Below are 56645 nucleotides of genomic sequence, written 5' to 3' on the forward strand. Positions count from 1 at the left end.
CACTTATTTATCATTAGGGAATTTTAATACGATTGTTTTTTTACTTTATTTACGTTCCTCTAGAAACTGAAGAACCTCATCTATGTTTGTGGAATACAAAAGAGTATATTCAAAGTCAAACATAGTTAGTTGATTTACTACTAGATATTCATCCGCCGGTATTGCGTTAATAAACCTCTTCCACTTATATTTCTTTTCCATCTTCAATATTTCTTGATCGATTCGCTCCTGATCTATTTTTAATACAGCGAAACTTTCAGTAACGATTTTTTTGTTTGGAAATTTCCTTTCCAAAATCTCAATAAATTTGGGTATGAGATTAGCGTCAGTTACAACATCCACATTACCAACTAGATCAATTTTATCAAACATTTCATCATGGAATCGATCGTCATTGCAAGTAGGATTAGTAAAAATAGCTACACAAAAACGATCTTTTTTTCCTTTTGGTTTATTAGATACCATGGGTTTTCTCCTTGTTAACTTTTGGTGGTACTTTAACTCTTTCCATTACACTAAGAATCTCCTGTAGTAGATTTGTTCCTGAAGATTGTTTTGCCTCAAGCCACTCACATCCATCTTGATTAATCATTTTTAGGGTCCAGTTATATGAAGGAGAAGAGAGGACGTGTACACCCTCAATATTCCATACATCATCTTGTTTATAATATATGATCAAGCGATTAGAGTAATGATAGCGTTGAATAGCGCGTTTGAATTGAGAAAGTAGCATGCTGTTTTTATTCAATTGGTTATTTTGTATAACTTCATCAACATTATGTATCCTTCGCTTTATTATATACTGATTATAATCAATTGGATCCAAGAGGAGTTCTTGGTTAAGTCTATCTGGTAAATGTTCTAAGCCCATTAACATACGAGGCACTATAACTTGTCTCCATGTAACGTCTGGAGATGAATGAACGTATACTTGAAATTTGCAGTTATCGAGTTTTTTACACTCAATAATATGATCATCACCGAAATAGAATAAGCTCTGTCCTTTTAGGTCAGTTGTGATTTCTACAATGAGATTTGTTTTTGCCAAGACCCACATGGCTTGGATAAATGATTCTTCAAATTTCAATTCTTCATCTGTATAATTCACAAGATTTTTGGCATAAAGCTTTTTAAATGTCTCTTCCCAAGCATGCTTCATTTCATTGGGATTATCAAAAGGTGAAGAGATGCCAATTAAGACTTTTCCTCCAAGAAATTTTACTATTAAATAGATTTCTTTTTTGGATAGGGTCCATGTTTTCATAGCTTATCTCCTTTTAGTATATAAAGTCCTTACCTCATGTTCTTAATATAATTTTCCCTTTCACTTTTCGAAAGATTAAAGTCCGGACGTAATTTTTTAACAGTATCATAATTCTGCTTGATGAAAATATATTTCTGGATCCATGTTGATAAGAACGATGTTAACACTGTAAATATTGCTAATATTAATATAAGTACTATCAGTTGAAGAGAATCAGTGACAAACGAAGACATTAACAACTGTGCAATGATATACCCGAAGCTGGACATAACTACGATAGGTGCAACATTAATTTTAATTCCTTGTTTTTGATTTTTTTGGAAAGTCCGTTTCTTTAACATCTTCCTATAATAAATGTGAAAGAATAATAGCAACGAAATAATAGCTACAAGCCCAATATAAAAGTAGTAGTTTTGTTTTACACCAATATTAAAGAATAGGAACTTTTGAATAACTAGAAAGTAAATATAGGTTGTTACTAATCCAAGAACGCCAAAAAATAAGTAGAAAGCATGTTCAAATTTATAGGGAGCAATAAAGCAGACAAGTCCCCAAAGGTTAATTGCTATGATAGGAATAATGCCAGCCCAAAATAATTGGATAGAAAAAGGAGCACTTATCAAGGGGATAATCCCCATAATATCTAAGTAAATAAACAAGAACCCAAAAATATAATGCCGATTATTTTTGGGTAGTTGTAGTTTACTAATATAGGAAAATGTGAACTCGTCGATGTCTTTACTTTTTTTCAAATGTCGTCACCTCATTTGTTATAGATTAAAATTTGATTAATCAAACCAAGGCACAATAGAATTAATACCTTCTCCAATATCATCTAATAATGCAGTTGTACCTTTCTTAATAGCATCACCGATGGAGTCCAATTCTCCATCATTATCAACATCCATGAATTTAAGATCACTCAAAGCAGTAGTAATGAAGATTCCTGCTAACGCACCAGCTAATGCTCCGACTGCAAGTCCAACTGGACCTCCAATAACGCCTCCCGCAAGAGCACCAGCATATGCTGAAGCTACTATTGATGACCCAGCAATTACAACATCCCCTGCTACATTGCCGGCGATTTCGCTGGCTGTTTTTTCTTGTTGAATGCCATGAATAATATCACCAGTTACAGTGGCTGCTACTCCCACAACACCAATTCTATTTCCTGCCCATTTAAAGGATGCTTTAATGTTTGTCATAGGATCAACTAACTTATAAAGTTTTGGATAATTGGTAGCGTTAGTACCAGAATAAGTTTTCTTATTGAATCCCATTAATTCAGGATTCGTCACATGAATTCTTGTTTTAGTAGCACCTTGGGCAGTTAGGTAGAATTCCCTTTTAACCCCAAAGCCTTTAAAATTTTTATTAATACTCTTTGCGGTAGTGTAACCGGTAGCGGTCGCTACACCAAGATTCGTAGCCGCATTAATAGAATTCTCTCGCCAAGATTCAAAATTTAAACCTAGAGTAGGAGAAGGGTCCCAATTCATCTCGTTGTTGAAATCGGAAATACCTACACCATTTGATATGACTCTAGGGTGTTTCGTAATAGAAGAAAAAGCATCGGTAGATATAATTGGTTTTTCGGAAATTTGATTATAATCATTATTCGATTGATATGTATCAACTGATAATTGTCCACTTTCAAAAAGTTCGTGGATTTGATTAATATATTTATTCATTAACTGGATATCTTGATCAACTTTATCTAGAGAGGTCCATTGATTTTGGTCAAATTGAAATAACTTTTCTACTGTTTCATCTTTATGTTGCTTTGCCGATCTAAGTTGTTGATGGAATCTATTATCATCTAAAGGTGGTATTGAGATGATGTCATTTACACTATGAATCGTTTGATTTGCATCATTGGTAATATCGATTACCGTATCTTTTGCATATGTTAATCCAGTCTCTAAATCTTGTCCTAGAAAGCTTTCTCTTATTAATCCATTCGAAGATGGTTCGTAAGATTCCATCTCATTCTTTAAATCGTCCAAAGTTGATTCATATGTTTCTATTACCTGGTTATAAAATTCTAGAAATGAATGGTGTGCATCGTTATAGAAAGCTCTTATTGATTGGCCTCCTTTTCCTTTGAAGGACGCTTCAGTAGAAATAAAGTCTTGAATAGCAGATTGGATATTACTTATTTGATCTTTTTGCTGTTTAAGATCTCCTTTTATTTCAATTAGTCCATTTTCAATTGATTTGACATCCAACGTTTTCATTATAGCATTCATCTCCTAACGTAATTGGATAGAGGAGGAGAGCTGTTTGTCCGCGTTCTCTAATTGTTGAACAGATTCTCGTACGGTCTGGTTGTTTTCGGTAAGAATCTGTTTGTAGGCATTTCCGACCTCTGTTAGCATGTGATTTAACTCATTTAATCGGTTTACGACGTCTAGCGTATTTCCTTCTCCGGTGTTCTTTGGTAGCTCTGCGTTAAAGGCGCTTAAGCTTTTCTCAATGCGACTGATCGATTGTTCAACTTCACTGAACGTTACTAGCAATTCGTTACTCAATTTGCATTTCTCCTTTCCCTCGCTTCTTCTTCTAAACGATGTGTTTCCTGGGTTATGTTTAATTCCAATGCTTGTATTTCACGACGAAGATAATCTGCTTTATTTTCCATTGTCGTAAGTGCGAAGTTTAACTGATTGATCGATAAATCTTGATAAGCCATCTTCATATCTTCGCGTATATTTTGGAACGAGTTCGCTAATTCCCCGGCCCATGTAGCGGGGGAGAGCTCAGGTTGATCGACAAGCTGTTTATTTTGGAGAAATTCACTCTGTAACCCATCTAGCTTCGTTAAACTAGCTTGAAGGCGGATGAGCTGAGCTCGTTTTTCCGCTACTTTAGTTTGTAAATAAGATAAATAGGACATTTGCGCTATCCCCTTTGTATGGTTGATAAGAAAAATCATACTCAAGCAGTAGTATATGGTACCAAATGGAAGGATTCTGGTAAATAGGTTGTTCTACCTGTTCGTGAGACTGACGTACGGGGTACTTGTACCTATACCCGTTTCCTGATTTTTAGTAACCATATTTTTGTAAAAATGGTAATAGTGTTAATCGGTGGTTTTTTATAGCTTCATAGAGTTTACGTAGCCTTCACTAACAGGTTTAATTATGAAAAGGAGTTAGATGTTAAATGGTTAGGGTGTTCGTTTATCGGGAAAGTACGGAGTAGACTCTGTTAAAGAATGTTCATACTTTTGCCATAACAAAAACGAGATTGGCGCTGTTATACTTAGGATAGAAGTCATGAATCAGTTCACCTAGAAAAGGAAAGAAGGAAAAATGATGAGCACAGAATCTGAATCTAAACTATTGTTTTCATTGAGCATTGTGCAGTTTATCCTATCTGCGTTAATACTTTTACTTCCGATTATGTATCTGATTACTCCTGAAGAGGAGAATTTACTACTATACGGTATTATGGGATTTGGCGTAATTAATTTACTTGCTGGTATTTCGAAACGTATCAAAGGGGAACACCGTTCTGGTATGTTTTACTCCATCGCGGGAGTTGTGCTGTTTGCGATTGGTGTAAGCATGTTGATGTTTTAATAGATTCTTATAGTAGACAGACCTATTCTCATGTGAGAGTAGGTCTGTTTTTGTATGGAGTAGGGAGAACGTTTGGCTGCATCTCTTAATTAAGCGTAGGTGATTCGACATGAAGTTACATAAAGCGGGTGGTGACAGGCACTCGTGGGTCTTATCTACCAAAAAAAGTATTTGAATATTTCGGAATATTATCTATAATCAAGGTGAAGGGTGGAAATATTTACAAGGATATAAAAGGGCGATTTGAAGGCATGTAGTTTATGCTTTTGAGGAGGTGATGAAGAAAGTGAATGGATACATAAAAGCCCCAGAATGTTTTGTCTTGGTGGACACATTCTGGGGCAGTTGTTGGCTTGCAAACCAACATTGATTTTAGTATACCCTGTATTAAAGCAGAGGGGAACCGTAATGGTGAATGCGAATGAATCTTATACCCGATTTAAAGGGACGGAAGGGAAAAGTAGGCATGGTCAATAACGAAGTAGAAATCTTAAATGACTATGAAATTAGTAAAACGACCAGGGCGATTGTAGTGGCGAAAGAGGTTGGGTTTAGTTCGAGAATTTATGATCGATGCGGTATCTATTTATCAACAACAAATCCAGTAGATTTAATAAGGCAGGCTTGTCTCGAAGCAGGGGTTACGTATGAAGGGCGAAGAAAGGCGGTTATCTATCATTTGAAGTACGAACAGCAGACGCCCATCATCGTTTCCAATTGGAATGCGATTTCGGTTTTTCCAACAGAGTCACCTGAAAGCATCGATTGTTGCTGGGTATTTTACCAGCATGTTAGAGACGTGTATGCGATCACGAAGAGTACTACGATGATTTTGTTTCAGGATGGTTTTGAGCTACTGGTTCCTGTCTCAAAGGGCAGACTACAAAAGCAAATGGAGCGAATGGGGCGCTGGATTAGTCATTATTCGAATAATCCTGTTTATTGTTGAGAGCGTTGGAGGGGTCAGGCACGTGCCTTACCCCTTATTTCTGTTAAACTATAGAATAATAGGATTTAATTGGAAGGTTGAGAATGCATGGGCAATCCAAAAATATCTGATAAAGAGATGTTAGCCTATTTAAGATTTAGAACTCCAGAAGAAAATCAGGTTGGGATTTTTTTCTTGGTTTTAATTATCATTGATTTCTTAGGATTTTTCCCTTACATGATCGGTCCGTTTTCAAGACCGTTCTTAATAGCTGCGCTAGTCCCAGCTATCGTTCTTAACCTGTGGATGATCGTCTATGTAGTCGCGCCTTATAAACTAGAAAAAGCATATTATCTTTTGGTAGGAGTTTTTTCGATTGTTAGTGCTTATTTGTATTGGTTAGGGAGCGAAAAGATCATTTATATCAATCTAGGCGTTGAGGGATACGCTGCTTTTATTGTTGGGTTGTTTATTCTGATTCTTCTCATCACGTTCTTCTATTTCTATACACGTTATCAAAGTCGTAAAGGGAAATATACGCGTAGCAAACAGAATCGGCAGCATCGAAGTGGATTTGGCATTTTGGTGACGATAGTGTTTATATTAGGCTCATCTCAGTTGGGGAATATCATAAACACTACGAAAGTGATGGATTTGTACGTTATTTTAGGGATGCTTTGTTTGCTGTCGTTCTTTATGTTAATTATGATCGGAAGTCTTCATCAATATCGCTTTATTCATAACCACCTACCAACCGTTCGAAAGCTTTATCCTGACTTTGGTAAAAGGAAGAAAGATAGAAAAGTATATCATCACTACAGTCTAGCCGTTATAAAAGAAGATGAATTAACAGAAGAAGAGATGAAAACGATGACGGATGAATTAGGTGAATTTATTTCTTTTCTTCCAGTGAAAAAGGTAGCAGTAGATGGTTTTGATCAGGAGGGTTTGCTTGATGTGTTTCCCGGAGGAGGTTGTGGTCCTTTATGGATCGCGGTGATGAGAGTTAATCAGGAACACCTTGATGAGGATATAAAGAAAATGGTGAGAACGAAGCGTTGGAAGTATTTCTTCAAAGGTATTCCTGAGGAAGAGTATGAAAAAGTGGAGGATGTCGTTCACTTTGACCCGAAAGAGGCAGTCCTTCAATCAGGGGATCTATCAGAAGTGAGAGCTTTTCTGCAGAAAAAAATGAGATAGAAGTACGTACCAACCCCATTACCAATTACTTGAAGGAATGAAACAAGTAAAACGAGAAGTAGTTAGTGTGATAGACCATGGTGTTGGAGGTGGAGGTAGATGGAAGATACAGCGTTCTGGATTATGATCGGCGGTGGTTTACTGTCCCTCATTGCCTGGGGATGGTATTATGCGTCTCTTGGAAAACGAATTGCGAAGGAAGAAGAAAAGGCAGGACGAGATCTCACGTATGAAATCAATCCGTATACGGGCAGTTCGCACGGTGTTGATTCGAAAAAGAAGCAGGATCGTAAATAAGGTGATACTCTGCTAAGTGCTTGGAGCTATGCTAATGAAGAATGAACGTAACTCTGCTAAGATGTTTTATCTAGCTATTGGGATCATAGGGCTAGTCTTGATTGCGGTGGTATTTTTACGTATGCAAATAATGTTTGATAATCAACCTGGAGCTTTTGGTTTGATGATAAGCTTTTTCTTAATCCTCACCTATATTGAATTCCTGGAAAAGAAGGCGGGGTTAAGTAGGAAATACAGGTGGACGAGAGCGATGGGATCGATGGTGTTATTGACTTGTCTCACCATCTATATTTACCTGTAATAGACGGAGGGAGTGAAAAGCTGCGTTGAAGCGCAGCTTTTTTTCTGTCGATTATTTTCATGTGGAAAGGGTGAACGGGGAGTGGATTTGAAGCTCATATTGGAACAATTGGATGTGAACGATAGGCAAGTAGATCTTGATCACCTTATTAATAATATGCTTCAGCAAATCGGTAGTACAGATCCTGTTTTAAGAGACGATCTCATTTATTCGACGTTTAGCAAACTGGTTATGATGGATTTCTTAAATAAAGAACAATTGACTCATCTATTGAACGTTTGTCTTGATCAAGAACATCTTTTTTATCAAATTGGAGAGCGAGAGACAGACTCGGTTTTCACACGTTCTTTTTCGGTTCTGGTAGTTGCACTTGTAGTCGAAAAAGATCGCTCCAGTCGTTTCCTGAAGAAAGAACAAATCGAAGCTTCGATAGAAGGAATTATACGTTATTTACAAGAAGAGCAGGATACGCGCGGGTTTGTAGCATCAAAGGGATGGGCGCATAGTATCGCTCACGGAGCTGATGCTCTTGCGGAATTAATCAGACATCCGTTTTTTGATAGGGAGAAAACGGTTGAGTGTCTTGATGCGATTCAAGAGTGCCTTTTCAAAGAAGGTACATATGTGGACGATGAGGACGAACGGCTTTTGTTTGCGATCGAAGCACTTTTGGAGAAGGGAATGAAGGAGGAGCGGCTGAGTAATTGGGTGACGTCACTTAGTGACAATCTTGAATCCCTTTTTGAAGTGGAAAGGTATAGTGTGGCATTCTTTCATAAGAAGGGGAACGTCTTAAGTTTCCTGAAAAGCTGTTATTTTAGGCTGTTGATCAGGGATACGTGTTCTGATGCGAGGAGTGTAATTGAAGACGTCGTGGAGAAATGGACGAGGAAGATTTATTTAGGAGATTGAGCGTGGTACATAAGAAGCGGTGTTACAACGATCTAAGCATTATGGAATAAACCCTTAGAAAGGAGTAGTCTCAGTACCAAAATTATTACCAGGAAAGCTAGTCTTGTTTGTACTAGGAGTATTTGTTGTTCAGATCATAGTTTTTGTATGAATCAACACTTGGGAGGTAAAAGAATGATGGGAATCGGATTAACTATAGTCATGTTTATTGTCAGTCTGTTTATTCTATATGTCGTAATCGAATCAGCCGTTAGAAGAGGGATTAATAGTTCCGTTATTGGTAAGTATGTCGAGGAAAAGCATGGAATGAAAGAAGAGCATAAACCTTCTTTTTTAGATCATGATCTGGATAGTGATGAGTGAGAGTTCGTTCAGAAAGTAGAAGTAAGCAAAACAATAGCACAAAGGAAAAAGGAGGTGTTTCTCTCGATGAGAAACACCTCCTTTCTACTTAATGCTTAAATTTCAATAATCTGAGTGCATTTAAGATAACGATTAAGGCTGCGCCGGTATCGCTTAATACAGCAATCCAAAGTGTGAGCCAGCCAGGGAAGATGAGGGCAAGCGCGATCACTTTAATAATGATCGAGAACCAGATGTTTTGTTTAATAATTCTTAATGCTTTTTGGCTTAACTTCATTGTATGTGGAAGTTGATCAAGGTTATCAGCCATAAGAATAATATCGGCTGTCTCCATCGCTGTGTCAGTTCCAGCGCCACCCATCGCAATCCCTAGGTCGGCAGTTGCGAGTGCAGGAGCGTCATTGATACCATCTCCAACCATAGCTACCTTGTACCCTTCTTGTTGTAGCTTCTTAATGGCGTCTACTTTATCTTCAGGAAATAGCTCCGCAAAATAACGATTCACAATTGCTTCTGAAGCAATTGTTTTGGCCGTTCCTTCATTATCTCCTGTTAGCATGACCGTTTGTTTGATGCCGTTTTGTTGTAATGCGTGTAAAGCCACGGCAGATGTATTTCGGATTGTATCAGAGACGGCAATCGTCCCAAGAATTCCTTGGTGTGTTCCGATAATGACGACGGTTTTACCGTTACGCTGCATTTCTTGCACATCTTTTTCTATATCTGTTAAAGGAACAGATAGTTCATCGAATAATTTTGGATTCCCAGCGTAATAGATCGTGCCATTGATTGTGGCTTGAACGCCTTTTCCGACGATCGTTCGAAACAACTCACCATGCTGTGGTTGTATGCCTTTATTGTTTGCATAGTTTACAATCGATTTTGCAATCGGGTGAGTGGAATGATTTTCTAATGTTAAGGCAATGGATAGTAATTCTTGTTCTGATCCGTTTGACGCCTTAATGTCAGATACTTTCGGTTTACCTTCTGTTAATGTTCCTGTTTTATCAAATGCAACAGCGGTGATCGCACCTGCTTTTTCTAAAAACGTACCGCCTTTAATTAACACGCCGTTCTTAGCAGCATTTCCAATTGCTGACACGATCGCAACAGGTGTTGAAATAACGAGTGCACATGGACAAGCGATAACGAGTAATTCAAGCCCTCGATAAAACCATTCTCCCCATGTTCCAATGCTGAGTAATGGTGGTAAAACCATTACGACTAAGGCGAGCACGAACACGATCGGTGTATAAATTGCTGCGAATTTATCGATGAAGGCTTCTGTTGGCGCTTTCTGTTCCTGTGCTTCTTCAACGAGATGAATAATTTTGGCGATCGTCGTATCGTCAGCTAACTTCGTAACTTTAATCTCAAGAGAGCCGTGTTCATTAATGGATCCAGCATAGACGGTATCGCCGATTCCTTTATCAACAGGAATTGATTCACCTGTAATCGGAGCCTGATTTACGCTCGATTCTCCTTGAATGATTTTCCCGTCCAATGGTAGTTTATCACCTGGTTTAACGACGATAGTTTCACCAACAGTAATACGCTCTACAGGTTTCTTCACCATTTCTGAACCAGCTTTAACCCAAGCTTCTGGAGGAGCTAGATCCATCAAGTTACGAATCGAATTTCTCGTTTGTTCAATGGATTTTGTTTGCAGGTAGTTTCCGATAGCAAACAGCCAAACCACGACAGCCCCTTCAAGCCATTCTCCGATTAACGCAGCGCCAATCGCAGCGGCAGACATGAGAACGTTCATGTCGAGTGAGCGACTTTTGATTGCATAGAAGGCACTTCTAACTGGTTTAATTCCACTGATCACAATCGCAATGGCGTATAAAATGATTGAGACGATTGAAGGGATGATCGTAAAGGAACTTATGAACCCTAGCGCTATTAAACTACCAGAAACGATCACTGAAGCATTTTCATTTTTCTTCTTAGGCTGTGTTGGTTTTTTAGTATCTGGAACCGCTTTGAATCCAATTTTGGAAACTTCTTTCATAATGCTTTCCTCATGAGTAGAAGCGTCAATCTTCATTTTCCCCGTGGAAAAATTAACGCTCACATCATTAACGGTTGGCAAGGTGTTAAGGTGATTTTCGATACTTTTGGCACAGCTGCCGCAGTCCATTCCTTCAATATGAAAAGTTCTATAATTCTTTTTCTGATTGATCAGTTCAACGGAATACCCGAGTTTTTTGATCTCTGCCTCAACCGGAGTAAAGGCATCTACAGAACTTGCGGCTACTTGCAGTTTTGCTGTACTGTAATTGACCTTTACCTCAGTTAAATTCTTTAATTTACTTAACGTTTTTTCAATGGTTTTCGCACAGGCAGGGCAATCCATTCCATGAACTTGATAAGTCTTTTTCTCATCAGAAGTTTCGGGGGAATGAGCGTCTGTTTTCTCTAGAGTCTGTTGTTCGCTACTGCAACAGCTTGTTTTTTCTGACTTGGTGTCTTCAGTTACATCAGTGTTACTACTGCAACACTGATCCGCTTCTTGCTTGTATTCATTTTGAAGAGCAGAACTGCAACAGCTTGTTTTTTCGATAGAAGAATCACTGCTACATTCGTTTTTTTCTTCATTTTTATTGTTACAACATTTATCTGCCAAAGAAAGTCCTCCTAATCAACGTGACGTTCACAGCAAGCTACATCATTTTCAACATCATCTAGTATGAGATCGAACATAGTGAGTAGATCTCGAATTTGTTGGTTTCTTAAACTGTAGTAGCAATACTTTCCTTCATTTCGACCTACTATAATCCCGCAACCTTTCAAACAAGCAAGATGCTGTGAAATGTTTGACTGGTTTCCATTTACTTCTTGAACAATCTCAGAAACGGTTTTTTCAACATCCTTTATGCTCTCAAGAATTTGAATTCGTGTTTTATTAGAAAACCCGTGAATAAGCTTTACTTTCATATCAATATCAACAATTTGCATATGTGCCCTCCTGACATATTAGTAAAAACGAATATGTATGTTCTCTATCATATTAGCAATCTCTAATATGTGTGTCAAACTAGTGTGAATTTTTTCGAAGTTAGACAGTGAAGGTGCAATAGGTGATGTCTATATGAAATAAGAGATTGAGATATTTGTATGATTTTGGAATAATTAAAAATGGAAGTCATTGCGAGGTAAAATGACATTTCATAAAAAGATGATAGTGTGAAGGAGTCATATGACCGATGAGGTTGCTTACATCAAAAAAGGTGGCAGAGTTTGAACTTATTCAACAGGCTTTAATCAATGAAGGCTTACCAAAGTTATCAGATGACGCAAGAATCAAGAGGTTAGGAGAAGGTGCCTGGCACTGTGCGTATTTGATTGAGCGGGAGGGGCTTGTTCTTCGCATACCGAAGAAAATAGCTTACGAGCGAGAGGTGATTTTCAATCGTAAGGAGTTAATAGCGGAGTATGCTGCGACAAAAGCTTTTTACGCGCACGCCAATAAAGCAAAGAACGACATTTGCCCTAACTATTTTAAGTACAGCGTTAATGAAGAATTAACGTACACGCTTGAAACTTATGTAGGAAAATCAATTGATCTTAGCACCCAGACGATAGAAGATTCGAAAAGATATGGAAGAGAGCTAGGAGAGTTCTACCTTGCTCTTGAATCATTCACTCCACCATTTAATGGAATCGGATATTTGCATCTTGACGAAAAAGAAGAATTAACAGGCGCGTATGATCTAACTGTAAGTGAATTTCTACTTGAAGAAACAGAAGAATATTGCGAGGAGTTACATACGCTGATCGCAAGTCCCTATCAATTTGATAAAGAGAAAGTAAAGGAAAACGGGGGAGCGTTTATTTCTAATCGCTCGATTGATCGCGAATCTATTATTCTCACAAATCAAGATGCTTCACCAGAGAATCTCATTTTCACGAAAAGTGGAGTTAAAGTGATTGATCCTTATCCTCTTCTAGCTACTGGAACGTCACTTGCAGCTAATTATGTTTTCAACTATGAGACGTTATTTCCTACGTTTTATAACACAGAAAGGTATCGGAAAGGGAATTACCATCAACATGTTTCAAAGCTAATTGCGAATGCAGAAGGGTTTAGGGAAGGGTATATCAGTAACTTGGACCAGAAGCATGAAGCCCTACATGTTGAGGTGTTTTTAAAACTTCTGACAATGACGCATGATCATCTTCTTTTGCTGCAGAAAGAATCTCTCACTCGTGAAGAAGTGATTCGTTATGGGACGAAGAGGCAAGTGGAGGAACGATTCTTGCTTTATTTGAAGGAGCTTGAGAAATATCCTTACTTATAGGTGAGTTAATCAAAAGAGGTCAGACGATTCATTAGATGAATCGTCTGACCTTTTTGATTGAATGGTTATTTCGATTTCTCTTCGTTCTCATCCATGTTCCATGAATATCCCGATTTTCCCATATAGTAGAGAAAACCAGCAGACGATAGGATCGTTAGAATCGCCATGATAAGTCCGATAAAGAGCCCTCCTTTGAATAATGGTCCTTAATTTCTTTGTGCAATAATCGAGTTTGCGATTTCTACCATATCTTCCTTCGTGAATGGAGATTCTTCCCCTGATGGCGTGAATCCAGTCACTTTGTATAGAGCATTTTCGTTTTTACTTAGCCACGTAATCGTTAAGAGGTGACCCTCTTCAGCTTCGGTGTATGCGCCACTTACATCTTGATCAAGTTCCTCGTTCGTTTCCCCAATAGAGGCATCGATTCCCTTTTGATCCTTGATCATAACGTTTAGGCGTTTATCATCTTCTCCATAATAAAAATCCATTCCATATGGCTCTAATTCCGTTTCGGCTACAGCTTCCACATCATTTACTTCTAATGGGATTTTCTCCATATTAGGTACGGTAATTTCGCTTCTAGAATCTTCAGGAAGTTTCTCCACTTCAGTCTTAACCTCAGGGTAATTCTCTTGAAGGGAGTCTAGATGATTTTCAGTAGACCCTTCTTCCTGTCCACCGCAGGCTGCGAGGATAAGTATTAATCCGAATAGAACTGATGCTAATTTCAATTTCATATGTATCCCTCCTATTCTGTACTACGAAATACGCTGGGAAAAGTTTCAGATTAATGCCATTTGTTAGGTTTAATGGTATTAAATTGGGATTTTTATAAATAGAAGAAAAGATCTCTTCACTACAAAAACCTCGCTCATCTTTTCATGATAGCGAGGTTTTTTAGTACACATTAGTCTCTTATTCTTTTAAGCCAATAAACGCTCATAAATAACTTCTTTCGTCTCTAAGTCGATAGCGTCTACTTTAATTTTCACTACCTGGTTATCATCATTCTTCTTAGCACCCCAAAGACGTATGTAGTTGTTACTATTATGATCCAGGAAATTCACCTGAACAGTTCTAACATCCCCGATTTCTACTTGTTTGTCCTCAATCCAACACTCTTGAAATACCATTGTTTCTTTCGGTTGGCTTAATAGGTAGTCATGCATGAACTTCTCAAACTCAGGAAAATTCATCTTTTGATCCTCAATACAAACCTTGTTAAATTCATCGCGATCCGTAATATGGTAATTTGCTTTTGATTCGTTATTCATTGTAATTCCTCCTCGTAAACACGGTTGATAGATAGTTATTTCCCCGAAAAAGATCTAGGTAAAACATCGAGAAAAAGGAAAGCTTCTGATCGGTTGGGAAGAGAAGATTACATCCGGGTTTGCGAATGTCAACCAGCGAAGCATATGTACAGTTGTGTTCATTAGTCGGTTAGAATAATATGAATTTTTCTGTGGCGGAAAAGGAGGTTCATCAATCTACTTATGCAACGGCGGTATCCTATGGAGATAAAGTTATTGGCATGGCTCGTATCGTTGGTGATGGAGTGATGTATTTTTATATTCAGGATTTCGTCGTTCACCCTCTGCATCAGGGAATGGGAGTAGGGAAACTGTTAATGAACCAGCTTTTCTACTATTTGAAGGAATATGCTCCTACGCAAGCCTTCATCGGTCTTTTTGCAACAGAGGAGGGAAGTCACTTATATAAGCAGTTTGGCTTTGAACAACCGGGTGATATGAATGGAATGTTTCGCTTAACCCCTATTGAATCATAATGCGTCTGGAAGATGGCGGTGTCTTAGTTAAGAGGATATCGTCACTTTTTTATGGTAATATTTGAAACTATTTGGGATCTTCACACGTAAATAAACAAAAGGGAGGAATGGAAATGACAGCATTTATTGTAATATTACTCGTTATTGCATTTATCGCATCTGGCTTTTCAAAATCGTCGTCGACGCGACGTTCTCCAGGTGGAACGGATCATTCAAGCTATTATAGTGGTGGCCATCAAAGCTCCGGCTGCGATAGTTTCGGTGGAGATGGCGGAGGCTGTGGCGGTGGCGAGTAATGCGGAAGAATAGTTGTTGAGGTGAGAGAATGTTGAAAGGAATCAAACGTATATTGGCGCTCATAACGCTAGCTTTAGCGGTAGCTGCTTTCGTGAAGGGTAGTGTTGCAATGCTTGCCCCTATGCTCCTTTCTCTGGGTCTTTTTATGGCTGTTTTAGGGATTGAAGAGCGTGGAGAAAGGCGAAGAAAGAAAGCTGGAGTGATTTTTTTCATGTCTGCTCTGATTATTCTGACTTCTGTTTATATTCTTTAATGATTTGCGAAAAGGTCATTTCAAAAGGAGGGATTGCCATGAGTTCTCATTTTCGTGTAAAGCCTAGTAAAGTTAGTTCCATGATCGGAATGATTGCTGGCTTTCTTTTTGTAATTATCGGTATTGCATTTGTTTCGCAAATAGGCGCATTCGGTATTGTTTGGACTGTGTTTGCGATCTTTATCACGGGATACCATGCCCTGAATGTTTTTAGTAAAAATGGTGTTTCAACGTATCAAGCTGATGTTGATCGTGACGATGATAAGGGTGCGTCTTCCGATCAAGACTACGAGTCGAAAATACGTCAGCTTCATCGTTTGAAGGAAGATCACATCATTACGGACGAAGAGTACCAAAAAAAGAAAGCAGAACTCTTGAATCGTAAGTGGTAGAATAAGAGTAGCGAATTAAATACATAAGAGACATGAAGGTTGCTTGCCATGTTGAAAGGAGCACCATGTGAAGACAGAGATCATAAAGTTAACGAAACCAACTGCTCAATTTGTTGAAGTGCTGAATCGATGGGAAAATGATCGAGAATTGATTCCGCTGATTCGCCCGAATAAAAGCAGGGAGGAATTAGAGCGGCGCGAGACGATCACTCTTGAGGGAGTAAGGGAGCGTCTTACGTATCAGCAAATATTCCAGATCTTTGTGAATCATGAGATGATCGGAGAAATGAATTACATGGTGGATCCTCCTCACCTTTTCAAGCAAGAACCAGGAACGGCGTGGATTGGCATTACGATTGGCGAACCTGAAGGAAGAGGAAAGGGGATTGGCTATGCAGCGATCCAACATTTAGAAGAGCAAATTTACCAGCAGGGTTTTAATCGGATTGAATTAGGCGTGTTCGAATTCAATACGAACGCGCAAAAGCTCTATCGAAAGCTTGGGTACGAAGAGATTGGTAGATTAGAAGATTTCACTTACTGGCAAGGGAAAATGTGGTCAGATATTCGAATGGAAAAATATTTGTAAGAAAGCGCCGATCCAACCGTGATCGGCGCTTTTATGATTCGCTGTGGCGGGGGCCAGGTACGTACCTGACCCCGTCCTGCTTATAATATAACCACACCAATGATGATAAACGCTATAGAAAGAAATTTTCTTCTTGTGGCTTTTTCGTTGAATAAAATGAGGCCGGCAATGGTTGTGCCGGCGATAGAACCGCCGGACCAGATCGCGTAGGCCAGGCCAATTTCAATGGATTGCACAGAAAGAGTGAGAAAGTAGATGCATAGCCCGAATAAAACAAATGAGGATATGCCTGGAATTTTGCGTGTGAATCCAGCTGATAGCTTCACGGTAATACTACCTATTATGGAAAAGGCGAGAGCTAAAATTAAAAAAATCATATCGTTTCCTCTCCTTTTTCTCTATAGCGAGACTTTGTATTTAAGCCAACGATGCCAAACACAATGAGGAAAATAGCGAGAAATTTTGAGAGTGACGTAGACTCTTGAAAGAGGACGATCCCAGCCACGGCAATGATCACCGTACCGCCCCCAGACCAAAGTGCGTTAATGATGCCCAATTCGTGATCTTTCGTTAGAAAAATATAAAAAAGGAGCGCGATAGCATAACTTAAGATCACGACTAAGCTTGGTCCCCACTGGGTAAATCCATTACTGTATTTCATGAATGTCGCCCCGATTACTTCAAATGCAATAGCGATACTAAGCCAAGTATAAACGCTTTTCATTGTTATCCCATCCCCCAGTTCTTGATCATATTCTTTCTCTAGAATAACGTGTGATCGAGGAGAGTGGGTAATATCAATAAATGATGGTTCGATAACTTCAGGTTATAATATAGGGGAGAATCATATGAAAGAGGAGAGTGTTAATCTTGCTACCCAAGTTAACATACTTTATTAAAATTGCTGACGAGAGAAGTTTCACTCGCGCAGCAAAAGCTTTATTTGTTTCACAGCCGGCTCTTAGTAAGCAGATGAAGAACCTTGAAGAGGAGCTTGGTTTTACTCTTTTTAATCGATCAGTGAAAGGAGTAGAGCTGACTACTAAAGGTCAAGCTTTTTACGAAGATATTAAACCGCTGTTTACGCAGATTAATCAGACGGTCGATCGCTATAAGAAATTTGATCAGATACGATTTGGCTCGACGCCGATTTTAAGTACTTACTTTTTGCCTGGATATTATGAGCAGCTTCAGTATTCGAATGTTCACGTTACAGCTATTCGAGAAGATAGTTTGGATTTGGTTCCTCAGTTAACTTCCCATGAAATTGATGCCGCAATCGTTCAGAATACTCCAGTGATTGAAGGGATGTATTCTACATTTCTATTTTCTGAACCTTTTGTTGCGGCTGTACCTGCTTCTCTTTCATTAGCGAAAAAGAAAGAGGTGACCTTAGTAGAATGTTTTCGGTATACGCAAATAATCCCTCCTACCGGATATCTTTCTGAGCGGGTAAGAGGGATATTGAATGACCATTTATTTGAGGGAGACGTATTAGAAACGCACTATCTCGGTATGGGTGGACTTGTTGCGCTTGGAATCGGCATCGCTTATCTTCCGAAAATGATGGCTGATTCGATCGAACAAAAAGGCGTTGTTTTTCTTCCGATAAAAGGAGAGCCATTAGGTAGAGAAATGTATCTTCATACGAACAGTCATGCTCTTCTTTCTCTATTATCAGCATCTTTCGATCATCGTTAACGTTCGATCGGCAATGAAATGGTGACAACGGTTCCTTCGCCAACAGAGCTATCAAATTCAATGGTCCCCTTGTGTTCGTGAATGATTTTATAACAGACGACTAGTCCAAGCCCGGTACCAGTATCTTTATTCGAGAAGAACGGCTCACCAAGTCGTTCTAATCGTTCTTTCGGGATACCTACGCCTTTATCAGCAATTTTAATAAAGAGGTGCGTGTCTGTATTGCACGTCTTGATGGAGAGTAATCCGCCATCTGGCATCGATTCAATACCGTTTTTGATAATGTTCATGAGAACCTGAGTGATTTGGTTTTTCTCGCAGTTCATTATGAGCGATGGTGTGTGGAAATCTGTCTCGACGTCGACTTTGTTTAATAAAAGCTCTGGCTCCATGAGTGAGACGACGTTACGGGTCAGCGTCATAATATCGGTTTGTTGGTACGTAACGGCCTGGGGTCGCGCGAGTGATAAGAATTCATTAATAATCGATTCGATCCGGTCCATTTCAGATAACATCAGCTGCAATATATCACTATGGATCCGATCTTTGTATAGCTGAATAAATCCTTTTACAGAAGTTAATGGATTCCGAACTTCATGAGCGACCGCTGCTGCAAGCTGTCCGATTGCGGAGAGCTTTTCTGAACGAAGGAGAAGCTCTTCGGTTCTCTTACGATCGCGTATATCTCTTGTTATGGCAGACATCGCCGTAATGTTTCCCTCGTGATCTTTGATTGGTGAGTAGGTAATGCTTACATCAATTAGCGTTCCGTCTTTTGTCTTCCTTACTGTATCGAAATCAACGACACCGTCACCATCAATAACGGCTTTCATGATCCGATTGGCTTCATCTTTATTGTCATTTGGGTAGATGTCAAACAGATGATTAATCATGTCATCATCCGTATAGCCGTAAAGTCGCTGGAAGGCTGGGTTTACTTTAATAACTTCTTTATCCAAGTTACTAACCGAAATAGCATCGGCATTATTTGTGAAAATAGAGGCAATGAGCTCCTGTGTTTCAACAAGTTCCTTTTCCACTTCTCTACGTGCTGAAATGTCTCTTCCTATGGCAATTAAATATTTCCGATCTCCATCAGCGTTATATGTTGGAGCTTTAATAATTTCGAATGTACCTATCTCTCCACTAGCAAGTTCAAGCTCGTATTCATATTCCACCTTTGTTTCTTGTTCCCACGCGATTCGATCGGTTTTTGCATTGTTTCTAAGAAGATGTTGAGCATCGATGTTACTACAGTACAACTCCTCACACGTTTTTCCTTTGTATTTTCCTTCTTCAATTCCAAATATTAATTTCGCATACGCATTCATTTCAAGAATACTGCCGTGTTTATCTTTGAAAATAATGAATTCAGGTATGGAGTCAATGAGCGAGCGTAATTGTGCTGCTTGATCAATTGTGTCGAGCTGAGCATTTTTGAATTCAGTAATATCTTTTACGATTTTATAAGCTCCGCGGAAGTGTCCATTCGTATGAATAGGAATAGTTTTAATGAGTAGGTGAACCTTATTGCGATAAATGTCATACGCCTCAATTTCGTAAGAGCGCTGATCGCCGTATAAGGCTAATTCGAAATGCCTGCTAATTTTGGAAATCGCTTCCTCGTTTACCACATGCTGAGGTGTTTTGATCAGGTCTTCCAATGAATAGCCAAGCATTCTGTGAAGGGCTTGATTGATTAGGGTTAGCTTTAAGTGTTGATCAACAAAAGCAATCCCATCAGGGTTTTCATCAATTAATGAGTGAAACCGCTGTTCGAGCTCTTCGGTAGGAATGTTTTCATTGTTATCTGAAGGTTCACGGGTAACTTCCTTGTAGAGAGCCTCTTTATCCTCAACAATAACGAGTGTCACATGGTTCGAATCTATTGGAGAGAAACGAATCGCTTCCTTCGTAAAAGGGAGGGGGAGTTCGATGAATACTCCCGGCTCCATTGTAAAAGCTCGATCGAGATGGGCTTGGATTTGATTCTGTTCGATCGATAGAATGCTTTCCAAGCATTGTATTGATCCTGCTTTTTGATAGGATGAGAATCTTGAAATAGCATACTCATTAACATGGACGATCCCCCCGTTCCGATCAAGAACAACGAGGGGAAGAGGAATGGCATCGTAATGGGCGTAATAGGCAGCAGTATTCATAAATGTAACCCTCCAGATCTCGTAAACTATTTTACTATTATAACAAATGAAAAGAGGAGGGGGGTCAGGTACGTACCTGCCCCCCTCCTCTTTATTAAAATATTATCAGATTCACATTGCTGTTTATCACATAACACTGTATGATACATAGTATATATAGTGTACGACACACAGTAAGGAAGTTGGTGAGGGTGTGACGTTATTAAATTCATTTATAACGGAGCTCAGAAGAGGCACGTTAACGCTCGCGGTTCTAAGTCAATTAAGAACTCCTCAATATGGTTATTCTCTCGTTCAGTCGCTTGAGAAATCAGGAATATCCATTGAACAGAGCACGCTGTACCCACTGCTTCGGAGGTTAGAGAAGCAGGAGCTGGTGACGAGCAGTTGGGATACAACGGAAAGCAGACCGCGTAAGTATTATGTATTAAGTAAGTATGGAAGAGAAATTTTCGAACAGCTGAAAGTAGAGTGGGAGAAAACGTCGAGCGAATTAGCTACCTTATTGAAGGGGGAGGACGAACGTGAATCTGATTGAGGTTTACATTGGTGAAGTGACGAGACGACTTCCTGAATCCAATCGGGAGGACATTGCGCTTGAATTAAGATCAACAATTGGGGATATGTTGCCGGACGATCCTTCAGAAGAAGACGTGAAGAGCGCCCTTAATGAACTTGGGAGCCCGGTACAAATGGCAAACGGATTTCGGGATTGGCCTATGCACCTCATTGGTCCTCAATATTTTGAGCTTTACATGAAGATTATCAAGATGGTGCTACCTATTTCGCTCGTTGTCACATTTATCACATTTATGACGATTAATGTGATCGACTACAATGGCACTGGGTCGCTTGGAGACGTCTTTTTTAATCTGATGGGTGATGCTATTGGAGGCCTATGGAATACCGCAATCCAAACGTTGTTTTGGATTACCCTCATTTTTGTGATTTTGGAACGGACCGATATAAATATAAACCGAGCGCTAAAGGGATGGTCAGCGGATGAATTAGAGAAAGTAACCTCTGTGCCCAAAAAGAAGAAAGTTTCGAAATCGGAGCTATTCGCCGATCTTCTCTTTGCGGCAGTTTGGGCAACCCTTTATTTTAACGCAGACAACTTACTTGGCATCATTCGAAACGGTAAGGTGGATGTGCCTTTCTTTAATAATGATGTGCTTTTATCTTACTGGCCATTTGTAATTCTGACTCTTCTAACGGCGGTGCTGCTTGCTTTATATAAAGTGATTGTTGGTTATTGGACGAAGCGTTTAGCAGTTGCTAATGCTGTTCATCAAGTCTTTACGACGACAGTGATCGTGATCATGTTATTAAATGATCAGCTGATTCATCCAGATTTAACGAACTTATTGTCTCTATCAGAAACGAATCAAAACATGATTCTTGCAGCGATTGGGTTATTCTTTATATTGAGTGCCGTCATGGATATTGTAAAAGGATTTTGGAAAGCGAAGTTGTAAGTTTAGTGCTTTTTTTTCGTGGATTATTTAAAAATAGTGCTAGAAATGCAAGTGATTAATTAACTGAAAAAAATAAATTTTAATAGAATCGCAGAAATTGCGATTCTATTTTTCATGATGTAAACCCTTTATTATCAAGGGTTTATAGGATTTTTCTATCAAATAGAACCGTCTGTTTCATAATTAACAGAAAAAATTTTTAAACGTTTCCATTGATTTATGAAATAATAATTCCTATAATGAAGAAAGTTGGAAGGGTTTTCAATGGTATTAATGTAAACCCTTTATTTTAGAAGAGGTGGGAGTTATCATGGAAATCTACTTATTAGCAATAACACTCATATCAATTGCAATCGTAATTGTAGGAGTTTCTGTATTTCAGTGGCATGCTTTCATTGGTTTAACTGTAGCGGCTTTATTCCTGGCGGTCATGTCGGGGATGGAATGGGTCGATATTATAGGTTCATATGAAGCAGGTGTTGGTGGCGTACTTGGTCACTTAGTTGGTATTCTGGCACTTGGTACGATTCTAGGAAAACTGCTTTCTGAATCCGGTGCAGGGTTGCAGATTGCGAATTTCTTTATTCGCGTCTTTGGAGAGAAAAAGTTGCCATGGGCGATGTTCTTCTCAGGATTTATTATCGGAATTCCAGTATTCTTTGAAGTTGGTATTTTAATTCTATTACCACTCGTTATTTCAATTCAAAAGGCAACGAAGAAAAACATTTTATTGATTGCGCTACCAGCTGTAGCAGGTTTGTCGATTGTGCACGGATTGATTCCGCCGCATCCGGGTGCCGTTGCTGCGATTGGTATTTATGAAGCGGATCTTGGTAAAGTTCTATTGTATTCACTAGTTATAGCGCTACCAGCTGGTATTCTTGGTGGTCCGGTATTTGCCAAATGGATTAACAAGCGCGTAGTTCCTGTAGGTGAGCCTGATTTGATCAAAGTGGAAGATCAGCAGGATCCATCTAAACTACCTGGTACAGGCATTTCATTTACAACAATCATTATGCCAGTGTTTTTACTTGTTCTAGGTACGTTCGCTCCGTTCCTACCGTTACCAGGAAGTGCGGAAGGGATTTTAGAATTTATCGGTAGCCCACTTGTGGCACTGTTATTATCTTGTTTCTTTGCATTCTATTTCCTTGGCTTCCGTCAGGGATTAGACAAAAAACAAATTAAAAAATACGTAGAAGAATGTATTCTACCTGTTGGATCAATCATCTTGATCATCGGTGCAGGTGGTGGCTTTAAACAGATTTTGATCGATAGCGGAATTGGAACGATTATCGGGAATCTTTCTCAAGATCTTTCGTTATCACCGCTCGTTCTTGCCTTTATGATTGCAGGTCTTATTCGAATTGCTACAGGTTCCGCAACTGTTGCTTTAACAACAGCGGCTGGAATTGTGTCACCGATCATCGCAACGATGTCAGGTGTGAATCTAGAACTGCTCGTTATTGTAACAGGTGCAGGTTCACTTATGTTCTCGCATGTTAACGACGCTGGTTTCTGGATGGTTAAAGAATATCTAGGCTTAACCGTTAAAGAAACGTTTAAAACGTGGACTGTGCTGGAAACCGTGCTTTCCTTTGCAGCATTTGGCGGAGCATTAATTTTGAACATGTTTGTATAAAAGCGAGAGGGGGTCAGGCCCGTGCCTGACCCCCTCTTTCTTCATTCCAGCATAAAACGCTCCTATTTAGGAAATGTTAACCATATCAAATACGATTTGGTACGTGATGGGATGTTGAATGTAGTGAAGAATAAGATGATTGAACTTCATACTTCAATCGAAAAATTAAATGATGGATATACCACCCTATGGAAAGAAGAAATGTTTCTTGCCTGGCAATGGTGGTTGAACGTTTTGCTCCTTTTAGGACCGTGGGTTATTTGGCTGATTCTACGAAAAAAGGAAAGCACTAACCGTTTATTATTAGCAGGATTATTCGTTTATGTGATTACGTCAACGCTTGATTCGATGGGTGTTGCTTATGGTCTATGGTTTTATTTGTATACACCGCTTCCTTACATACATACATTTTTTATGCCATGGGATTTAAGTTCTTTTCCAGTCATGGTTATGTTGCTTATTCAATACAAGCCAAACTTCAGTCCATTATTGAAGGCGGTGTTCTTTTCGCTAATTTGTGCGTTTGTATTCGAGCCGTTATTTATTAAATTAGATGTATATGTGCCTCTTAAATGGGAGTTGTATTACGGGGTGCCGGTCTACATCATTATTTATCTTATTGCCCATCGTGTTAGTAGGAGAGGGAATTTCCACGAGTTAGAATAGAAAAAGGGGGGCAGGTACGAACCTGCCCCCCTTTTTTATATTCTATTATTCGTTACAGTTATTTTCTTGGTCTTTAATTTCTGATGTTTCACATTCGATTTGAATAGTGGTGTGCGTGAGTTCAAATTGATCATGTAGCTTTTGCCCAGCGATCTTAAGCATTTGATCTCGATTTACCCCCTCGTTAACCACAAGGTGACAGGTGAAAGATGGAAAGTCGGAGGTGATGTTCCAAATGTGCAAATCATGGATAGAATTAACACCATCGATTTCAACTAGCGCTTCCTTCACTTTTTGAAGATCGATATTAGATGGCGTTCCTTCCATTAATACATGGAAAGAGTCTTTTGTGACGCGGATCCCGCTAATTAAAACGAGAATAGCGACAATCGCACTCGCAATTGGGTCGGCGTAATTCCAGCCTATGAACATGATGAGCAATGCGGCAATGATGGCGCCGATTGATCCAAGCAAATCACCTAATACATGGAGAAAAGCACTTCGTAAATTGAGATTCTCAGAAGTGTCTCCTTTCATAAGGATCCAGGCTACTAGGATGTTGACGATCAAGCCAATGGCAGCGATAACGAGCATACCTGTACTTGCTACGTCAGGTGGATCGATAAAACGATTAATGGATTCCCATAAGATATAGAATGAAATCGCAATAAGCGCAATCCCGTTTAAGAACGCAGCAAGAATCTCAAATCGCTTGTATCCATATGTTTTCTCGGTATCAGATTTCTTTTCACCGAGTTTAAAAGCAAGTAAGCTCATACCCAGTGCAACGGCATCGCTAAGCATATGTCCTGCATCTGATAAGAGTGCAAGACTGTTAGTAATAATCCCACCAACAACCTCTAAAATCATAAAAGTGAAGATTAGTATAAAACTAATGAGTAGTGCTTTTTTGTTTGCTGAATGAGTATGTCCGTGATCATGGGAATGATTATGCCCCATCGTCATGCCTCCAATCGATTACCAATAAAACGTTATACATGAGTATGTGTTCATATATTAATTATACCACTAATGACTGTGGTTTTAAACGTCTTTTGAAGGGGTCAGGCTCGGGCCTGACCCCTTCAAAAGACAACTGTCTCTATTATGCGGATTTTCGTTCTATTAGTATGTATCAAATGATCAAAATAGGGGACTTTAATGTGATAGAGGAGCGTGGTGATGGTGTCAAAGGACAAGGGAATTCTTTATTTGATTTGGATAGTGACTGCAGGACTTTTATTTAAATATATCCCTAGAAATAAAATTCGACACGGTCTTGTGATTATGCTCTTTAAGCATGTTGTGACATGGTTTTTTGGTTTACTTGTCGTAGAGAAAGGGTTAATTCAGTATCCAGTGCGATTCTTTCGAAAGGCAAATCGCACAAGTTTTACGTTCGAATACTTTGTTTATCCTGCTTTTTGTGCCATTTTCAATTTGAATTACCCGGAGAGCAGAAATAAATTCATACAGCTTCTCTATTATCTTTTTCACGTTGGTATTATTACCACAGGAGAAGTGATCGCGGAGAAATATACGAATCTGATAAAGTACGTTAAGTGGAAGTGGTACTGGAGTTTCATCACGCTTTCGCTAACGAATTTTAGTTCTCGCGTGTTCTATCGCTGGTTTTATAAAGATGAGTTTAAGGTAAAGGAATCAAATTAAATAATCATTTTCGGCTTCCTCATTTTGGAGGCTTTTTTTGTGCACAAAAATGAAGATAAAAATCATATTAGCATTAATTTTGAGAAAGAGTTTGTACATACTTTTTCTCAAAAAGACAGGCTTATATTTACTGTCTCTCATATGGTATCTTTCTTATGACCAATCTGAAGTAAGAAGGGTGTTACGATGAGCAAAAACATAAAACTAGAACGTCCAAAGATTCCGGCTATCCTTGAAGAAGGTCATTTTCGTGCGATTTATAATGATGAAGACTTAACGCTAATGAATTGCGAGATCATAGGTGAAGCGGTGGACGATGTTGAGCTTGACCGTGTGATCCTATCGAAAGTGGTGTTCAGAAACGTTACATTTTCAAACGCCACGTTTCCTCAAATTGACATGATTGATGTTATATTCGATAATTGTAACCTTTCCAATGTGAATTTCACTGAAGGCATTATTCATCGCGTGAAGTTCACGGACTGCAAGTTAATAGGAGCGGATTTCTCGGAAGCGAACCTTGGAAACGTTACATTTGAGAATTGTATGGCAAATTTCAGTAGTTATGTGGATACCAGGCTGAAACAAGTAAAATTTGAAGATACGTCTTTGCAAAGCGCGAACTATCATGGCTCTCAGTTTACAAAGACAATTTTCAACAGGTGTGACGCAAACGACGTGAATTTCGTACAAACGCTTTTAAAGGGGGTCGATCTAAGCACATGTACGTTTGAACGCCTTCATGTTGATTTGGAAAGCCTTGATGGATGTGTAGTGTCACAGGATCAGGCGATTGGATTTGCGAAGTTGTTAGGATTGAAGGTTGTTGAATAGCGGGAGGGGGGACAGGCACATGCCTGTCCCCCCTTTGCGTTACTTCATAAAAGAAGTGATTGAGGAATGTACGGATGTTTGAAATAATTGTTAGTGGATATAACCTGCGATAGAATATAGAGGTTTACATATAGAAATAGGTGATTCCAGACAAGCTGCTAAGATTGGAGGGTTTTATGAACATTCGTCATGTGAAGCAATCAGATTACTATGTGATTTCTCCACTGATCAATGAATGGTGGAATGGAGGACAAATGATCGACAAGCTTCCTAAAATGTTCTTTGATCATTTTACGAATACGAGCTTTATTGCAGAAGAGAACGGTGAGATTGCCGGGTTTCTTATTGGTTTTCTTTCACAAACTCATTTAGAAGAAGGGTATATTCACATTGCTGGTGTTCACCCTTCTTATCGAGGTGGTCACATTGGACGTCAACTTTATGAGTCGTTCTTTCAAACAATGAAAGCTTATGGCAGAAGCTTAGTGAGGTGCGTCACCTCGCCGGATAATAAGAATTCGATTGCTTACCACTTTAGAATGGGTTTTGAGATTGAAGGAGGCAACCGCGTCGTAAATGGAATTGCGGTTCACTCAAACTATGACGGGCCAGGGCGTGAGCGTGTGGTGTTTGTGAAGCGCGTATAAATGTCCGCGGCGGGGGTCAGGTCCGAACCTGACCCCCCGCATTTCAATACGCCTAAGTCATGCAAAAGCGCATTTGTTTTCACAAGTGCGTTTTTTTGATAAATACTGAGTTAGGTCATATAAGTTCCTCCCATTCACAATCTCGAAATCTTATAGTATAGCGGGAGAGGTATGAGTTGATTCTTTGTAAAAACATGAAACTAATTCTCGTTCGTTTCGTATGTAGTAATACGCAGAAAACTTATTCAGCCTATATTCTCTAATCGTTTCACTCTAAAAAATACGTCAGGCTTGGAGGAGAATTTATGGCAGAGGGAATGTTTTTGCTTATAATTGTGTTTATTACGGTTTTTGTCATTGGAAAAAAGAAGAAAAAATGATCTGTAGGTTTGATTCTTTTCTTAGGGGAGTGTTTGCTAAGTTTATCGCAAACGCTCCTTTTAGTCGTTAGATCATTTACATAGAACAATAGTAAAACTTTATTCTGAGGAAGGGTTGATTCAATGAAGATCGAAAGCAAATTGTATGACGAAGCAGTAAAGTTAATCGAGTCTCGTTACCCTTCTGGTTGGGGAGGGGCGGCAGCGATGTATACAAGCGGGGGTTCTATTCTAACGAGCGTTTCTCCAGAGAACATTAATGCTTCTGCAGAGCTTTGTATTGAAACGGGGGCTATTCTAGAAGCCCATAAATTAAACACAGAAATCACGCACTCCATTTGCGTCGTACGTGATGATGAGAATTCTCACTATAAGATATTAACTCCGTGTGGTATTTGTCAGGAACGACTGTTTTATTGGGGGGCAAATGTTAAAGCAGCCGTATTTACGGAAGACGGTGCGCTTAACTTTAAAACGTTGAAAGAAATACAACCTTATCACTGGAATGAAGCATATGAGGGAGAGTAATGAGATAAGAAGTAGAGGAGCGGTAATCTCAGAAACCAGTTCCATTTTCATGAGCTCAAAGCAAAGTGTTCATCCGTATAGGGCTAATCTTAAGGATGTGAGAATTTCAAGTTTCCTTAGAAGGGATTTATTCCCTTTTATAGAAATGTAGTGATGATAAGTAAACCCTGGAAATGGGGGATGGCGATGATTGAGACGCTCTGCTTTTTTTGTAAAAAGAAATTTCATATTAAGCCCTCTGATTCACAGTTTTGGAAGTTGAAGCAGAACCCTGGTGCGAGCTATGTGTGTAAGGCGTGTAACCAATCGATGCAGCGAGAAGCACAGCAAAGCACGGGAATTTATCCAGACCAAATTGATCAGTATGATAAATTATTCCGTTAAAATGACCGGAGGGAGTGAAGATGTATGAAAAGATGGCTTGCATACTTGCTCGTTCTTCTCATTCTTCTCACTAGTTGTAATGGAAATGATCATGTGACGAAACAGGTTGTTCAAAAAGAAAATCAAGCAGAAGTAAGTAACACTTTCACATCAGGCTCTTATAAGATGATTGGTGAAGAAGAGCGGATCGGCTTTATATATGATGATGCGTCAGCATTCAAAGCTGGTGAACCTAATAAGTACATGTGGCACTTGTGGGGAGATGAAGACGAACTAAATGGTTCTCTTAAAGTAATCGGAACACATCAGGAGACAAATGAGGAGATCGTGGTTTTTGAATCAGATGAGTTGGCGGGTCCGCACAACGGGGCGGATGCTCACGTCCCTTCAACGATGCAACTTCCTTCAACAGGTGTTTGGGAGCTAGATGCTTATGTTGGGGAAGAATTTTTTGGAACCATTGTAGTGGAGGTCATGTAATTGCCTTACTTTCATCAAGAAATAGGTGTACAAAAAGAAGCGTTGGAACACATTCTTTATCAGAATCCAGCCATTGAAAAGGCTCTCGGTGTACTAAGGGAAGAGTTCGATCATGCATACATCGGAGCAGGGTGTATTGTGCAAACGGTTTGGAATGACTTAACGAATCGGCCGTTGGATTACGGTATCCATGACCTCGATGTTGTGTATTACGATGATCAGGATTTGAGCTTAGAAAAAGAGGTCGAGATAGAAGAGCATCTTCGGAAGTTGCTTTCCGACATTCCTTATAAAATTGACGCCAAAAACGAAGCGCGCGTTCATCTCTGGTATGAAGAGAAATTCGGTCAGCGTATCGCCCCTTATTCTTCAGTAGAAGATGCCATCAATAGCTGGCCTACTACTGCAACATCAATCGGTGTCAAAGTAGGAGAGGATGGTGCGTTTCAGGTATATGCGCCATACGGATTAAGTGATTTGTTTGGGTTAATTGTGCGTGCAAACAAGTTGTTGATTACCCGCGATGTCTATGAAGCGAAAGTGGAAAAATGGACGCGGAAATGGCCAGAGCTTGAGGTGATCGCTTGGGACAAGTGATGAAGGTGCAAAAATAGAGTACTTTAAGAACTCATAGTGGTTTCTTATCTACTGTTTGGAGGCAATAATGGAAGCAAAAAAGTTCTTATCTTTACTAGGGTGGGTGATGCTTGGATCGTGGCTCATTCATTTTTTTATTTACTATTTAATCGATTTAGATCGAGAAATCTATTCTGTAGAAAAGATCGTCTCAGGGATTGTGTTTATTCTTATCGCAGTACCAATCTATTTTACTAGTGTTCACCTGTATTATAAATTTAGCGAGGAGCGTTCATAAGATGAAAAGTGGTTGGAGAAGATCTGGTTTACATAAAGCGGGAATTATAAAAGGAAACCGATGTAGTATGGCGCATTTTGATTTAGAAAAGATACTACCAAAACCCCCGCTAAAGGAACCCTTTCTACTTGGAATCGATGGGTTAAGTCGGTCAGGTAAAACCACGTTCGTCTCCGAGTTAGAGCACTTACTTGAAATGTCAGGGTATCGCTCTGTTACATTTCATATAGATGATTACATAGAGCCAGAGCAAAAGCGGTATAACACAGGCCACGAAGAGTGGTACGAATACTATTTTTTGCAGTGGGACGTCGCTAAGCTAAAAGAGCATCTTTTTGACAGCATAATGGAACGAATACCGCCCGAAAATTTGAAGGCAGATGTGGTGTTGATCGAAGGGGTTTTTCTGCAAAGAGACGAATGGCGTTCTGCGTTCGATTGCGTGCTTTTCTTAGAATGTGCAAGAGATGTGCGGTTTGGACGAGAGAACGAAGAGACACAGAAAAATCTAAAGAAATTTCAAGAGCGATATTGGAAAGCAGAAGATTATTATATGGATACCGTTAAGCCTTTGGAGAGAGCGGATTTTGTGATTGAGTCATGAACGGATGAGCATTCCTTCAGTAGGCTTATTCTTGCAACTGTTCCTTGTTTTATTTGTCACTGCGCTAAACGGTTTACGAACTTCACTGATAAATCATTTTTCGATTTATCCAGTTGCGCTTATGGAGCTAACGATTGGCGTCATCAGCTTATGTTTTGGTGTCTACGGGCTCATTCAATCAAAGTATTCCGCTCTTTCATGGATCGTTGTCATGATCGGTGCAATGACGTTCTTTCTATTTGTTTTTGTGTATCTACTTCCAGAGGCGGGTAGCCCACCGCTCATCCGATGGTTATGAGGTCAGTGAATCCAACGATCGAATGTTTGTGGAGCCTAAAAAGATAGCTGATTATGACATTGAGTGGAACGATGTGTATCAAGAAATAGTAGAAGCTGCATTAAAATTGGAGGAAAAATAGTGAAAATGAAAGTTCTGGCTCCTTTCATTCTATTAGGAACGTTACTGCTATCAAGCTGTGCGAGTAATGAGCATAAAACGGCTGAGATTAAGCCTATGCCTGATTCGGATTATGTAAAAACCTTCGAAGAGTTGAATCTTGGTAATCTATTCGATTTTGAATTCGAATTGGAGAATGCAGATAAACGCTGGGTAAGGCTTTGGGTGGAGCGGTATCAAGATGGGGAGAAAGATCGTGAGCCTATCACGGAACTTATGTATGGTCAGAGTCCGATTCCTGATGAAACGTCCAAAGGGCATGTAGGATTTGGGATCATTCAGTCTAATGAAGGTGAACCGTCTTATTTTCTTTATGCACCTGGCCATAGCTCAGCTCCTAATAAAAGCGTTGAAAAAACGAAGTCAGAAACATCAATGACAACGTGGGATTATGCGTTTCCAGATGAAAAGGTGGATTTACAATTAAACGAAGAGAAAGTGCTAGCGGCGTATCGAAGCACATCTTCCAACGAAATGAGAACCTATGATTTAGGGAACAAAGATGATGTTAAAAAAATGATTCAAGAGGATACTGAGGTTTTATTGTTGAAAATCTTGATTGAAGAGAGTGATGAGGAAAATTAATGATTTCTGATGTGTCAGTTATATGGTCGGATGATCTTAATATGTGGAAACTATAGAGCGAACTAAACGAAATAAGGGCGTTTTTATGGGTGATGTATTTCTTTTGGAGGGCTAGGATTATTATTTATAGCTGCTATGTTTCTTGTAACATGGAGCGTCACTGTACTATATAAATTAATGGCAAAGTGAAGAATGAAATGCCGCCTTTCGTTATAAGGGAGTTTTATTAATAAAGTGAAGAACAGAGCTTGGAATGGCTTATACGCCTCCAAGCTCTATTTTTATGTGATTTTCCGTTTTCAACTTTGAAAAAGAATGATTTTATTTTCCAATAAGTGGTTGCCTAATATATCATTACCTGATATATTACAATTATTGATATATCATTAAACGATATAAGATTGGAGGAAGCGAATGCCAAGAAATGATTCTCTTGAAGTGGGAGAGCTAACAGATACATCTTATTACATTCTCCTATCACTGATGGAGCCTAAACACGGATATTTAATAATGAAAACAATTGAGGAAATGACAGATCACACGGTCGTAGTCGGACCGGCGTCTATGTATACCACGATCAAAAAGCTACTTAGAGCAGAACTGATAAAGCTGCATGATAAGAGTGATAAGAAAAAGGTGTATGTAACCACAGAAAAAGGTGTTCAGCTAGTAAAGAAAGAAATTGAACGAAAACGCCTAATGATTCAGCACGGGGAAGAAATCCTCGCAAATAAAGGAGAGTGAGTGTATTGGGGAAAGAGAAATATGTGATGAGCAGCGGTTTAGCTTTCTTTGAAGCGAAAGAGATGGAGCGACTCGGTAAGTTTGCGCGAAGGGGATGGTTTCTAGAGAAATTTGCGTTCTCCGGTTTTGTGTTACGGAAAGGAAAACCAGAGGAAGTGATTTATTCACTAGACTATCAGTCGGAGGCCGATGACGAGTATTTTAGTTACTTTGAAGAAGCAGGATGGAAGCATGTTTGTACTGGAGCGGGTGTCATGCACATCTTTTCGGCAGCACCAGGCACTACCCCAATCTATTCAGAACAGGCTACCATCAAAGAGAAGTATGAAAAGGAAAGCCAATCTATGAAAAAGGTTGCCCTGCCAGCATTTCTAATCGCTATTATGCTAGTCGTGTTGTTGTTTAGTAGTGAGAATGGATTTCTCCCTACAGTTGTTGGGGATATTAGTGAATATGCGAGTTACGCGACTTTTATTGTGTTGATCTTCACAGGGATGCCTTATCTTTCGTATCAATATAAGTTGAGGAAGTTGGAGAAGCGTAATGTTTAATAAGGGAAAGATACAACTATAATCATAGAACTGTTCATCGTGATGGGACGAATGTTTGTAATGGGGTCAGGTACGCACCTGACCCCCATTACGTTTGACACTCATTTTCTCTGCCTCCCAATCAACAGCGACACTTGCGCCATTGTGAAAGGAAGGGACGATTTCTTTCGATAGGCAAGGTACTTGCGTTCCCAGGTGTGGGCGTATTTCCCTTTGAACTTTCGTAGGCCCTGGAAATGATAGAAGATATGACCGTGAAGAAAGATTTGGGCGGCGATTCGCTCACTTAGGAAAGAGAACTTGGATTGACCCACATTTGAAAGTGGAGCCATTCCTAGATTAAAGCGCTCGTAGCCTTCAGTTTTAGCCCATTCAAATAAAGAGAGAAACATCACGTCCATTGTGCCTGAAGGGGCATCGTGCAGAAAACGCATTAAATCCACAGATACCGTTTTGTTGTTATCGTAGACAGGCATAAGACTAGTAAACGCGATGATCCTGTCGTGTTCTTTCATAATGGCGATCTCTGATTTGTTTAGATAATCGACATGATAGAATCCGAGCGAAAATCCTTTCTCATTTCTTCCCTGTAGCCATTCGTCAGATACGTTTTTTAGCTTCTGCAAAAGCTCTTCACTGTGCGGAGGCTTTACTATTTCAACTTGAAAATTCTCTCGTTCGAATTTATTTTTAACAGCACGCAATGCTTTCATTCTCTTACCAGATAGCGTGAACTGATCTAAATCTACGAATGCTTCTTCACCGAGCTTAAAGAAACCAAAGCCTTTTTCATGGAGAATGGGAAGCAGGCTGTTACTAACTTCATAGAACACTGGGGTATAACCCTGGATATCTGCCAGGTGCTGAAACTCTTCGATGGCTTCAGGAAATGCTTCTTTCTGTCCGATCGGATCGCCGAGAACGACGAGCTTATCCGAAGATTTTTGGAAGCAGATTAAGACTGTTTTTTTGGAGTTCCAAAAGATTGATTTATCGTGCAGGAAAATTAAATGAGCTAACGTATTTCCACCGTAGGTTACAAGGTGCTCTTGTATTTCATTATCATTTTCAGGTGATGATTCCTTGATTGGGTTTCTCGGTTTAATCACGGCGGTCCCTATCACAAAAACAATCAGCGCAATCATTAAGCCGATTAAAGCACTATAAAACAGCGTGTGGTAATCCGTAATAACATATGGCAAGACTTGTGGCGGAATAACGCCGTTTGATGAAGGCAAGCTTAAATATCCAATTAACACATACATCGACGTGATGAATAGGATCACTAGCCCATCAATAATGGTTTTGCTCCACGTTAATACATAGCTCTCGCGATAGAAGCGCGTTCTTGACATATAGAGAATGAAGGCAACGAGTAAGAGAAAGATCGCTTCCTCATAATCGATCCCTTTAGAAAAGGTAAAGGCAGCTGCTGCGAAAAGGACGACGATGGTGAGATAATATGCTCTTTTCACCTTGTACTCAATTCCTCTTGATAACCCGAGTAAAGCAAAACCAGCTCCAACGGAAAGCTGATGAGAAAGGTTAACAAGAAACGGTAGTGAATGCATTTCTTCTAGAATTTTTAACCGATCGATAATGCCAGGTAAGGCCGCAGACAATAGTAAAATTAAGCCGGAGATAAACACGAGCAGCGTAAGCATCACATGACTTAGCCTTTGAATAAGGGCAAGTGGGAGGCTATCCCAGTTTGCATTCCACTTCTCCCAATAGTCTCTTACAAAAAGAATCGCAGCGAGTAAGAATGGGAAGAAAAAGTAACCGACTCGATAGAGAATGAGTAGAAAAAAGACTTTCTCGTCTTGGACACCGACAAGCTGGGTTCCCCAAATGAAAATCAAATCAAATGAACCGAGTCCGCCGGGGATCATACTGACAATCCCAACGCATGAAGCGACGACAAAGATGGGGAATAACTCGTGAAAAGAAATGTTGAGTTCAAGTATGTTTGCTAGTAACCAGACTGCAAGGAACGCAAATGTCCACTCAAGGAAAGAGACGGCGATAAGCTGGAATTTTGTTCGTGAACCAAAGAACCGACGAGAGCTTTTATCGTGATGACGAACGAATTGAAAAATCAGCATAGGAAGATACAGTCCAACCGCTATAACAACGACAAAAAGCCATAGAAATTTTTCTAAAAGAAGGCTATCTCTATAAGCAAAAAGAATCATGAGTGCAAGTAGAGATAGACCAGTCAGATAAAAATACGAAATGTTTCCAATGGTTTTAGATAGTTTCTGCTTATCTACCTCATAAGTTTGATAAAAGTACTTTCTAAGCATCCCGCTAATAATTCCGCCAGATCCAATCAGGTTAGAGAATGCATTGACGATAAACGATTGCTTAAGTAGCTGTTTTTTCGGAAATGTTTTCTGCAATGATTTTAAGAGCAATGAGTCGTATAAGAACATCGGGCTAACGGCTCCCATAGAAATCAATAAAACGAGAACAAGTTTGCCTATGTTAAACTGATTAACTTCATTTCGAAGCAGCTCCGGGTTGATGCTAGACATGAAAGGGGTGATTTCAATCACTGCTAGCACAAAAAGAAAAAGAGGTAAGATGAATTTCAAATAATGAAATAGATATTTGTAAATAGTCGTTTTCATAGTTCACTCCTTTATCTTGATTTTACATGATTCAGAGAAAGTTCAGTCAATGAATTTGAAAAAGGTGAAAACTTTTGCCTTTGGGAAGAAAACCATCAACCAACACTTTATAAAAGATATGTATCGAAAAATGTAGTATAGCAAGAACGATTCACTTACACAAAAAAACGTTCAGAGGATTTCCTCTGAACGTTTTTTACTTACATTTCTTCCTGTGCTTTTTTCTTGCCTCTAAATCGATACAAAACAAGGTAAAGCATCGGAACCATAATCAGCGTTAAAACAGCTGAGAAAAGGATACCTGATATGATTGTTACGGCAAGAGGCGTAAAGAGTGCATCGCCACTTACGGCAACTGGGATAAGGGCAACAATTGATGTAATTGCGGTAAGGAGGATTGGGCGTAAGCGTACACGACCAGACTCAATAACTGCGTCTTTTACATCCATGCCTTTTTTCAGTGCTTGTTCGATAAATTCAATTAATACTACTGAGTTTCTCACTACGATACCGGTGAGGGATACCATTCCCATAACACCAAGGAAACTAATTGGCGTTTGGGTAACGAATAGTCCAAGAATCGCACCCGCGATTGCGAGGTATACGGCAACGAGAACTAGGAACGGAAGTGAAAGTGAATTAAATTGCAGGGCAATCAATAGGTACACTAGGAAGAGTACGATGATGAAGAGTACGGTAATTTCAGCAAAGAAATCACTTTGGGCTTCGTTTTCACCGCCAAGTGTAATGCTGTAATCAGCATCGTCAAGCTGATCGCGCTGATCTTCCACAATTTCTGTTACGTTTGCTTCATAATTCTCCTCGTCCTTAGGGAAGGCACGAAGCGTAATCGAGCGTTCACCATCAATGTGAGGAATCTTTTGGATTTGTTCACTTTGTTCTGTTGTCACAAGCTCATCTAATGAGATGAGTTCAGGTGGTCCACCTGTTGATGCGGCTGGAAGCTCAAGGCTTGAAAGATCGACTTCATCTTTGCTACCTTCTAGCACGATATTCATATCACGCTTTACAACGCCATTATCAAATGCTTTTAGTGGAATACCTGCCGTTGCAAGTCGAATTTGCTGGCTGATCTGATTGACCGTAATGCCATTTTCTTCGAGTGCATCACGATCTGGTATATATTCGAGCGAAGGTTCGAAGTCACCTACGTTATCAACGACAAGGTCTGTTTCAAGTCCTTCGATCTCTTTAGTTAACTCATCTCTAAGGTCGATAAGCTTATCGATTTCTGGTCCTGAGACGGTAACGGTCACAGGTGCTCCTGCAGGAGGTCCCTGCTGGATCGTTTCCATGAAAATCTCAGCATCCGGGTAATCATTTCTGAGCTTATCTGTCCAGTCGTCAATGAGTCCTTGCGTTGTCTGGTTTTCTCGATCGACTCTGGCAACGATTTGGCCAGTATTTTCACCAGTGCTCGTTAGCGAGCTGTTGAAGAGACCAGGAGTACCAGTGCCTGTGAAGACGCTTGTTTCATATACGCCGTCATCTGTTTTCAGTTTTTCTTCAATCTCTTGAAGCGTATCGTGTGTGTCTTCGATCGGCGTTCCGATTGGAAGCGTGATGTCGACCGTTACTTCTTCCTTATCAGCAGGTGGGAAGAATTCAAACGGTGTTAAGACGACTAATCCGAAGATCGCTGTCGTGAGCACAAGACCAAGAATAGAAATAAGAATTGGTTTTTTTGAAAATTTCTTTAGAAGCTTGTCGGCATAAACATCAGCAAGCTTATTTAACGGTTTGCCCAGAAGTCCTGGTGCATCTGACATCGGCTTCTTCGATCGACGGCTTAAGAAGTAGCGCAAAATCGGTACGAAAATGAGTGCCACTAATGTTGATGCAATAATTGTTGTAATGAGCACTGTTGGCAACGCGCGTATAAATGCTCCATTACCACCTGAAAGGAAAATCAGTGGCAGGAAGGTAAAGACGATCGCTAGAGAGGAGGTCACGATGGACACCCAAATCTCTTTCACGCCATTAACGGCTCCCATTAAACCTTTATCGCCGAGCTTATATCTTCGTTGTATGTTGTCGTTTATGACGATCGAGTCATCAACAATAATCCCGAGTGCGATGATTAACCCAATGACGGAGATCTGGTTTAGATCCACATCAGCAAAAGGTAGTGGAATAAAGCCCATTAGAACGGAAATCGGAACAGCAAGTGCTACGACGAGCGCACCCGATCCGGATAGTCCGAGAGATGTTGCCACAATAACGGCAAGTACAGAAATCGCTAGAGATAGGAATAGGCCATCAAAAATGTCCGTAACGATGGAAGCTTGAGAGTAATAAGGCTCCAGTTCTACGTTCGAAGGCAGGCTTTCTGAAAGCTCATCCACTTTATCGCTCACACGCTCATCGACAGTTGGGATATCTTCCCCAGACTTTACGTAAGCGGTGAAGGAAACAGATGGCTTTCCTTCAAAAGTGATAATATCTTCAACGTCTTTTGGACTAACTTCAACGCTTGCAATGTCTTTTAAGTAAACCGCGTCTCCATCAGGGTTTTTACCTACAAATAACTCTTCCATTTCATCGAGTGAATCGTAGTTTTCAACAGAAAGCTGAACAACTTCCTCATCCATTTTCTGTTTTCCTAGAGGAGTTGGGTAGTATTCATTATTAATGGCACTTTGAACATCGGTAACGTTCAAGCCGGAATCTTTTAATTCCTCTTGTTTTAATTCAATTAAAATTTGTTCTTCAGGCAGTCCTTTGATCGTAACGCCAGAAACGCCTGATAATTCTTCGACTTCCTCTTTCCATCGATTTAATTCTTCTTCAAGAGAGAGGAGGTTGTCGCGGTTATCGCTTGTAAGATGGTAGGAAACAATCGGCATTTTTGCCGTTGATTCATTTACATCTGGTTCGAAAGCTTCGTCAGGAAAAGAAGTCGAGGCATCGGAAACGGCCTGTCGTACGTCACCAAACACTTCCTTCTTACTTTCTCCTTCCGCTACTTCGATCACAATGTTCGAAAAGCCTGCTGCTGAAGAAGATGTCACTTCAGCGATGCCATCGATCGAACTGAGCGATGACTCAATTGGGTTCGTAATTGATCGTTCAACTGTGTCCACCGTTGCACCAGGATAAACGGTGCTAATCGTTCCGATATTTACTGTTGTTTCCGGAATTTCACGCTGTGGAAGTTGAATGAATGTAAACACTCCAACGATGACAAATAATAAAATAAATATCATAAAGAGCTTGGACCGTTGTAAAATCCATTTCAACATATGAGAGCCTCCTCTGTTCGTTTTCGACTGTTCGGTCAATCTGATGTCATTTATACCCCATATTTGTTGAAATATAAAGTTTTAATGTGCTTGACTCAATAGTCATTTTTACTGAGATCAGCTTGGAAGTCAAGAAATGAGTGTGCTAGAAAACTTATTCAAAAAGGTAAAGGGTTGTCAGATATGATAAAGTAAAACTCTTATTTAAGGTTTGGCTGAGCGTGAATGGGTTACTTGTTATAACTATCATTTCACTAATCAAGTAGTGTATTCTGATGGAGAAGACATCGAGGTGAACGATATGGATAAAAGAAAAGCAATATTAGAGGCGGCCGTTGAATTGATCGCAGAAAAAGGGTACACGCATACATCGATGCAGCAGATCGCTGATAGCGTAGGAGTATCAAAAGGTTCGCTTTACTCATTTTTTCCATCAAAGGAAGATTTGATTATTTCGATTTATGAACACTATCAACAGCTCGTTTTTGAACATGCTTTTGTTGTCGGATTAGACGGTAATCTACCACCTTATGAGCGGTTTGCGAAACAATTCCAGGTCCAATTCGAAGGGATATTGGAATATAAATCTTATATGAAAATGCATATGCGCGGAGAATCCGCTCAAAGCAGTGAAAAGCTTGAAGGAATGGGCCATCGTATGAGGGGGCGACTTTTTAGCTGGCTAGAACGAAATTTGATTGATTTATATGGGGAGAAGATTGCCCCATATAAATGGGATTTGATGTGGATGACGCAATCCATTTATACCTCCTATACAGGTCTTATGATTTCTTCTGAGAGCCTGCTTTCTCCAGAAAAGCTTGGAAAGCACATCGTTAGGCAGATTGATATTCTAGCATCGGATTTTCTAGCAGGAAATAGCGCGCCTCTTCTAGATGATGAAATGATGCGTCCTTTTTCCGTAGGGATGGATCGAGAAGGTGCTTTTACATCGTTTGAGAAAAGAGAGAATGCCTGGAAGGCGCTCTATAATAATATCCATGAATTAAAGCAGCCTCAATACTATCTAGAGGTAACGGATCGCATATCGGAAGAATCTAGAAAGTCAAAGCCTGATGAGATTGTGATGAGAGGGCTGTTTCATTTATTGAAAGAGGAAGATGTTCTGAAAGAAAATGCACAAGCACTAGAGGCACAAATCCTTCCGGCGACAGAACATTAGGATGGTTATTTTCCATTTTTTTCGGGTAAATAGGGTGTAGAGAGATGGTTATCACCAAAGGAGAGAGAGACATATGTCAGAGAAACCTTCATCAATCAATGGAAGCAGTACCTTTATTGCAATTGTTTCCATTGTAGCGGGCTGTCTTGCTGCCATCGTTGCAGGAAGCTTCCTATCCGGAGCTATTGAACTAGCAACAATTGAAATCTTCCCTATATTCTTCCCCATCATTATTTGCGCTGTCGGCATTTTTCTAGGAGTGGTTGCTTTTCGCATTTCAAAAAGAAGACTTGCAGTAATGGGGATTGCCTTAAATGCTGTTGTTCTTTTATTACCATTAGGCTTTTTAGTCGTGAAGTTATAGAGGAATTATCAAGTTTTGAAAATTTAATAATAATGCTAGAAGCGAAGACTTAAAGAGGGTGTCACTAAAGTTATACTTTGGGACACTCTTTTTTTGGTCAAATCGAAATGCTTTTTTCTAGTTGAAGGTGAGGTATGGGTACGTACTTCCAACTCATTGCAAAGTTCAAGATAGAAGTGTGAGTTCTCTAGTACTCTCTGTTTATTAAACACTTATTAACTTAACGATTTTCTTCTTTCAATCTCCTCCCATTCACGGTTATACTAATGCAAGAGTATTGGATCAACTATGGGACGCAACATCCCTTATACAGAGAGGATTTAACAGCATGCTTGATTATAAGCTTTACAAAAGTAAGAAGGCGAACTGCAGTGAAACGATCGTGTTGATTCACGGTCTTGGTGGGAACTATGGGATATTCTGTAATCAAATCTCCACATATAAAAAAGAGTATGATGTGCTTGCTATCAACCTACCGGGGCATGGGAAATCACCTAGTACTGACAGTTATAACATGCCTTTCAATAGAGAATTAGTCGCAGACGAAGTGATTCTGCTTCTAGATGAGTTGAAGATTTCTAAAGCACATTTAGTAGGTATTTCACTAGGCTCTGTTGCCGTGCATCATTTGCTTCAACGAGTTCCGGAACGCATTCAGAGTGCTGTACTAGGAGGCGCAATCACACGATATTCACCTCTAGCTACCTTCATGCTTCGCGCTGGAAATGCAGTGAAAGCGTTTGTACCATATATGTGGTTGTATAAAATGTTTGCTTATATTATGATGCCTAAAGCAAATCACGCTAGCTCTAGAAAGCTATTTATCAGAGAAGCTCTTAAAATGAATCGAAGAGACTTTCTAGCTTGGTATGCGTTAACACCTCAAGTAAATGCAGCATATGCGAACGTTCAACAATATAGCCAAAACATCCCGAAGCTCTACATTTCTGGGGAACAGGATCATCTCTTTTTGGATCCTTTATTAGAAGATACGAAAAGCGATGAACAGGCACAGCATTTGATCTTAGAGCAATGCGGTCATGTTTGTAACGTGGAAAAACCAAGGGAGTTTAACGATGCTTCGCTTGCATTTTTTAATCAGCATAGCTCAACCCAGTCTTCCATATCATCCGCTTTATAAAGGCTTTGAGTGCCTGTCACTAAGCGAATTTAGACCTATTTGTAACCTTTTCACCGTTTAACTCGTTTAGATAGAAAAGGCGGAGCGAATGGAGGGGTTCATGGTGAAGATCAAGCTTCTACCGATTCTAGTGGGAACCTTATTACTCGTAGGTATAGCTGGCTGTGGAAATAATGAAGCTCAAACCGTAAATACATCAAAGGATGACGTGGGGGAAGAGACGGCAGTTCCAGCTACATCAGAAAATGAATTCTCTCAAGAAGCAAGAATGATGGCGAATGATGAGAAACTCATTGAGATGCTAAAGTCTACAGGAGTGATCAAGGAAGATGCGACGCCAAGTGAGATACAGAAGGCGCTAGAAGAGTACTTGAAGGAGAAAGCAGAAGGGATAGACCAGGGCGCAAAATCAAGTGAGAAATATATCGAGGATTTGAAGAAACAAATTCAACAAGATTTAGAAAAAGAAGGTTCGAAAGAGTAATCTTAGACGAGAGCTTTGGTTCTAACAGTTCAGAAAAGGCGTGCATTGAATGCCCTCCTTTTTTGAACTTTTTTTGTTCATTTTAAGAAGTAAAGAACATGAAGCTTGGAACGAAAAGTTAACTGGTAAATATATGATATTATGAAAGTAGTATAGTACTAGATGGGAATGAGTGAAGTTGAATAAACCTGTGGTCATTTGCCTTCTCCTTTTTAGCGCACTGTTTTTAAATTTTCAAGAAAGCGCATTAAGTACAATGATCTATAATTGGTTTTTAACGATGCTGCTGATGTTCTACATATATACAATTCATGGTGAGGAAATAGATGAATATTGATCAGTTACAATCTAGAAAAAGCCCTGCAAACGGATTCTCTTATTTGTAGGGCTTTTGCTATTTTTTACTTAATTTAACGTGTTGAAGCGTTATTGCAAAAAAACAAATTAGTGATGAGGAAATGGTGCTTTTGATCTGATTTATTTGTGTGAAAAATAGCTCACTACTTGAAAAAATAGTCATAAAAAGGAGGGTTTTAGGAAATATTGAGACTTTTGTATCATTCAAATTTTTCTGAAAAAGGATTATAGTATGATTATTGTAAAACTATTGTAAAAAACATTTTTTTTAGGGGGAATGAGATTTTGAAGGGGAAAAATGTACTGTCAATGGCGATGATTGCTGCGCTAACGCTAAGTGCTTTCACAGCACCTGGAGCAAGTAGTCAAGCTAGTGTAGACACGCCGCAAGTGAAGCAAGAAGTGAAGGAAGAAGTTGTACATAAGCAAGGTCCATTTGATCTAGCTATTGCAAATGAAGAAAAGCTAATTGAGATGCTGAAAGAGAGTGGGAAAATCTCTAAAAATGCATCTGCCAAAGAAGCAGAACAAGCATTGGATGTGTTTTTGCAAGAAAAGTCTGAGTCGCTTATGGAAAAAGACACGACCGGGGAATTAGAAGATGAAAAGCTTGAAGTTGAAGCTGACATTAAAGAAAAGTTAAAGAATGATAACAAAGGTAAGGGAAATGACAACGGGAAAAAAGGCGGCAAGAAACTTGATAAAGTCGTTGAAGAAGACTACCACGGTGATGTTCGTTCTGATAACGTCCTAGTGCTTTTAGTCGAATTCCCTGATTTTCCACATAACAGTATTAAGCCAGATGAATCTGATATGTATTATGAAGATTACGTGAAGGAACACTATCAAGATATGATTTTCGGTGAAGATGGGTATGAAGGTCCGAATGGTGAAGATCTTATCTCTATGAAACAATATTATGAAGAACAATCAAATGGCGCTTACACGGTAGATGGCGCTGTTGCTGGTTGGTATATGGCATCCAAAAATGCAGCTGAATACGGTGGGAACTATCCGACAGAAGATGATAGCGACAAGAATGCGCGTGGTCTTGTGAAAGAAGCTTTGAATGCAGCGGCTGCTGATCCTTCTGTCAATCTAGCAGAATATGATCAAGAAGATCGCTATGATCTTGACGGTGACGGTAATTTCCGTGAGCCAGATGGTCTTGTTGATCACTTGATGGTTGTTCACTCAGCAGTTGGAGAAGAAGCTGGTGGTGGACAATTAGGATCTGATGCGATTTGGTCTCACCGCTGGAACCTTGGTAGTATTTTCCCAATCGAAGGATCACCAGAACCAGAGGAGGATTACTTTGGTGCAGGTTCCATGTATGCATATGACTATACTATTGAACCAGCTGACGGAGCAGCAGGAGTGTTCGCTCATGAATATGGTCACGATTTAGGTTTGCCAGATGAGTACGATACACAATATTCTGGGGCTGGTGAAGCGGTATCTTACTGGTCAATCATGGCGAGCGGAAGCTGGGCTGGTGCACTTCCTGGAACAGAACCTACTGGTTTCAGCGCATGGTCTAAAGAATTTCTTCAGGCTGCTCAAGGTGGAAATTGGTTGAAGTATGATGAAGTTGATTTAGATGAGATTGACAAAAAAGGTTTGGAAGTTTATTTGGATCAAGCGAACACGAAAGGGATAAACCTTGACGCGCTTCGTATCAACCTTCCAGACAAAGAAACAGAAATTAATACGCCATTTAGCGGCGAATTCGAGTATTTCAGTGGAAGTGACAATGATTTAGATAATTCCGCTGTGATGAATGTAGATCTTTCAAATGCGTCATCAGCCGAATTGACGTTTAAGACATGGTATGACATTGAAGAGGACTGGGATTACGGTTCGATTCAAGTAAGTGAAGATGGTGAGAACTGGACAGCGATCCAGGGAAATATCACGACAGAAACTAATCCGTATGATAATAATCCTGGACACGGCATTACTGGTCTATCCAATGGTTGGATTGATGCTACATTTGATTTGAGCGCTTATGCAGGAAAAGATGTACAAGTGAAAATGAACTACTGGACAGATGGAGCTGCGATTAATCCTGGCTTCTATGTTGATGATATTCGCGTAACAGCGGATGGGAACGAGCTTCTCTTTGACGATGCAGAAGGCGAGCCTAAAGTGGAGTTAGATGGTTTCACAAAGAATAAAGGAGTGAAGGTTTCAGAGCACTACTACCTTCTTGAATGGAGAAATCATCAAGGTGTCGATGAAGGACTTGATCACATTCGTCGTGGCGCTAGCTTGATGTCTTATGATCCTGGTTTAGTTGTTTGGTACGTGGATAACAAGTATTCTGATAACTGGACAGGCGTTCACCCTGGCGAAGGATTCCTTGGGGTTGTTGATGCGGATCAGCACGAATTGTTCTGGAGTGACGGAACGGTTGCCCAAACACGTTACCAAATTCATGATGCGGCATTCAGCCTTCGTAAAGATGAGAAGATGTTCATTGACTACAGCGAGCTTCTTGGTCGCACAATGACAGATAAGAAAAATCAATTTGTGAAAGAATTTAACGATAAGGAAAGTTATTTGAATGAAGCTATCCCTGATGCAGGACGTAACGTTCCTCAATATGGCTTGGAATTCAAAGTAACAGGTGAAGCAACGGATCGTTCGGTTGGACGTGTGTTGATTACAAAAAAATAAGAAATGAGGGAACGCTTAGAGATAAGCGTTCCTTTTTTCGTTTAAAGGGGGAGGTAGGCCTGACCCCGTTCTAAATAATTGATATAGTATGCTTGACTAGGTGGTGTACCCCGCAGTTTATGATGAAGGGGGAGGAGACATGTATAAAATAAGCCAATTTGCTCAGTTAACAGGGTTAAGTAAAGAAACGCTTCGCTATTACGCAGAAGTTAAGCTATTAGAGCCAGCCTATATCGATCCGAACAGCCGTTATAAATACTACGATGATGGCAGTTATTTTCTAGCGCTATTATTAGCAAAGCTAAGGCGGTTTGGATTTACCATTCAGGAAATGAAGTCTGTGATGGAAGATGAGTCATTCGCTCATTTAGAAGATCTTTTGAGTCAAAAGAAATTGCGTATAGAAGAACAAATAAACGATTTGCAACTTCAACTTCAAGACATTGATGAGTTTCTTAAATCAGGGAGGGAAAAGAATGATTAGCTGGAAAGAGGAGAAGGTGATTCGTGTGCCGATCGAAACGGTTTGGGATTTGTTTAGAGACGAAAATATTCAAACGATCATGCCAAAAGTTGAGGAGCATGTATTAATGGAATTGGAAGAGGATCAAGTCGGAGCGAAGCATCGTCAAACGTATCGGGAAGGAAAAAGACTTGAAACTTACATGGTTGAGACGATCGCCTACGAGGATCGAGAAGAATATAAAGAGAAACGGATTAGTTTTGTGTTAGGAAAGGCGTTTGAAATATCGCTTGGTTTTATACTAGAAAAAGTGAGTGAAAGCGAAACAAAATTCATTTACGAAGGTCAAAATAAAGGCGTGAATTTTGTGGGGCGCGCCATGCTTAAGCTAAGCCGTCAAAAGGATCAAATGAATGTTGTTCAGGAATTTATGGACCGAGTGGAAAGTGAAGCGATTAAACGAAATGAGGTCCAGATTTAATCCGGGTAGTAATTATTGAGACCTTTTATTCAATTTGATACTAAGTGGAAGAGGAGAATGGAGTAAAATCGGCATAATTTTAATCTTTGTACTATCGTAAAGAAGTCAGTTAGTATGAAAGCCGCCAAGGCAAACTGGGCGGCTTTTTTCAATGGTATTGGTGCTCATTATGTGTTTGAACGTTCGCAAGCTTCAGCCACTCTCACAAAATACCCTTTTACTAATTCATCGAGCGTAGCAACGGATTTTTGGTCAAGCGTTTGATCGTCCCTCAATGAACAAAGAACGCTTTCAATGAGAAATTCTCGTGACTTCTTAGAATGAAGAAACTCATCCTGGATAAAATCTAGAAGTTCTATTGATTTTGTGTGTTTCTCGTTCAAGCCCCTCTTCAGGCTTGCGATTGTTTGCTGAAGTTTTTCTTTAAAATCTTCATCGGAATTCGTCGCATTTGGTAGCCAGGTACTCATTTGTTCAGGTTTGTTCAGCTGTTCTCCTGCAGCAGCGGCATCGTTAACGATACTAACGATACGTTGGACGCTATAGTGTACTACTGGGGAAATGTCTACGCTCGGACCGTTTGCAATGGAATAGTACTTAACATTGTGGTGAAGTATGCCCAGAAACATGATCGCCCCATCAAGTAGATATGGTCGCTTATCTTCTCCGAATAGCTCAAGAAAACGAGTGAATACCCACTGAATCATTCTCTTTTGTCCTTCTTTTAGGAAATCCTTCAAATCCTCATCATTCGAGACAAACACTTCTTCAAAAAGTGTAATCAGCTTGTTTTTCTTATTCGTATTCATTTGCAGTTCAATTTGTTTAATAAAGATAGTAAGATCAGCACGATCCTGGCCGATCATCAATTCATCTCGGCTTGTTTCCATTGAGCCATAAAGGGCCTTGAAAAGAGCGATTAATAACTCATTTTTCGATGAGAAGTAATTGTAGAACGTGCCTTTTGAAATGCCACTATATTCTAGGATGTCTTGAATGGATGTTGCCTGAAAGCCTCTTTCAATAAAAAGCTGATGCGCCATCTTAATAACGTGCTGTTTGCGATCGTTCATTCTATCACCTTTTACTTCGTTTTATTTAAATGAAACTTATTATTGTACTGCCGGTATAAAACTGATCATACCTTATTTCTTGATTAGAAACAAATCCTTTCAAATTGGGAAGAAATAATGATTGCAAAAGTTGAACTCATGGTATATGATATTAGAGATTTGAACCGATGGTATAAATAATTGAACTAAAGGTATATGGGGGAATGATGATGAGTCAATCAGTGAAAGAGACGCCAAAACCAAAGTACGGCATTCTTGCGATTCTGATTGTTGGTGCTTTTATTGCGTTTTTAAATAATACATTGCTTAATATTGCGTTGCCATCGATTATGGCAGATTTACAAATTGAAACGGCTACGGTTCAGTGGCTTACAACAGGATTTATGCTTGTGAACGGTATTATGATTCCGGCAACGGCATTTCTTATTGAAAAATATTCCGTGCGTCGTTTATTTCTTGTTGCGATTGGATTATTTACAATTGGTACAGTTGTTGCGGGGATGGCGGAGATCTTCCCGGTTCTACTTGGAGGAAGAATGCTTCAAGCTTCAGGTTCAGCGATTATGATGCCGCTCTTGATGAATGTCATGCTCGTTAGCTTTCCAATTGAAAAAAGAGGGGCGGCAATGGGTGTTTTCGGTTTAATTCTCATGGCGGCGCCAGCAATCGGTCCTACTCTCTCTGGTTGGATTATTGAAAATTACGATTGGAGAATGCTTTTCCATTTCGTGACTCCAATTGCTATTACGATTTTCCTACTTGGTTTCTTCTTGTTGAAGGATAAGAAAGAAAAAGTAAACATTCGTCTGGATTTATTTTCTCTAATCTTATCAAGTATTGGTTTTGGAGGTATTCTTTACGGCTTTAGTTCTGCAGGGAATAAAGGATGGGATAGCCCACAAGTTTATTTAACGATTGGAATTGGGGTTATTTCTCTGACGACGTTTATTATTAGACAGTCGAAACAAGAACGACCAATGTTGAATTTTTCGATTTTCAAATATCCAATGTTCGCTCTTTCGTCATCCATTACTATGGTTTTAAATATGGCGATGTTTTCAGGGATGCTGTTGCTCCCGATTTACGTGCAAACCATTCGGGGCATTTCACCACTTGATGCAGGATTGATGATGCTTCCGGGTGCACTTGTGATGGCATTTATGTCTCCGATCACAGGACGCTTATTTGATAAAATTGGCGGTCGCATTCTAGCGACAACGGGCCTTGCTATTACAGTTGTCACAACATACCTGTTTAGTACATTGTCTATGGATACGACGTATAACTACATTATGATTCTTCATGCTGTGCGCATGTTCGGAATGTCAATGGTTATGATGCCTGTATCAACGAATGGATTAAATCAGCTACCAGCTCGTTTCTATCCACACGGTACAGCGATGAACAATACGTTAAACCAGGTAGCAGGCGCCATTGGTACTGCGCTTCTCGTAACGATTATGTCTAACCGAACAGAATCAGCTGCAGCTGACCTCGCGAGGGAAGCTGCGACAAGCGGAGCAGTAGATCCTACGATGCAGCAACAAATCGCCATGCAGGCGATGCTTGAAGGAATTAACTTCGCCTTCTTTGTTGCTACATTTATTGCAGGTCTTGCATTTGTGCTTTCATTCTTCATTAAGCGCGCTGGTCGTGAAGAAGTGAAGCAGCCGATTGTGCCAGAATCCAAGCCAGTTGAGCTTGTGACAAATTCATAATAGATAAGCTACAAAAAAGGATGAGATCCCTAGTGATCTCATCCTTTTTTTATTCGTTAGAAGAAGCAGTTTTCGTTTTATTATGATAATGCTTTTTGGCTTTTGTCCGATTTCCGCAAACCTCCATCGAGCACCATTTGCGCTTTCCCTTCTTGTTGACGAAAAAGGCCAGGCAATTTTCACTTTCGCATGCTTTTACTTTATCCAATACACCACTCGCTTCATGATCAAGCATCTGATAGGCAATGAGTGAGAGTAAACCTTTCGTTCCACCCTCAATAGGGATCGGGGTAAGGGACTTTTCATCGATCGTAAAAGAAAGTGGGGTCGCTTTTGTCACATTACTTAGCAATTCGAAAAAATCGACTTGAGAAAGGTTTGAAGCGAAGTATTCACGACATTGATTCCGAAAGTGTTGAATGTCATTTTTATAAATAGGATCCTTCTTAATGAATTCTACTTGTTTCTTGTTTAACAACCCCTTGTTTTCCATTAATGTGATCCACTGAACGACGTTCTCTTCCGTTAATAGCAGATCGATAGGGTTTTGATTTTGTATTTTTAATGTGTTCATTAAGTTAATAAATAGGAAATTAGAAAAATGGGAAAAACTCGTTTCGAGTATCATGTTGAAACACACCTTTTGCTTTATCGTTGACATCGATTATAACATAATGTAGTATTCTAACCACTAAATTAGTTTTTAGTAGTTATAAAAATAAGGTAACAGGAGAGATATAATGGCAGTACAAAAAGTAACGGACCAAAACTTCGAAGAAGAAACAAATCAAGGACTCGTTCTAGCAGATCTAGGAGCGCCATGGTGTGGCCCATGTAAAATGATCGCGCCAGTGTTGGATGAACTAGATGAGGAACTAGGCGAGCAATTAAAAATTGTCCAACTTGATGTGGATTCAAATCCAGAAACAGCAAGAAAGTACGACGTGATGAGCATTCCAACATTGCTTTTCTTTAAAGATGGCGAACTTGTTGAGAATGCGGTTGGATTTCGAACAAAAGAAGAATTAGCAGGTATTGCTAAAAATCACGGCTAACTTTCCAATAAATAAAGCAGCGCTTCTTAATTAAGAGCGCTGCTTTATTTATTGATTACGTATGAAGTTGATTGGCTCTCATTAATTAATATCCTGAGTCCCATAACCTGTTATGGTGAGATTCACGTCTACATTAACAGGAAGGGAAGGGAAAATGCTTTCCCAATTTTTCTCGTGTTCCTTCCAGTACCTAGGTTGTTTGATTTTTACCCATGTGCCAATTTCCAGAAAATCGAGTTGCTGTTCTTTCTGTGCGATGGAAAGAACGCGTTCAATATCTTTCTTGACGACTTGTTGTCCCTTTTCTTGGAGTGGCGTTTCCCATCCTTCTTTGAAAACGTCGCGTTCTATATCCCAGTCCTCCGCAAGTCGTAAAGAACTTTCTACAATAAGGTCGACGGTTAGCTTTCCGTTTTCTACATTTGGCTTAACGATTGTGTTCGATTTCATTATTTCTAGGACAACTTGATCTTCTCTAGACTCTCCCGCTTCAATGGTTACGAGCCCACCCTGAACTTCATCTGTCACCCATTTGAATCCTCCAATTTCTTCTGGTGAAAGCCAGCCAACTAATTTTTCGTTTTTATTTGATATAATCCCGCCCCCAAGCAACCGCAGTCTATTATCGTGAATTCCTACTTCAGGAATGACGAAGCTTGCATCTTCTGTAATCCTATTGGAGGCTTCTCCGAATTTAAGATTATCCAATACATAAAGACTCCGCTCTTTGTTTTGAGTGAGTTCCTTCAACTGCACAGCAGGAAACATTTCTTTTGTTGGTTCGACATTCAGTATCGAAGCGGCAGGCTCCCTTGAAATAAATAAGGAAACGGTTCTCCTAAATTCATGATCACGCAAAAAGAAGCTGATTAGTTGCTTGATCGGTTCTTTTCGTAGAAGTTCTTCCGAGAGAACCATGGATTTGAGGTGGGTATAGTTAGGTGGCCGGTCGGTTTCAAGTGAATTTTCTCGAATCACTTCAAAGAAATTATTCCCATTTAAAGTAATGTTCTGATAGGGCTGCTCTCCAGTCGTCCCAGTCTCTGTTCCCTGGATGTTATTTGGAACGACGTATTGGTTTGTTAAGGCAAACACTTCCTCTTTGTCTTCATGGTAATCAAGTCCAATCCCCATGATCATGCCGAGATCTTCAATTTCATTACTATCCCAGCACGCCGTTAGCAAGATGAGTTGAAGGGCAGCTAGAAATAAGAAAATTCTCTTCATTAAGCAGTCCCCTTCCTAAACGAAAGCGCTAGAAGCAATAGGGGGAGCGCGATGAGAGAGGTGTAGGATAAATAATTCACGTATGTCCCGTAAGAAAATAGTTCAGTAATGCCTGACGGTAATAACGAGAGCATCAGAATGATGAACCCAATCATGATATTCATAGGGAGGGTGTTTTTTACCTGAAACGTTTTCCTCATTCCAAGTACTGCCGAATAGTAATAGGCGGCTAAAGTCGTGAAGATCGTAATGATCCATCCGAATAGGAAGAGAAGTTCGAATCGCTCAAAGAAGAATCCCTGAAATTCGATTGCTTTTGCCATTTCAATTGTTGGAAATGTAATCACCTTCAGTTCCTCGATACTAAGGACCCCGATGTTAAGAATGAAGAAGAGGACATAAATCACACAAACGCTCCCAATACTGATGCTGAAAATTGTGAGCATTGGTTTCCATTTCGTAAACGTAAATTTACCAGACAACACCATAATCAGTTCATATCCAACAAATGAAAAAAAGGTTGTGTGAGCTCCTTTTAATATTTCGATTCCATCAAAATAGAAGATGGGGCGTAAGTGGGTTGGTTCAATATTTTTGATACTAAGAAGAGTTAAGACAAAAAACATGAATAAGATGATTGGAAAGTACAGTTGAAAAAAAAGAATAATATTGGAAAGGCCGCTAGATACAAGATACATACATGAAACGACGAGTACGAGTAAGACGACGAACTTCGGCGTATTATCGAGCAGGTAGTAATTCACGATCTCGGCCATTGTTCGAATGATGTAGGATGAGATGGCGATCATGTAAGCAACAAAAATGAGATTAATCCCTTTCCCGAACCATTTTCCAGTTAGTTCTGTGCCTATATCAAACACTGTTTTCATAGGAAATCGTTTAATGAGCATAAATAGAAAAATCGCATTTATAAACGCAATGCCGGCTCCTAGAATAACGCTCATCCACATATTTGGTTGACCGACGACTGCTGCGGTTTGTCTTGGCAACGTTACAATTCCAACACCGACGATCGTTGATATGATGAAAATGATGATTGGAAGGGAGGTATGGTTATTTTTCATGTAGTTTCCTATCCTTCTTTCCCACACGATAATAAAGACGTACAAACGAATCTTTCCAGCTTTTCAGCTGGATAGGCGCAAATGGCTCCATGTATGGCGTTCCGAAGCTTCTAAGTTTGATTAAATGAGTTGTTACGATGAAAATGGCGATTAGCAAACCATATACACCAAGTATGGCTGCAGAGAACAGGAAGAAGAAGCGAATTGTTCTTAACGCCAGGCTGAGCTGATAATTCGGAATTGCGAATGAACAAATCGCTGTGAATGAAATGACCATCACCATCATTGGACTAACGATACCTGAGCTGACCGCCGTTTCACCGATAACAATAGCCCCTACAATACTAACGGTAGACCCGATTGGTTTTGGTAACCTTACACCTGCTTCCCGTAAAATCTCGATCGTAAGCTCCATAATAAAAGCTTCAATAACCGATGGGAAAGGTACACCTTCTCTTGTTTTAGATAAAGAAACGGCCAGGCTAGTGGGAATAAGCCCGTGGTGAAACGAGACTAAAGCAATGTAAGTTGCAGGCAATAGTACAGAAATAAGTGCAGTAAAATAGCTTAATAATCGAATTAATGAAGCGGGAATCCATTTAAAGTAGTAGTCGTCAGGTGTTTGAAGAAGCATGTTAAGCGTTGTAGGCGCAATAAGGACAGTGGGAGAGCCGTCTGTCATTATGGCAACGCGTCCTTCAAGTAAGGCGTTTGCTACCTTCGTTGGATGCTGGGTTGATGTTAATTCGGGAAAGACTGATAACGGATTACGCTCAAGGAGCTGTTCAAGTATCCCTGCATCAGTTATATAATCTGCATTAATTTCATTTATTCGTTCTCTGATTTCTTCAATTAATTTTCGATCGGCTTTTCCTTGCAAATACGTTAAAGAGATGTATTTCACAACGTCTTTTCCAATTAGATGTTGTTCAAATAAAAGGTCGCTTGTTTTTAAGTGCGCACGTAATAATGCTTTGTTGTCTTGAAGGCATTCTATAAAACCATCTCGTGGACCGCTAATCGTCGGTTCATTGACCGGTTCATCAGGTGAACGCTTCACAGAATAGGTTGTTTTCACAGCGTAAACAGTGTCAATGTCTTCCTCGCGAGCAATAATAACGGTGCATCCATCCATGAGGTGCCTTGAAATGAGGCTATTATCTTCAATGTTGTTAATCGCAGCCATAGGAATAAGATCAGGAAGATCAGCTGCGCTTATTTTTGTTTGATCGTCTGAAACGGTAAGAAGTGGGCTAATGATCGTCTTTTGAATCACCATACGATCAGAAATATCGTCAAGATACACAAGTGTAAGCGTGAGGCCATCGAGCTTAACGGTTTTAAGCTTGAGGTCTTCGGTGTTATGAAACTCCTGTCTTATTTGATCCTCCAGCAAAGAAGAGGATCGTGCAAAACGCCTTCTTTTCATATCGCCATCACTCCGAAAGTTATCTCCTTTTATCATTAACGGAATTGGAGAAACTATCCGTTCATTCCTTCATCTATTGAAAACTCTGTTAGGATATATCACCAATTTGTTATTTTCAATTTTCAAACATGGTACGATTTTGCATATTGATGCAGCTCAGAAAGAAGGGGATAGTGTGAAGAAACGACTTGTCGTGATCGGAAACGGCCTTGCTGGTATTCAATTTCTTGAGCGCTTGCTATCGAGAAAACCGTCAAGTTTTGAAGTAACCGTCATTGGAAAGGAGCCTGCTTATAAGCGATATCTTTTATCGCGCGTTCTCCAAAAGGAACTACCCTTTGAAGATGTCAAATTAGAGGATGATGGTTGGTATCTAAAGCGTGGGGTTCGTTTATTTAAGAATGAAACCGTTGTGACAGTTGATCCGCTCGTACGGCATGTGAAAACCGATCGAGGTCGAAAAATGGCTTATGATCTTCTCGTATTTGCAACAGGTAGTAATCCGCATCTTCTTCCCGTCAAAGGAGCTGGGAAGGAGGGCGTCATGACCTTTCGAACGATTGAAGACTGTATGACATTAATGAACGCTCCAAATCATTACCAAAAAGCAGCGGTCATTGGAGCGGGCATCCTTGGGTTAGAAACGGCGATGGGACTTGTTCAGCGCGGAATAAAAACAACCGTAGTCCATCATCAGCCGAATGTGATGAACAGGCAGCTCGACCGGCTTGCGTCTGAAATGCTTCAGGAAGATTTAGAACGTATGGGTATTCACTTTTCATTAAGTAAGCGAGCGAAAGAGATCATCGGAACGTCGCATGTAGAAGGAGTTCGATTCTCTGATGGAACGAGTCTTACAGCGGATCTTGTACTCATGTCTGTTGGAGTAAAACCAAATATTGAACTTGCTAAGAAAAGTGGGTTGGACGTTCACCGTGGCATTCTTGTGGATGATTTTCTCCAAACGAGTGATCCTTCGATTTACGCCATCGGGGAATGTGCAGAGCATCGTGATATGACATACGGTCTCACTGAACCGATTCTTGAGCAAGCTGAACATCTTGCAAGAACGCTTGCAGGATATCCAGAGCCGTATACAGGCTCAATCATGTCCACGACCTTAAATATTGACAGCGTTAACGTATTCTCAGCAGGGCATGTTCTTGAAACTGAGGAGACAAGAACGTTTCAATGGATTGACCCGATTCGACACATTTACAAAAAAATTGTGACCTTACATGGACGAGTGATTGGAGCTATTCTTTATGGTGATACTTCAGAGGCAGCTTTATTAGCAAAGCTTGTGAATAGCCTTGCTCCCGTTTCTGAAATCCCATCCAATCAGCTATTTCCAGAACAAAAAGTAACGCGCAATACATTAGCCCTTGTCCCTAAAGATGAGAGATCATCTAAAACGGCTCAAAGCTAATAATGAATTTGTAAAAAACATTGCTTGGGAGGATGTTTCTGATGCCGGTTCATGCCGTAAAGATCCACGTTGGAAGAACGCGTGATTTTACCCCTGGTTCTAGTCGTGCGATTGATTTACTCCAGCTTTCGATCGCCGTTATTTGCTTGTCGGATGGAACTTTCCATGCTATTCACAATCGTTGTCCATATGGTGGAACGGTTGTGAGTGGGAAGATCAGCGATCATTCTATCATATGTACAAACCATGACTGCCGAATTGATGTTAGGACAGGTAAACTACTTTCCTCGCATATTGGCGAGGTAGAGACATTTCCTATTGAAATAGAAGATGGTTTGATCTACGTTACGCTTGAGTGATTTGTGGTTGATCATCTCATTGAGGTGCTGTACGCTCTATTTACGTATAAGTGAAGGAGATGGTACAGTCGTGGGCTTAATGAACAAAACCATAGCGGTTACCGGCGGACGAAAAGGGGAAGAAATGCGCGCACTTATCGAAAAACAAGGTGGAAAAGCGCTCATTCGACCTGCACAGGGGACTGTTTTTACGAATGAAGAGCATGTCGTTCATTCTTTACGAGAAATCATTGAAAATCCTCCAGATTTGTTAATTTATACGACTGGTATGGGAGAAAAAAGAATGGCTGAGCTTGCGGAATCAGCTGGGCTAGAAAAAGAATACGATCACTTGCTTTGCTCGATTCCAATAGCCGTTCGCGGTACGAAAACGCTCCAGCATTTTAAACAAAAGGGAATTACCCCCCAAACGGTGGCGGATCGTGGGACGATGAATCAATTGGAGAATGCACTAACGATCGAGAATCAATCGGTTGTTCTCCAAATGCATGGGGAAAATGTGCCTGGGTTTATTGAGTCGCTTGAAGCTGCTAACAATGTTGTTACGACGATTTATCCATACGAGCATACACCTCCAGAGCGAGCGGTGCTTCAGCAGTTAATTGAGGAGATAGAAAACGGACAGCTTGATGCGGTGGCGTTCACAAGCGCCATCCAGGTACGGTACTTTTTTGAATATGTTGATAGGGTTAAGAAAAGAGAAAGGATTCTATCTTCTTTAACAGAAACGATTCTTCCTGTAGCTGTCGGAGAAGTAACAGAAGAGCATCTAAAGGCTCAAGGAATCGAGTATGTTCTCACACCAACCACGCCACGTATGGGCGCGATGGTGATGGAAATGGCTAAGTATTATAGAAATCTAGAATCATCATAAAAAACGCCGCCATCCTTTAAATAAGGGTGGCGGCGTTTTACGATTTAGTCATTTAGTTCGTTTGATCTGCTAGCTTAACGAGAACGTGTGCCATATGCTTACGTTCTTCTTCGTTTGCTACGTTCCAGAGCTCGTTGAGTACTTTTTGTTCACGGTTACGCGGATCTTCATGCTTGGCAAGATAATCTCCAACGCGCTTAGCACCTTTTGATAGTCCTTCTTCACCAAGACCGAGCTTCTCACCTTTGTTTACTTGATCACCAAGATAGTCTTTGAACGATTGGAAGTTCTGCATGATGTCTTCTTTCTTATCCTCGCTCATGTTAGCTACTGCTTGTTTTGGATCTTTCTCTGCCATTTTCATTCATCTCCTTAGTAGTGTTTAGATTCTGTCTTACGAATGTTCTTTTAGAAACTATGCTTTTTTCCAGTATGCTGATTCATTACTTGATCGAAGTGGAGGAAAGGTTTCTCCACTTTCAAG

The 56645-nt window shown here is 39.9% G+C and carries 65 protein-coding genes (1 of these 65 cut by a window edge); 43 read left to right on the forward strand and 22 right to left on the reverse strand.

The window, feature by feature from the left end:
* Window positions 1-45 precede the first annotated feature (45 nt).
* The 5 genes from IQ283_RS14660 to IQ283_RS14680 form a co-directional block, all read right to left on the reverse strand.
* Window positions 46-465: a hypothetical protein gene (locus tag IQ283_RS14660; protein ID WP_194220872.1), complete on the reverse strand. Its 420-nt coding sequence runs from the start codon at window positions 463-465 to the stop codon at window positions 46-48.
* Window positions 455-1264 carry a hypothetical protein gene (locus tag IQ283_RS14665; RefSeq protein ID WP_194220873.1) on the reverse strand — a complete coding sequence of 270 codons (810 nt, stop codon included), beginning with the start codon at window positions 1262-1264 and terminating at the stop codon, window positions 455-457. The genes IQ283_RS14660 and IQ283_RS14665 overlap by 11 nt, the downstream gene beginning before the upstream one ends.
* Before the next feature lie 788 nt (window positions 1265-2052).
* Window positions 2053-3501, reverse strand: coding sequence for a ribonuclease YeeF family protein (locus IQ283_RS14670; protein WP_194220874.1), 1449 nt, complete (start codon window positions 3499-3501; stop codon window positions 2053-2055).
* 15 nt (window positions 3502-3516) lie between these two features.
* A complete protein-coding gene (locus tag IQ283_RS14675; protein ID WP_194220875.1) occupies window positions 3517-3795 on the reverse strand; it encodes a DUF5344 family protein in 279 nt (92 codons plus the stop codon).
* On the reverse strand, window positions 3792-4160 hold the full coding sequence (locus IQ283_RS14680) for a YwqH-like family protein (protein ID WP_194220876.1): 369 nt from the start codon (window positions 4158-4160) through the stop codon (window positions 3792-3794). The genes IQ283_RS14675 and IQ283_RS14680 overlap by 4 nt, the downstream gene beginning before the upstream one ends.
* 421 nt (window positions 4161-4581) lie before the next feature.
* Between IQ283_RS14680 and IQ283_RS14685 the strand changes: the two genes are divergently transcribed.
* The 7 genes from IQ283_RS14685 to IQ283_RS14715 all read left to right on the forward strand — a co-directional run bounded on the left by IQ283_RS14685 (window position 4582) and on the right by IQ283_RS14715 (window position 8849).
* Window positions 4582-4848: a hypothetical protein gene (locus tag IQ283_RS14685; protein WP_194220877.1), complete on the forward strand. Its 267-nt coding sequence runs from the start codon at window positions 4582-4584 to the stop codon at window positions 4846-4848.
* A gap of 421 nt (window positions 4849-5269) precedes the next feature.
* Complete coding sequence (locus IQ283_RS14690; RefSeq protein WP_194220878.1) at window positions 5270-5797, forward strand: competence protein ComK; 528 nt, start codon at window positions 5270-5272, stop codon at window positions 5795-5797.
* An 87-nt stretch (window positions 5798-5884) separates the two neighbouring features.
* Window positions 5885-6976 (forward strand): hypothetical protein, encoded by a 1092-nt coding sequence (locus IQ283_RS14695; RefSeq protein ID WP_194220879.1) that lies wholly within the window; start codon window positions 5885-5887, stop codon window positions 6974-6976.
* A 99-nt stretch (window positions 6977-7075) separates the two neighbouring features.
* Entirely contained in the window at window positions 7076-7273 is a 198-nt protein-coding gene (locus tag IQ283_RS14700) for a hypothetical protein (protein WP_194220880.1), read from the forward strand.
* A 34-nt stretch (window positions 7274-7307) separates the two neighbouring features.
* Window positions 7308-7574 (forward strand): hypothetical protein, encoded by a 267-nt coding sequence (locus IQ283_RS14705; RefSeq protein WP_194220881.1) that lies wholly within the window; start codon window positions 7308-7310, stop codon window positions 7572-7574.
* 81 nt (window positions 7575-7655) lie between these two features.
* On the forward strand, window positions 7656-8486 hold the full coding sequence (locus IQ283_RS14710) for a DUF2785 domain-containing protein (RefSeq protein ID WP_206759472.1): 831 nt from the start codon (window positions 7656-7658) through the stop codon (window positions 8484-8486).
* Window positions 8487-8660: 174 nt separating this feature from the next.
* Window positions 8661-8849 carry a hypothetical protein gene (locus tag IQ283_RS14715; RefSeq protein ID WP_242057355.1) on the forward strand — a complete coding sequence of 63 codons (189 nt, stop codon included), beginning with the start codon at window positions 8661-8663 and terminating at the stop codon, window positions 8847-8849.
* A gap of 88 nt (window positions 8850-8937) precedes the next feature.
* Here IQ283_RS14715 and IQ283_RS14720 read toward each other — a convergent pair whose 3' ends face one another.
* Complete coding sequence (locus IQ283_RS14720) at window positions 8938-11415, reverse strand: heavy metal translocating P-type ATPase (protein WP_408962618.1); 2478 nt, start codon at window positions 11413-11415, stop codon at window positions 8938-8940.
* 74 nt (window positions 11416-11489) lie between these two features.
* Window positions 11490-11810 carry an ArsR/SmtB family transcription factor gene (locus IQ283_RS14725; protein ID WP_194220884.1) on the reverse strand — a complete coding sequence of 107 codons (321 nt, stop codon included), beginning with the start codon at window positions 11808-11810 and terminating at the stop codon, window positions 11490-11492.
* A 248-nt stretch (window positions 11811-12058) separates the two neighbouring features.
* Between IQ283_RS14725 and IQ283_RS14730 the strand changes: the two genes are divergently transcribed.
* Complete coding sequence (locus tag IQ283_RS14730; RefSeq protein WP_194220885.1) at window positions 12059-13153, forward strand: hypothetical protein; 1095 nt, start codon at window positions 12059-12061, stop codon at window positions 13151-13153.
* A 206-nt stretch (window positions 13154-13359) separates the two neighbouring features.
* Here IQ283_RS14730 and IQ283_RS14735 read toward each other — a convergent pair whose 3' ends face one another.
* Both IQ283_RS14735 and IQ283_RS14740 read right to left on the reverse strand, forming a co-directional pair.
* Window positions 13360-13893: a hypothetical protein gene (locus IQ283_RS14735; protein WP_194220886.1), complete on the reverse strand. Its 534-nt coding sequence runs from the start codon at window positions 13891-13893 to the stop codon at window positions 13360-13362.
* Between the two features lie 186 nt (window positions 13894-14079).
* On the reverse strand, window positions 14080-14430 hold the full coding sequence (locus IQ283_RS14740; protein ID WP_194220887.1) for a hypothetical protein: 351 nt from the start codon (window positions 14428-14430) through the stop codon (window positions 14080-14082).
* Between the two features lie 179 nt (window positions 14431-14609).
* Between IQ283_RS14740 and IQ283_RS14745 the strand changes: the two genes are divergently transcribed.
* From IQ283_RS14745 to IQ283_RS14765, 5 genes are all read left to right on the forward strand, one after another.
* Window positions 14610-14945 carry a GNAT family N-acetyltransferase gene (locus IQ283_RS14745; protein WP_242057356.1) on the forward strand — a complete coding sequence of 112 codons (336 nt, stop codon included), beginning with the start codon at window positions 14610-14612 and terminating at the stop codon, window positions 14943-14945.
* A gap of 113 nt (window positions 14946-15058) precedes the next feature.
* A complete protein-coding gene (locus IQ283_RS14750) occupies window positions 15059-15241 on the forward strand; it encodes a hypothetical protein (RefSeq protein WP_194220888.1) in 183 nt (60 codons plus the stop codon).
* 32 nt (window positions 15242-15273) lie between these two features.
* A complete protein-coding gene (locus tag IQ283_RS14755; protein WP_206759473.1) occupies window positions 15274-15495 on the forward strand; it encodes a hypothetical protein in 222 nt (73 codons plus the stop codon).
* A 38-nt stretch (window positions 15496-15533) separates the two neighbouring features.
* Window positions 15534-15887 carry an SHOCT domain-containing protein gene (locus IQ283_RS14760; RefSeq protein WP_194220890.1) on the forward strand — a complete coding sequence of 118 codons (354 nt, stop codon included), beginning with the start codon at window positions 15534-15536 and terminating at the stop codon, window positions 15885-15887.
* Window positions 15888-15954: 67 nt separating this feature from the next.
* Entirely contained in the window at window positions 15955-16476 is a 522-nt protein-coding gene (locus tag IQ283_RS14765; protein ID WP_194220891.1) for a GNAT family N-acetyltransferase, read from the forward strand.
* A gap of 80 nt (window positions 16477-16556) precedes the next feature.
* Here IQ283_RS14765 and IQ283_RS14770 read toward each other — a convergent pair whose 3' ends face one another.
* Both IQ283_RS14770 and IQ283_RS14775 read right to left on the reverse strand, forming a co-directional pair.
* Window positions 16557-16853 (reverse strand): DMT family transporter, encoded by a 297-nt coding sequence (locus IQ283_RS14770; protein WP_194220892.1) that lies wholly within the window; start codon window positions 16851-16853, stop codon window positions 16557-16559.
* The gene (locus IQ283_RS14775; RefSeq protein ID WP_194220893.1) at window positions 16850-17200 is read right to left on the reverse strand and encodes a DMT family transporter; all 351 of its coding nucleotides are present in this window, start codon (window positions 17198-17200) and stop codon (window positions 16850-16852) included. Before IQ283_RS14775 ends, IQ283_RS14770 begins: the two co-directional genes overlap by 4 nt.
* Before the next feature lie 146 nt (window positions 17201-17346).
* Between IQ283_RS14775 and IQ283_RS14780 the strand changes: the two genes are divergently transcribed.
* Entirely contained in the window at window positions 17347-18177 is an 831-nt protein-coding gene (locus IQ283_RS14780; protein WP_194220894.1) for a LysR family transcriptional regulator, read from the forward strand.
* On the opposite strand, the gene IQ283_RS14785 is transcribed toward IQ283_RS14780, so the two are convergent.
* On the reverse strand, window positions 18174-20339 hold the full coding sequence (locus tag IQ283_RS14785) for a PAS domain-containing protein (RefSeq protein ID WP_194220895.1): 2166 nt from the start codon (window positions 20337-20339) through the stop codon (window positions 18174-18176). The genes IQ283_RS14780 and IQ283_RS14785 overlap by 4 nt on opposite strands.
* A 193-nt stretch (window positions 20340-20532) precedes the next feature.
* On the opposite strand from IQ283_RS14785, the gene IQ283_RS14790 reads away from it, so the two are divergent.
* The 4 genes from IQ283_RS14790 to IQ283_RS14805 all read left to right on the forward strand — a co-directional run bounded on the left by IQ283_RS14790 (window position 20533) and on the right by IQ283_RS14805 (window position 24125).
* Window positions 20533-20877: a PadR family transcriptional regulator gene (locus IQ283_RS14790; RefSeq protein ID WP_194220896.1), complete on the forward strand. Its 345-nt coding sequence runs from the start codon at window positions 20533-20535 to the stop codon at window positions 20875-20877.
* Window positions 20864-21817, forward strand: coding sequence for an HAAS signaling domain-containing protein (locus IQ283_RS14795; protein WP_194220897.1), 954 nt, complete (start codon window positions 20864-20866; stop codon window positions 21815-21817). The genes IQ283_RS14790 and IQ283_RS14795 overlap by 14 nt, the downstream gene beginning before the upstream one ends.
* Window positions 21818-22127: 310 nt before the next feature.
* Entirely contained in the window at window positions 22128-23459 is a 1332-nt protein-coding gene (locus IQ283_RS14800; RefSeq protein WP_194220898.1) for a GntP family permease, read from the forward strand.
* Window positions 23460-23582: 123 nt separating this feature from the next.
* Window positions 23583-24125 carry a CBO0543 family protein gene (locus IQ283_RS14805; RefSeq protein WP_194220899.1) on the forward strand — a complete coding sequence of 181 codons (543 nt, stop codon included), beginning with the start codon at window positions 23583-23585 and terminating at the stop codon, window positions 24123-24125.
* A 45-nt stretch (window positions 24126-24170) separates the two neighbouring features.
* Here the strand turns inward: IQ283_RS14805 and IQ283_RS14810 are convergent, their stop codons facing one another.
* Window positions 24171-25085 carry a cation diffusion facilitator family transporter gene (locus IQ283_RS14810; RefSeq protein ID WP_194220900.1) on the reverse strand — a complete coding sequence of 305 codons (915 nt, stop codon included), beginning with the start codon at window positions 25083-25085 and terminating at the stop codon, window positions 24171-24173.
* Window positions 25086-25307: 222 nt separating this feature from the next.
* Between IQ283_RS14810 and IQ283_RS14815 the strand changes: the two genes are divergently transcribed.
* The 13 genes from IQ283_RS14815 to IQ283_RS14875 all read left to right on the forward strand — a co-directional run bounded on the left by IQ283_RS14815 (window position 25308) and on the right by IQ283_RS14875 (window position 32864).
* Window positions 25308-25796 carry a CBO0543 family protein gene (locus IQ283_RS14815; protein ID WP_194220901.1) on the forward strand — a complete coding sequence of 163 codons (489 nt, stop codon included), beginning with the start codon at window positions 25308-25310 and terminating at the stop codon, window positions 25794-25796.
* A gap of 186 nt (window positions 25797-25982) precedes the next feature.
* Window positions 25983-26630: a pentapeptide repeat-containing protein gene (locus IQ283_RS14820; protein WP_194220902.1), complete on the forward strand. Its 648-nt coding sequence runs from the start codon at window positions 25983-25985 to the stop codon at window positions 26628-26630.
* A gap of 176 nt (window positions 26631-26806) precedes the next feature.
* On the forward strand, window positions 26807-27277 hold the full coding sequence (locus tag IQ283_RS14825) for a GNAT family N-acetyltransferase (RefSeq protein ID WP_194220903.1): 471 nt from the start codon (window positions 26807-26809) through the stop codon (window positions 27275-27277).
* 503 nt (window positions 27278-27780) lie between these two features.
* Window positions 27781-28185, forward strand: coding sequence for a cytidine deaminase (locus tag IQ283_RS14830; protein ID WP_194220904.1), 405 nt, complete (start codon window positions 27781-27783; stop codon window positions 28183-28185).
* 186 nt (window positions 28186-28371) lie between these two features.
* Window positions 28372-28569: a hypothetical protein gene (locus tag IQ283_RS14835; protein WP_206759474.1), complete on the forward strand. Its 198-nt coding sequence runs from the start codon at window positions 28372-28374 to the stop codon at window positions 28567-28569.
* 24 nt (window positions 28570-28593) lie between these two features.
* Window positions 28594-29049 (forward strand): DUF4871 domain-containing protein, encoded by a 456-nt coding sequence (locus tag IQ283_RS14840; protein WP_194220906.1) that lies wholly within the window; start codon window positions 28594-28596, stop codon window positions 29047-29049.
* Window positions 29050-29646 (forward strand): nucleotidyltransferase family protein, encoded by a 597-nt coding sequence (locus IQ283_RS14845; protein ID WP_194220907.1) that lies wholly within the window; start codon window positions 29050-29052, stop codon window positions 29644-29646.
* A gap of 67 nt (window positions 29647-29713) precedes the next feature.
* On the forward strand, window positions 29714-29923 hold the full coding sequence (locus IQ283_RS14850) for a hypothetical protein (RefSeq protein ID WP_194220908.1): 210 nt from the start codon (window positions 29714-29716) through the stop codon (window positions 29921-29923).
* 67 nt (window positions 29924-29990) lie between these two features.
* Window positions 29991-30527, forward strand: coding sequence for a hypothetical protein (locus IQ283_RS14855; protein ID WP_194222248.1), 537 nt, complete (start codon window positions 29991-29993; stop codon window positions 30525-30527).
* On the forward strand, window positions 30517-30825 hold the full coding sequence (locus IQ283_RS14860) for a hypothetical protein (protein WP_242057357.1): 309 nt from the start codon (window positions 30517-30519) through the stop codon (window positions 30823-30825). The genes IQ283_RS14855 and IQ283_RS14860 overlap by 11 nt, the downstream gene beginning before the upstream one ends.
* Window positions 30826-30945: 120 nt before the next feature.
* The gene (locus IQ283_RS14865) at window positions 30946-31569 is read left to right on the forward strand and encodes a hypothetical protein (protein ID WP_194220910.1); all 624 of its coding nucleotides are present in this window, start codon (window positions 30946-30948) and stop codon (window positions 31567-31569) included.
* 414 nt (window positions 31570-31983) lie between these two features.
* The gene (locus IQ283_RS14870; protein WP_194220911.1) at window positions 31984-32313 is read left to right on the forward strand and encodes a PadR family transcriptional regulator; all 330 of its coding nucleotides are present in this window, start codon (window positions 31984-31986) and stop codon (window positions 32311-32313) included.
* A 5-nt stretch (window positions 32314-32318) separates the two neighbouring features.
* A complete protein-coding gene (locus IQ283_RS14875; RefSeq protein ID WP_194220912.1) occupies window positions 32319-32864 on the forward strand; it encodes a DUF2812 domain-containing protein in 546 nt (181 codons plus the stop codon).
* A 101-nt stretch (window positions 32865-32965) separates the two neighbouring features.
* On the opposite strand, the gene mprF is transcribed toward IQ283_RS14875, so the two are convergent.
* Window positions 32966-35497, reverse strand: coding sequence for a bifunctional lysylphosphatidylglycerol flippase/synthetase MprF (gene mprF, locus IQ283_RS14880; RefSeq protein ID WP_194220913.1), 2532 nt, complete (start codon window positions 35495-35497; stop codon window positions 32966-32968).
* Between the two features lie 200 nt (window positions 35498-35697).
* Complete coding sequence (locus IQ283_RS14885; protein WP_194220914.1) at window positions 35698-38760, reverse strand: efflux RND transporter permease subunit; 3063 nt, start codon at window positions 38758-38760, stop codon at window positions 35698-35700.
* 301 nt (window positions 38761-39061) lie between these two features.
* Here IQ283_RS14885 and IQ283_RS14890 point away from each other — a divergent pair, with 301 nt between their 5' ends.
* The 7 genes from IQ283_RS14890 (at window position 39062) to IQ283_RS14920 (ending at window position 45912) form a co-directional block, all read left to right on the forward strand.
* Window positions 39062-39943: a TetR/AcrR family transcriptional regulator gene (locus tag IQ283_RS14890; RefSeq protein WP_194222249.1), complete on the forward strand. Its 882-nt coding sequence runs from the start codon at window positions 39062-39064 to the stop codon at window positions 39941-39943.
* Window positions 39944-40016: 73 nt separating this feature from the next.
* Window positions 40017-40307, forward strand: a complete 291-nt coding sequence (locus IQ283_RS14895) for a hypothetical protein (RefSeq protein WP_194220915.1) — start codon at window positions 40017-40019, stop codon at window positions 40305-40307.
* A gap of 328 nt (window positions 40308-40635) precedes the next feature.
* Window positions 40636-41448: an alpha/beta fold hydrolase gene (locus IQ283_RS14900; RefSeq protein WP_194220916.1), complete on the forward strand. Its 813-nt coding sequence runs from the start codon at window positions 40636-40638 to the stop codon at window positions 41446-41448.
* Between the two features lie 103 nt (window positions 41449-41551).
* On the forward strand, window positions 41552-41932 hold the full coding sequence (locus IQ283_RS14905) for a hypothetical protein (RefSeq protein ID WP_194220917.1): 381 nt from the start codon (window positions 41552-41554) through the stop codon (window positions 41930-41932).
* A gap of 642 nt (window positions 41933-42574) precedes the next feature.
* Window positions 42575-44968, forward strand: coding sequence for an immune inhibitor A domain-containing protein (locus tag IQ283_RS14910; protein WP_408962602.1), 2394 nt, complete (start codon window positions 42575-42577; stop codon window positions 44966-44968).
* A gap of 139 nt (window positions 44969-45107) precedes the next feature.
* Window positions 45108-45452 carry a MerR family transcriptional regulator gene (locus tag IQ283_RS14915; protein WP_194220918.1) on the forward strand — a complete coding sequence of 115 codons (345 nt, stop codon included), beginning with the start codon at window positions 45108-45110 and terminating at the stop codon, window positions 45450-45452.
* A complete protein-coding gene (locus tag IQ283_RS14920; protein ID WP_194220919.1) occupies window positions 45445-45912 on the forward strand; it encodes an SRPBCC family protein in 468 nt (155 codons plus the stop codon). The genes IQ283_RS14915 and IQ283_RS14920 overlap by 8 nt, the downstream gene beginning before the upstream one ends.
* A gap of 167 nt (window positions 45913-46079) precedes the next feature.
* On the opposite strand, the gene IQ283_RS14925 is transcribed toward IQ283_RS14920, so the two are convergent.
* Window positions 46080-46985 (reverse strand): TetR/AcrR family transcriptional regulator, encoded by a 906-nt coding sequence (locus IQ283_RS14925; RefSeq protein ID WP_194220920.1) that lies wholly within the window; start codon window positions 46983-46985, stop codon window positions 46080-46082.
* A 209-nt stretch (window positions 46986-47194) separates the two neighbouring features.
* Between IQ283_RS14925 and IQ283_RS14930 the strand changes: the two genes are divergently transcribed.
* Window positions 47195-48703: a DHA2 family efflux MFS transporter permease subunit gene (locus IQ283_RS14930; protein WP_194220921.1), complete on the forward strand. Its 1509-nt coding sequence runs from the start codon at window positions 47195-47197 to the stop codon at window positions 48701-48703.
* A gap of 49 nt (window positions 48704-48752) precedes the next feature.
* Here IQ283_RS14930 and IQ283_RS14935 read toward each other — a convergent pair whose 3' ends face one another.
* Complete coding sequence (locus IQ283_RS14935; RefSeq protein ID WP_194220922.1) at window positions 48753-49331, reverse strand: CGNR zinc finger domain-containing protein; 579 nt, start codon at window positions 49329-49331, stop codon at window positions 48753-48755.
* Between the two features lie 112 nt (window positions 49332-49443).
* Here IQ283_RS14935 and trxA point away from each other — a divergent pair, with 112 nt between their 5' ends.
* Window positions 49444-49758: a thioredoxin gene (gene trxA, locus IQ283_RS14940; protein ID WP_194220923.1), complete on the forward strand. Its 315-nt coding sequence runs from the start codon at window positions 49444-49446 to the stop codon at window positions 49756-49758.
* An 81-nt stretch (window positions 49759-49839) separates the two neighbouring features.
* Here trxA and IQ283_RS14945 read toward each other — a convergent pair whose 3' ends face one another.
* From IQ283_RS14945 to IQ283_RS14955, 3 genes are read right to left on the reverse strand one after another with little or no spacing between them, the layout of a single operon-like run.
* Window positions 49840-50985, reverse strand: coding sequence for a Ger(x)C family spore germination protein (locus tag IQ283_RS14945; protein ID WP_194220924.1), 1146 nt, complete (start codon window positions 50983-50985; stop codon window positions 49840-49842).
* Window positions 50985-52070 (reverse strand): GerAB/ArcD/ProY family transporter, encoded by a 1086-nt coding sequence (locus tag IQ283_RS14950; RefSeq protein ID WP_194220925.1) that lies wholly within the window; start codon window positions 52068-52070, stop codon window positions 50985-50987. The genes IQ283_RS14945 and IQ283_RS14950 overlap by 1 nt, the downstream gene beginning before the upstream one ends.
* Window positions 52060-53499 carry a spore germination protein gene (locus IQ283_RS14955; RefSeq protein ID WP_206759475.1) on the reverse strand — a complete coding sequence of 480 codons (1440 nt, stop codon included), beginning with the start codon at window positions 53497-53499 and terminating at the stop codon, window positions 52060-52062. Before IQ283_RS14955 ends, IQ283_RS14950 begins: the two co-directional genes overlap by 11 nt.
* A 106-nt stretch (window positions 53500-53605) precedes the next feature.
* Between IQ283_RS14955 and IQ283_RS14960 the strand changes: the two genes are divergently transcribed.
* The 3 genes from IQ283_RS14960 (at window position 53606) to IQ283_RS14970 (ending at window position 56161) form a co-directional block, all read left to right on the forward strand.
* Complete coding sequence (locus tag IQ283_RS14960) at window positions 53606-54928, forward strand: NAD(P)/FAD-dependent oxidoreductase (protein WP_206759476.1); 1323 nt, start codon at window positions 53606-53608, stop codon at window positions 54926-54928.
* Window positions 54929-54969: 41 nt separating this feature from the next.
* On the forward strand, window positions 54970-55287 hold the full coding sequence (locus IQ283_RS14965) for a Rieske 2Fe-2S domain-containing protein (protein WP_194220928.1): 318 nt from the start codon (window positions 54970-54972) through the stop codon (window positions 55285-55287).
* 79 nt (window positions 55288-55366) lie between these two features.
* On the forward strand, window positions 55367-56161 hold the full coding sequence (locus tag IQ283_RS14970) for a uroporphyrinogen-III synthase (RefSeq protein WP_194220929.1): 795 nt from the start codon (window positions 55367-55369) through the stop codon (window positions 56159-56161).
* 52 nt (window positions 56162-56213) lie between these two features.
* Here the strand turns inward: IQ283_RS14970 and IQ283_RS14975 are convergent, their stop codons facing one another.
* Together IQ283_RS14975 and IQ283_RS14980 are read right to left on the reverse strand one after the other, a co-directional pair.
* Window positions 56214-56519: a DUF3243 domain-containing protein gene (locus tag IQ283_RS14975; protein WP_226612230.1), complete on the reverse strand. Its 306-nt coding sequence runs from the start codon at window positions 56517-56519 to the stop codon at window positions 56214-56216.
* Between the two features lie 57 nt (window positions 56520-56576).
* Window positions 56577-56645, reverse strand: the 3' portion of a protein-coding gene (locus IQ283_RS14980; protein WP_194220931.1) for a YjzC family protein. Its footprint extends 117 nt past the window's final position; the window shows 69 of its 186 coding nt (coding positions 118-186); its start codon lies beyond the right edge, outside the window; the stop codon is at window positions 56577-56579.

The sequence above is a fragment of the Pseudalkalibacillus hwajinpoensis genome (assembly GCF_015234585.1).
GTDB lineage: Bacteria > Bacillota > Bacilli > Bacillales > Guptibacillaceae > Guptibacillus > Guptibacillus hwajinpoensis_B.

Bases quoted from the DNA above. Each gene is read 5' to 3' on its own strand.
- IQ283_RS14810 (WP_194220900.1), bottom strand. From the start codon at position 25,085: ATGGGGCATAATCATTCCCATGATCACGGACATACTCATTCAGCAAAC.
- IQ283_RS14925 (WP_194220920.1), bottom strand. From the start codon at position 46,985: ATGAACGATCGCAAACAGCACGTTATTAAGATGGCGCATCAGCTTTTT.
- IQ283_RS14870 (WP_194220911.1), top strand. From the start codon at position 31,984: ATGCCAAGAAATGATTCTCTTGAAGTGGGAGAGCTAACAGATACATCT.
- IQ283_RS14740 (WP_194220887.1), bottom strand. From the start codon at position 14,430: ATGAATAACGAATCAAAAGCAAATTACCATATTACGGATCGCGATGAA.
- IQ283_RS14815 (WP_194220901.1), top strand. From the start codon at position 25,308: ATGGTGTCAAAGGACAAGGGAATTCTTTATTTGATTTGGATAGTGACT.
- IQ283_RS14690 (WP_194220878.1), top strand. From the start codon at position 5,270: ATGAATCTTATACCCGATTTAAAGGGACGGAAGGGAAAAGTAGGCATG.
- IQ283_RS14825 (WP_194220903.1), top strand. From the start codon at position 26,807: ATGAACATTCGTCATGTGAAGCAATCAGATTACTATGTGATTTCTCCA.
- IQ283_RS14685 (WP_194220877.1), top strand. From the start codon at position 4,582: ATGAGCACAGAATCTGAATCTAAACTATTGTTTTCATTGAGCATTGTG.
- IQ283_RS14820 (WP_194220902.1), top strand. From the start codon at position 25,983: ATGAGCAAAAACATAAAACTAGAACGTCCAAAGATTCCGGCTATCCTT.
- trxA (WP_194220923.1), top strand. From the start codon at position 49,444: ATGGCAGTACAAAAAGTAACGGACCAAAACTTCGAAGAAGAAACAAAT.
- IQ283_RS14885 (WP_194220914.1), bottom strand. From the start codon at position 38,760: ATGTTGAAATGGATTTTACAACGGTCCAAGCTCTTTATGATATTTATT.
- IQ283_RS14920 (WP_194220919.1), top strand. From the start codon at position 45,445: ATGATTAGCTGGAAAGAGGAGAAGGTGATTCGTGTGCCGATCGAAACG.
- IQ283_RS14855 (WP_194222248.1), top strand. From the start codon at position 29,991: ATGGCGCATTTTGATTTAGAAAAGATACTACCAAAACCCCCGCTAAAG.
- IQ283_RS14725 (WP_194220884.1), bottom strand. From the start codon at position 11,810: ATGCAAATTGTTGATATTGATATGAAAGTAAAGCTTATTCACGGGTTT.
- IQ283_RS14945 (WP_194220924.1), bottom strand. From the start codon at position 50,985: ATGAAGAGAATTTTCTTATTTCTAGCTGCCCTTCAACTCATCTTGCTA.
- mprF (WP_194220913.1), bottom strand. From the start codon at position 35,497: ATGAAAACGACTATTTACAAATATCTATTTCATTATTTGAAATTCATC.
- IQ283_RS14835 (WP_206759474.1), top strand. From the start codon at position 28,372: ATGATTGAGACGCTCTGCTTTTTTTGTAAAAAGAAATTTCATATTAAG.
- IQ283_RS14950 (WP_194220925.1), bottom strand. From the start codon at position 52,070: ATGAAAAATAACCATACCTCCCTTCCAATCATCATTTTCATCATATCA.
- IQ283_RS14830 (WP_194220904.1), top strand. From the start codon at position 27,781: ATGAAGATCGAAAGCAAATTGTATGACGAAGCAGTAAAGTTAATCGAG.
- IQ283_RS14970 (WP_194220929.1), top strand. From the start codon at position 55,367: ATGAACAAAACCATAGCGGTTACCGGCGGACGAAAAGGGGAAGAAATG.
- IQ283_RS14730 (WP_194220885.1), top strand. From the start codon at position 12,059: ATGAGGTTGCTTACATCAAAAAAGGTGGCAGAGTTTGAACTTATTCAA.
- IQ283_RS14775 (WP_194220893.1), bottom strand. From the start codon at position 17,200: ATGAAAAGCGTTTATACTTGGCTTAGTATCGCTATTGCATTTGAAGTA.
- IQ283_RS14660 (WP_194220872.1), bottom strand. From the start codon at position 465: ATGGTATCTAATAAACCAAAAGGAAAAAAAGATCGTTTTTGTGTAGCT.
- IQ283_RS14850 (WP_194220908.1), top strand. From the start codon at position 29,714: ATGGAAGCAAAAAAGTTCTTATCTTTACTAGGGTGGGTGATGCTTGGA.
- IQ283_RS14670 (WP_194220874.1), bottom strand. From the start codon at position 3,501: ATGAAAACGTTGGATGTCAAATCAATTGAAAATGGACTAATTGAAATA.
- IQ283_RS14955 (WP_206759475.1), bottom strand. From the start codon at position 53,499: ATGAAAAGAAGGCGTTTTGCACGATCCTCTTCTTTGCTGGAGGATCAA.
- IQ283_RS14890 (WP_194222249.1), top strand. From the start codon at position 39,062: ATGGATAAAAGAAAAGCAATATTAGAGGCGGCCGTTGAATTGATCGCA.
- IQ283_RS14840 (WP_194220906.1), top strand. From the start codon at position 28,594: ATGAAAAGATGGCTTGCATACTTGCTCGTTCTTCTCATTCTTCTCACT.
- IQ283_RS14965 (WP_194220928.1), top strand. From the start codon at position 54,970: ATGCCGGTTCATGCCGTAAAGATCCACGTTGGAAGAACGCGTGATTTT.
- IQ283_RS14705 (WP_194220881.1), top strand. From the start codon at position 7,308: ATGAAGAATGAACGTAACTCTGCTAAGATGTTTTATCTAGCTATTGGG.
- IQ283_RS14800 (WP_194220898.1), top strand. From the start codon at position 22,128: ATGGAAATCTACTTATTAGCAATAACACTCATATCAATTGCAATCGTA.
- IQ283_RS14915 (WP_194220918.1), top strand. From the start codon at position 45,108: ATGTATAAAATAAGCCAATTTGCTCAGTTAACAGGGTTAAGTAAAGAA.
- IQ283_RS14930 (WP_194220921.1), top strand. From the start codon at position 47,195: ATGAGTCAATCAGTGAAAGAGACGCCAAAACCAAAGTACGGCATTCTT.
- IQ283_RS14900 (WP_194220916.1), top strand. From the start codon at position 40,636: ATGCTTGATTATAAGCTTTACAAAAGTAAGAAGGCGAACTGCAGTGAA.
- IQ283_RS14750 (WP_194220888.1), top strand. From the start codon at position 15,059: ATGACAGCATTTATTGTAATATTACTCGTTATTGCATTTATCGCATCT.
- IQ283_RS14665 (WP_194220873.1), bottom strand. From the start codon at position 1,264: ATGAAAACATGGACCCTATCCAAAAAAGAAATCTATTTAATAGTAAAA.
- IQ283_RS14700 (WP_194220880.1), top strand. From the start codon at position 7,076: ATGGAAGATACAGCGTTCTGGATTATGATCGGCGGTGGTTTACTGTCC.
- IQ283_RS14680 (WP_194220876.1), bottom strand. From the start codon at position 4,160: ATGTCCTATTTATCTTATTTACAAACTAAAGTAGCGGAAAAACGAGCT.
- IQ283_RS14785 (WP_194220895.1), bottom strand. From the start codon at position 20,339: ATGAATACTGCTGCCTATTACGCCCATTACGATGCCATTCCTCTTCCC.
- IQ283_RS14770 (WP_194220892.1), bottom strand. From the start codon at position 16,853: ATGATTTTTTTAATTTTAGCTCTCGCCTTTTCCATAATAGGTAGTATT.
- IQ283_RS14695 (WP_194220879.1), top strand. From the start codon at position 5,885: ATGGGCAATCCAAAAATATCTGATAAAGAGATGTTAGCCTATTTAAGA.
- IQ283_RS14715 (WP_242057355.1), top strand. From the start codon at position 8,661: ATGATGGGAATCGGATTAACTATAGTCATGTTTATTGTCAGTCTGTTT.
- IQ283_RS14735 (WP_194220886.1), bottom strand. From the start codon at position 13,893: ATGAAATTGAAATTAGCATCAGTTCTATTCGGATTAATACTTATCCTC.
- IQ283_RS14935 (WP_194220922.1), bottom strand. From the start codon at position 49,331: ATGATACTCGAAACGAGTTTTTCCCATTTTTCTAATTTCCTATTTATT.
- IQ283_RS14975 (WP_226612230.1), bottom strand. From the start codon at position 56,519: ATGGCAGAGAAAGATCCAAAACAAGCAGTAGCTAACATGAGCGAGGAT.
- IQ283_RS14745 (WP_242057356.1), top strand. From the start codon at position 14,610: ATGAATTTTTCTGTGGCGGAAAAGGAGGTTCATCAATCTACTTATGCA.
- IQ283_RS14895 (WP_194220915.1), top strand. From the start codon at position 40,017: ATGTCAGAGAAACCTTCATCAATCAATGGAAGCAGTACCTTTATTGCA.
- IQ283_RS14760 (WP_194220890.1), top strand. From the start codon at position 15,534: ATGAGTTCTCATTTTCGTGTAAAGCCTAGTAAAGTTAGTTCCATGATC.